Annotated in this window: 53 protein-coding genes and 1 pseudogene; 15 read left to right on the top strand and 39 right to left on the bottom strand. The window is 72.1% G+C overall.

Annotated elements, in window-relative coordinates:
- Positions 1 to 78 precede the first annotated feature (78 nt).
- Both rpsB and AB0C20_RS09440 read right to left on the bottom strand, forming a co-directional pair.
- Complete coding sequence (rpsB, locus tag AB0C20_RS09445; protein ID WP_357567698.1) at positions 79 to 915, bottom strand: 30S ribosomal protein S2; 837 nt, start codon at positions 913 to 915, stop codon at positions 79 to 81.
- A gap of 403 nt (positions 916 to 1,318) precedes the next feature.
- A complete protein-coding gene (locus AB0C20_RS09440; RefSeq protein ID WP_357567697.1) occupies positions 1,319 to 2,383 on the bottom strand; it encodes a hypothetical protein in 1,065 nt (354 codons plus the stop codon).
- 204 nt (positions 2,384 to 2,587) lie between these two features.
- Here AB0C20_RS09440 and AB0C20_RS09435 point away from each other — a divergent pair, with 204 nt between their 5' ends.
- From AB0C20_RS09435 to AB0C20_RS09415, 5 genes are all read left to right on the top strand, one after another.
- Complete coding sequence (locus AB0C20_RS09435; RefSeq protein ID WP_357567696.1) at positions 2,588 to 2,947, top strand: YraN family protein; 360 nt, start codon at positions 2,588 to 2,590, stop codon at positions 2,945 to 2,947.
- A gap of 30 nt (positions 2,948 to 2,977) precedes the next feature.
- Positions 2,978 to 4,498, top strand: a complete 1,521-nt coding sequence (locus AB0C20_RS09430) for a YifB family Mg chelatase-like AAA ATPase (protein ID WP_357190093.1) — start codon at positions 2,978 to 2,980, stop codon at positions 4,496 to 4,498.
- Positions 4,495 to 5,709 carry a DNA-processing protein DprA gene (locus AB0C20_RS09425; RefSeq protein ID WP_357567695.1) on the top strand — a complete coding sequence of 405 codons (1,215 nt, stop codon included), beginning with the start codon at positions 4,495 to 4,497 and terminating at the stop codon, positions 5,707 to 5,709. Before AB0C20_RS09430 ends, AB0C20_RS09425 begins: the two co-directional genes overlap by 4 nt.
- Before the next feature lie 366 nt (positions 5,710 to 6,075).
- Positions 6,076 to 7,113 (top strand): tyrosine recombinase XerC, encoded by a 1,038-nt coding sequence (locus AB0C20_RS09420; RefSeq protein WP_357567699.1) that lies wholly within the window; start codon positions 6,076 to 6,078, stop codon positions 7,111 to 7,113.
- A gap of 106 nt (positions 7,114 to 7,219) precedes the next feature.
- Entirely contained in the window at positions 7,220 to 8,401 is a 1,182-nt protein-coding gene (locus AB0C20_RS09415) for an aminotransferase class V-fold PLP-dependent enzyme (RefSeq protein ID WP_357190100.1), read from the top strand.
- Here AB0C20_RS09415 and AB0C20_RS09410 read toward each other — a convergent pair.
- Both AB0C20_RS09410 and AB0C20_RS09405 read right to left on the bottom strand, forming a co-directional pair.
- Entirely contained in the window at positions 8,322 to 9,044 is a 723-nt protein-coding gene (locus AB0C20_RS09410) for a M23 family metallopeptidase (RefSeq protein WP_357190102.1), read from the bottom strand. The two genes, AB0C20_RS09415 and AB0C20_RS09410, sit on opposite strands and share 80 nt — an antisense overlap.
- 142 nt (positions 9,045 to 9,186) lie before the next feature.
- On the bottom strand, positions 9,187 to 9,633 hold the full coding sequence (locus AB0C20_RS09405) for a DUF4240 domain-containing protein (protein WP_357190191.1): 447 nt from the start codon (positions 9,631 to 9,633) through the stop codon (positions 9,187 to 9,189).
- A gap of 145 nt (positions 9,634 to 9,778) precedes the next feature.
- Here AB0C20_RS09405 and AB0C20_RS09400 point away from each other — a divergent pair, with 145 nt between their 5' ends.
- On the top strand, positions 9,779 to 10,921 hold the full coding sequence (locus tag AB0C20_RS09400) for a sulfite oxidase (protein ID WP_357567694.1): 1,143 nt from the start codon (positions 9,779 to 9,781) through the stop codon (positions 10,919 to 10,921).
- A 62-nt stretch (positions 10,922 to 10,983) separates the two neighbouring features.
- Here AB0C20_RS09400 and AB0C20_RS09395 read toward each other — a convergent pair whose 3' ends face one another.
- The 12 genes from AB0C20_RS09395 to proS form a co-directional block, all read right to left on the bottom strand.
- Positions 10,984 to 11,307: a DUF2469 domain-containing protein gene (locus AB0C20_RS09395; RefSeq protein WP_007075222.1), complete on the bottom strand. Its 324-nt coding sequence runs from the start codon at positions 11,305 to 11,307 to the stop codon at positions 10,984 to 10,986.
- Complete coding sequence (locus tag AB0C20_RS09390; protein ID WP_357190106.1) at positions 11,304 to 12,116, bottom strand: ribonuclease HII; 813 nt, start codon at positions 12,114 to 12,116, stop codon at positions 11,304 to 11,306. The genes AB0C20_RS09395 and AB0C20_RS09390 overlap by 4 nt, the downstream gene beginning before the upstream one ends.
- Complete coding sequence (locus tag AB0C20_RS09385) at positions 12,110 to 12,595, bottom strand: NUDIX domain-containing protein (RefSeq protein WP_357567693.1); 486 nt, start codon at positions 12,593 to 12,595, stop codon at positions 12,110 to 12,112. The genes AB0C20_RS09390 and AB0C20_RS09385 overlap by 7 nt, the downstream gene beginning before the upstream one ends.
- A 47-nt stretch (positions 12,596 to 12,642) precedes the next feature.
- Positions 12,643 to 13,278, bottom strand: a complete 636-nt coding sequence (gene lepB, locus AB0C20_RS09380) for a signal peptidase I (RefSeq protein ID WP_238686885.1) — start codon at positions 13,276 to 13,278, stop codon at positions 12,643 to 12,645.
- A 10-nt stretch (positions 13,279 to 13,288) separates the two neighbouring features.
- Complete coding sequence (lepB, locus tag AB0C20_RS09375) at positions 13,289 to 14,158, bottom strand: signal peptidase I (RefSeq protein WP_357190110.1); 870 nt, start codon at positions 14,156 to 14,158, stop codon at positions 13,289 to 13,291.
- Between the two features lie 183 nt (positions 14,159 to 14,341).
- Positions 14,342 to 14,698, bottom strand: a complete 357-nt coding sequence (rplS, locus tag AB0C20_RS09370) for a 50S ribosomal protein L19 (RefSeq protein WP_030335223.1) — start codon at positions 14,696 to 14,698, stop codon at positions 14,342 to 14,344.
- Positions 14,699 to 14,842: 144 nt separating this feature from the next.
- A complete protein-coding gene (gene trmD / locus AB0C20_RS09365; RefSeq protein WP_357567692.1) occupies positions 14,843 to 15,616 on the bottom strand; it encodes a tRNA (guanosine(37)-N1)-methyltransferase TrmD in 774 nt (257 codons plus the stop codon).
- 11 nt (positions 15,617 to 15,627) lie between these two features.
- Positions 15,628 to 16,182, bottom strand: a complete 555-nt coding sequence (gene rimM, locus AB0C20_RS09360; RefSeq protein ID WP_357190112.1) for a ribosome maturation factor RimM — start codon at positions 16,180 to 16,182, stop codon at positions 15,628 to 15,630.
- A complete protein-coding gene (locus tag AB0C20_RS09355) occupies positions 16,182 to 16,442 on the bottom strand; it encodes an RNA-binding protein (protein WP_186718042.1) in 261 nt (86 codons plus the stop codon). Before AB0C20_RS09355 ends, rimM begins: the two co-directional genes overlap by 1 nt.
- On the bottom strand, positions 16,417 to 16,917 hold the full coding sequence (gene rpsP / locus AB0C20_RS09350) for a 30S ribosomal protein S16 (protein WP_357567691.1): 501 nt from the start codon (positions 16,915 to 16,917) through the stop codon (positions 16,417 to 16,419). The genes AB0C20_RS09355 and rpsP overlap by 26 nt, the downstream gene beginning before the upstream one ends.
- Positions 16,918 to 17,146: 229 nt before the next feature.
- Positions 17,147 to 17,767: a DUF402 domain-containing protein gene (locus AB0C20_RS09345; RefSeq protein WP_266303420.1), complete on the bottom strand. Its 621-nt coding sequence runs from the start codon at positions 17,765 to 17,767 to the stop codon at positions 17,147 to 17,149.
- A 49-nt stretch (positions 17,768 to 17,816) separates the two neighbouring features.
- Entirely contained in the window at positions 17,817 to 19,223 is a 1,407-nt protein-coding gene (gene proS, locus AB0C20_RS09340) for a proline--tRNA ligase (protein ID WP_357567690.1), read from the bottom strand.
- Between the two features lie 239 nt (positions 19,224 to 19,462).
- Between proS and AB0C20_RS09335 the strand changes: the two genes are divergently transcribed.
- Entirely contained in the window at positions 19,463 to 20,059 is a 597-nt protein-coding gene (locus AB0C20_RS09335; protein WP_357190115.1) for a TetR family transcriptional regulator, read from the top strand.
- A 353-nt stretch (positions 20,060 to 20,412) separates the two neighbouring features.
- Here AB0C20_RS09335 and AB0C20_RS09330 read toward each other — a convergent pair whose 3' ends face one another.
- The 9 genes from AB0C20_RS09330 to ftsY all read right to left on the bottom strand — a co-directional run bounded on the left by AB0C20_RS09330 (position 20,413) and on the right by ftsY (position 31,882).
- A complete protein-coding gene (locus tag AB0C20_RS09330; RefSeq protein WP_357190117.1) occupies positions 20,413 to 21,492 on the bottom strand; it encodes an amidohydrolase family protein in 1,080 nt (359 codons plus the stop codon).
- 65 nt (positions 21,493 to 21,557) lie between these two features.
- On the bottom strand, positions 21,558 to 23,117 hold the full coding sequence (ffh, locus tag AB0C20_RS09325) for a signal recognition particle protein (protein ID WP_238681251.1): 1,560 nt from the start codon (positions 23,115 to 23,117) through the stop codon (positions 21,558 to 21,560).
- A 114-nt stretch (positions 23,118 to 23,231) separates the two neighbouring features.
- A complete protein-coding gene (locus AB0C20_RS09320; protein ID WP_357190120.1) occupies positions 23,232 to 23,888 on the bottom strand; it encodes a response regulator transcription factor in 657 nt (218 codons plus the stop codon).
- Complete coding sequence (locus AB0C20_RS09315; RefSeq protein ID WP_357190122.1) at positions 23,885 to 25,048, bottom strand: sensor histidine kinase; 1,164 nt, start codon at positions 25,046 to 25,048, stop codon at positions 23,885 to 23,887. The genes AB0C20_RS09320 and AB0C20_RS09315 overlap by 4 nt, the downstream gene beginning before the upstream one ends.
- A 382-nt stretch (positions 25,049 to 25,430) precedes the next feature.
- On the bottom strand, positions 25,431 to 27,761 hold the full coding sequence (locus AB0C20_RS09310; protein WP_357190124.1) for a [protein-PII] uridylyltransferase: 2,331 nt from the start codon (positions 27,759 to 27,761) through the stop codon (positions 25,431 to 25,433).
- A 16-nt stretch (positions 27,762 to 27,777) separates the two neighbouring features.
- Entirely contained in the window at positions 27,778 to 28,116 is a 339-nt protein-coding gene (locus AB0C20_RS09305; protein WP_172862163.1) for a P-II family nitrogen regulator, read from the bottom strand.
- A gap of 25 nt (positions 28,117 to 28,141) precedes the next feature.
- Positions 28,142 to 29,554, bottom strand: a complete 1,413-nt coding sequence (locus AB0C20_RS09300) for an ammonium transporter (RefSeq protein WP_357190126.1) — start codon at positions 29,552 to 29,554, stop codon at positions 28,142 to 28,144.
- 276 nt (positions 29,555 to 29,830) lie between these two features.
- Positions 29,831 to 30,694 carry an aminoglycoside phosphotransferase family protein gene (locus AB0C20_RS09295; protein WP_181518597.1) on the bottom strand — a complete coding sequence of 288 codons (864 nt, stop codon included), beginning with the start codon at positions 30,692 to 30,694 and terminating at the stop codon, positions 29,831 to 29,833.
- A gap of 6 nt (positions 30,695 to 30,700) precedes the next feature.
- Entirely contained in the window at positions 30,701 to 31,882 is a 1,182-nt protein-coding gene (ftsY, locus tag AB0C20_RS09290; protein WP_112603473.1) for a signal recognition particle-docking protein FtsY, read from the bottom strand.
- Positions 31,883 to 32,064: 182 nt separating this feature from the next.
- Here ftsY and AB0C20_RS09285 point away from each other — a divergent pair, with 182 nt between their 5' ends.
- From AB0C20_RS09285 to AB0C20_RS09265, 5 genes are all read left to right on the top strand, one after another.
- Positions 32,065 to 33,792 carry an alkaline phosphatase D family protein gene (locus AB0C20_RS09285; protein WP_357190129.1) on the top strand — a complete coding sequence of 576 codons (1,728 nt, stop codon included), beginning with the start codon at positions 32,065 to 32,067 and terminating at the stop codon, positions 33,790 to 33,792.
- Between the two features lie 10 nt (positions 33,793 to 33,802).
- Complete coding sequence (locus AB0C20_RS09280; protein WP_238681244.1) at positions 33,803 to 34,243, top strand: MarR family transcriptional regulator; 441 nt, start codon at positions 33,803 to 33,805, stop codon at positions 34,241 to 34,243.
- Between the two features lie 177 nt (positions 34,244 to 34,420).
- A complete protein-coding gene (locus AB0C20_RS09275) occupies positions 34,421 to 36,040 on the top strand; it encodes an MDR family MFS transporter (protein WP_357190132.1) in 1,620 nt (539 codons plus the stop codon).
- Positions 36,041 to 36,049: 9 nt separating this feature from the next.
- Positions 36,050 to 36,544 (top strand): universal stress protein, encoded by a 495-nt coding sequence (locus AB0C20_RS09270; RefSeq protein ID WP_357190134.1) that lies wholly within the window; start codon positions 36,050 to 36,052, stop codon positions 36,542 to 36,544.
- A gap of 44 nt (positions 36,545 to 36,588) precedes the next feature.
- On the top strand, positions 36,589 to 37,110 hold the full coding sequence (locus AB0C20_RS09265) for a DinB family protein (RefSeq protein ID WP_357190136.1): 522 nt from the start codon (positions 36,589 to 36,591) through the stop codon (positions 37,108 to 37,110).
- Positions 37,111 to 37,117: 7 nt separating this feature from the next.
- Here the strand turns inward: AB0C20_RS09265 and AB0C20_RS09260 are convergent, their stop codons facing one another.
- The 3 genes from AB0C20_RS09260 to AB0C20_RS09250 all read right to left on the bottom strand — a co-directional run bounded on the left by AB0C20_RS09260 (position 37,118) and on the right by AB0C20_RS09250 (position 41,898).
- A complete protein-coding gene (locus AB0C20_RS09260; protein WP_357190138.1) occupies positions 37,118 to 37,738 on the bottom strand; it encodes an HAD-IA family hydrolase in 621 nt (206 codons plus the stop codon).
- Positions 37,738 to 41,352, bottom strand: a complete 3,615-nt coding sequence (gene smc, locus AB0C20_RS09255; RefSeq protein WP_357190140.1) for a chromosome segregation protein SMC — start codon at positions 41,350 to 41,352, stop codon at positions 37,738 to 37,740. Before smc ends, AB0C20_RS09260 begins: the two co-directional genes overlap by 1 nt.
- 351 nt (positions 41,353 to 41,703) lie before the next feature.
- Positions 41,704 to 41,898 carry a hypothetical protein gene (locus AB0C20_RS09250; RefSeq protein ID WP_007456482.1) on the bottom strand — a complete coding sequence of 65 codons (195 nt, stop codon included), beginning with the start codon at positions 41,896 to 41,898 and terminating at the stop codon, positions 41,704 to 41,706.
- Positions 41,899 to 42,290: 392 nt separating this feature from the next.
- Between AB0C20_RS09250 and AB0C20_RS09245 the strand changes: the two genes are divergently transcribed.
- Both AB0C20_RS09245 and AB0C20_RS09240 read left to right on the top strand, forming a co-directional pair.
- Positions 42,291 to 43,433: a CAP domain-containing protein gene (locus tag AB0C20_RS09245; RefSeq protein ID WP_357190142.1), complete on the top strand. Its 1,143-nt coding sequence runs from the start codon at positions 42,291 to 42,293 to the stop codon at positions 43,431 to 43,433.
- A gap of 116 nt (positions 43,434 to 43,549) precedes the next feature.
- Complete coding sequence (locus tag AB0C20_RS09240; RefSeq protein WP_357567689.1) at positions 43,550 to 44,392, top strand: endo alpha-1,4 polygalactosaminidase; 843 nt, start codon at positions 43,550 to 43,552, stop codon at positions 44,390 to 44,392.
- 206 nt (positions 44,393 to 44,598) lie between these two features.
- Here the strand turns inward: AB0C20_RS09240 and AB0C20_RS09235 are convergent, their stop codons facing one another.
- The 9 genes and pseudogenes from AB0C20_RS09235 to rsmD all read right to left on the bottom strand — a co-directional run bounded on the left by AB0C20_RS09235 (position 44,599) and on the right by rsmD (position 52,630).
- Positions 44,599 to 46,818, bottom strand: a complete 2,220-nt coding sequence (locus AB0C20_RS09235; protein WP_357567688.1) for an MMPL family transporter — start codon at positions 46,816 to 46,818, stop codon at positions 44,599 to 44,601.
- Positions 46,819 to 47,038: 220 nt separating this feature from the next.
- Complete coding sequence (mutM, locus tag AB0C20_RS09230) at positions 47,039 to 47,896, bottom strand: bifunctional DNA-formamidopyrimidine glycosylase/DNA-(apurinic or apyrimidinic site) lyase (protein ID WP_238684613.1); 858 nt, start codon at positions 47,894 to 47,896, stop codon at positions 47,039 to 47,041.
- A gap of 289 nt (positions 47,897 to 48,185) precedes the next feature.
- Positions 48,186 to 48,893: pseudogene (gene rnc / locus AB0C20_RS09225) on the bottom strand (ribonuclease III); the annotation flags it as partial.
- On the bottom strand, positions 48,890 to 49,873 hold the full coding sequence (locus AB0C20_RS09220) for a phosphate acyltransferase PlsX (protein WP_357190150.1): 984 nt from the start codon (positions 49,871 to 49,873) through the stop codon (positions 48,890 to 48,892). The pseudogene rnc and the gene AB0C20_RS09220, both read right to left, overlap by 4 nt.
- 114 nt (positions 49,874 to 49,987) lie before the next feature.
- Entirely contained in the window at positions 49,988 to 50,161 is a 174-nt protein-coding gene (gene rpmF / locus AB0C20_RS09215; RefSeq protein WP_030335284.1) for a 50S ribosomal protein L32, read from the bottom strand.
- A gap of 5 nt (positions 50,162 to 50,166) precedes the next feature.
- Positions 50,167 to 50,730: a YceD family protein gene (locus AB0C20_RS09210; protein WP_110562455.1), complete on the bottom strand. Its 564-nt coding sequence runs from the start codon at positions 50,728 to 50,730 to the stop codon at positions 50,167 to 50,169.
- Positions 50,731 to 50,839: 109 nt separating this feature from the next.
- Positions 50,840 to 51,337 carry a hypothetical protein gene (locus tag AB0C20_RS09205; RefSeq protein WP_030335287.1) on the bottom strand — a complete coding sequence of 166 codons (498 nt, stop codon included), beginning with the start codon at positions 51,335 to 51,337 and terminating at the stop codon, positions 50,840 to 50,842.
- A gap of 250 nt (positions 51,338 to 51,587) precedes the next feature.
- Positions 51,588 to 52,070, bottom strand: coding sequence for a pantetheine-phosphate adenylyltransferase (coaD, locus tag AB0C20_RS09200; protein WP_030335289.1), 483 nt, complete (start codon positions 52,068 to 52,070; stop codon positions 51,588 to 51,590).
- Positions 52,067 to 52,630 (bottom strand): 16S rRNA (guanine(966)-N(2))-methyltransferase RsmD, encoded by a 564-nt coding sequence (gene rsmD / locus AB0C20_RS09195; protein ID WP_357190152.1) that lies wholly within the window; start codon positions 52,628 to 52,630, stop codon positions 52,067 to 52,069. The genes coaD and rsmD overlap by 4 nt, the downstream gene beginning before the upstream one ends.
- Before the next feature lie 396 nt (positions 52,631 to 53,026).
- Here rsmD and AB0C20_RS09190 point away from each other — a divergent pair, with 396 nt between their 5' ends.
- Complete coding sequence (locus AB0C20_RS09190; RefSeq protein WP_357190154.1) at positions 53,027 to 53,989, top strand: LPXTG cell wall anchor domain-containing protein; 963 nt, start codon at positions 53,027 to 53,029, stop codon at positions 53,987 to 53,989.
- Positions 53,990 to 54,065: 76 nt separating this feature from the next.
- Here AB0C20_RS09190 and recG read toward each other — a convergent pair whose 3' ends face one another.
- Positions 54,066 to 56,264, bottom strand: coding sequence for an ATP-dependent DNA helicase RecG (gene recG / locus AB0C20_RS09185; protein ID WP_357190156.1), 2,199 nt, complete (start codon positions 56,262 to 56,264; stop codon positions 54,066 to 54,068).
- The coding region (locus AB0C20_RS09180) for a Dak phosphatase (protein ID WP_357567687.1) at positions 56,261 to 57,393 on the bottom strand (1,133 nt) is incomplete at its 5' end. The genes recG and AB0C20_RS09180, both read right to left, overlap by 4 nt.

Genomic DNA, 57,393 nt, shown 5'->3' with positions numbered 1-57,393 from the left:
GACGGAGCCGGCAGCGACGCCTCGGCGGGCTGGTTCTGGCCCTCGTGGTCTCCGTGGGAAGCACCGCTTTCGCCATCGTCAGCCCGGGCCGGCCGGGGCGGCCGGGGCGGCCGGAGCGGCCGACTCGTCGGCCTTCTTCGGCTCGAGCAGCTCGCGCTCCCACTCGGTCAGCGGCTCGTCGCTCGCGACACCCTCGGGCTTCTCGTCGTTGCCCCGGCGACGGCCGGAACGCGCGATCAGACCATCCGCGACGGCGGCGGCGACGACCTTGGTCAGCAGCTCCGCCGAGCGGATCGCGTCGTCGTTACCCGGGATCGGGAAGTCGACCTCGTCCGGGTCACAGTTGGTGTCCAGCACCGCGATCACCGGGATGCCCAGCTTGCGGGCCTCGTCGACGGCGATGTGCTCCTTCTTGGTGTCGACGATCCACACCGCGGCGGGAAGCTTCTGCATGTCCCGCAGGCCACCGAGGGTGCGGGTCAGCTTGATCTTCTCGCGGGAGAGCTGCAGGGTCTCCTTCTTGGTGTAACCGGCGGCGGTGCCGCTGAGGTCACCCAGGCCCTCCAGCTCCTTCATCCGCTGGAGCCGCTTGTAAACGGTCTGGAAGTTGGTCAGCATGCCACCGAGCCAGCGGTGGTTGACGTACGGCTGGCCGACCCGGGTCGCCTGGTCGGCAATCGCCTCCTGGGCCTGCTTCTTGGTGCCGACGAACAGGATGCTGCCACCCTCGGCGACGGTCCCACGCACGAACTCGTACGCCTTCTCGATGTACTCGAGGGTCTGGCGCAGGTCGATGATGTAGATGCCGTTGCGCTCGGTCATGATGAAGCGCTTCATCTTCGGGTTCCAGCGCCGGGTCTGGTGCCCGAAGTGGACACCGCTCTCCAGCAGCTGACGCATGGTCACGACGGCCATGGTTGGGGTACTCCTCAAGGTCCCTGGTTGTCACGCCCGGCCGGTGGCCGGGCGTCCTGGCGCCTGGTCGCCGACCCATGGTGGACCCGATCAAGATCGGGACCAGGGAGGCCGTCGCTCCACGACGATTCGTGAAGAGGGCGCGCGAGGTCGACCGCACGAGGCGGTCGCCAGTTGGCCAGTGTACGCCCCTCACCCGTTCAGCCGCCCCGGGGTGCGCGTGGCGTGCTGCTCCGCCGCTCCGCCGCCCGCTCGCCCGATGCTGCTCGTATCAGCGCGCGTTGCCGGGAAGATCGCACTGGTTCGTGGAAATAGTGGCCTCCGCGTCGCCGGAGGCCACTATTTCCTGGTTGTTGTCCGAACCGTCGGGACGCGCGACAGGCCGGCGGCGGGCCGGGCCGGGTCAGCCGGCGGCGAGCGCGGCGGCCACGAAGAGCACCAGGCCGACGGTCAGGTAGGCCGTCGGTGGGCGCAACCAGCCCCGACCGTTGTCGGCGAGCGCCAGACCTCCGGTTCGTAGCCCGTACAGCCCGGTCGCGAAGATCGGCAGACCGGCGACCAGGGCGATACCCGCCACCACGTTCCCGGCGTCCACCGGGTCGCCGGTCACGCCCGCCAGCAGCACCCGCAACGCCGGAACCTCGAAGACCAACACCAGCAGGGCGAAGAGTACGGCCAGCACCGGTCGACGGGTCCGATAGACGCCGTCGGCGGCCGGCGGATACACCGGCGGCTCACCTGCGGGCAGGTCGGGTCGCGGGCCGATCCCGGGCATCGGACCGGTCGGCATCTCCAGCGGGTGCGGAGTGTCGCCGCCACCCCGGGTCGGCTCGATGATCGGGTACCCAGCGAACGGAGCGGGACGAGCCTGGTCGGCGAGCACGCCGGCCGGCGCTGTCGACGTGCTGTCGCGGGACGTCTCCGGCGACGCGCTGGTCACCGGAGATCCCGCCGCGGCCGTCTCGCGGGCGGCGCGGCGTCCGGGCAGCTCACCGGAGGTCTCCGAGGGGTCCCGGTCCGCCCGACGCGATCGGGTGGCCCGGTAACCGTCCGCCTCCGGCCGCGCGACGCCCAACGGGTCGACCGCGCCGAAACGCCCCGAATCAGCCTCGCTCGCCCCGAACCGACCGGTCTGATCGTCCAGGGCGCCGAAGCGACCCGAGTCCGACTCGGGCGTACCGAAGCGGCCCGCGTCCACCGCGCTCAGGCGACCCGAATCCGACTCCGGCGTACCGAAGCGGCCCGCGTCGACGGCGCCGAAGCGTCCCGAGTCCGGCTCCCGGCGGCGGCCGACGCCGGTGTCCTCGACGGAGCGGCCGTCCTCCGCACCACGCTGCTCGGGGATCTCGCTGTCCCGGTACCGCGGTTCGCCCGCGCCGCGCCACTCCGACTCGCCGTAACCGCGACCCCGCTCGTCGGGGTACCAGCGCGACTCCTGATCTTCCGGAAAACTCCGTCGTCCGTCCACGTCAGGCACCGTATGCGACCGGCCACGCCCGCGCCATTTCAGCCCGGCCGACCGCGCCGCCGATCGTCCGGGGCAGCGCGGCCACGAGTCGCGCCGTAGCACAGCGCGGGCATGATCATCCGACTGTCCACAGCACCCCCGTTGTCCACAGGTGGGCGGCTGCCGGGTCGCGGCGATCGCCCTCCGGCGGGCACCGTGCCGGCCATGACGAAGCGGAACCAGGCGGTTGGCGCGTACGGCGAGCAATGTGCGGCCCGGCACCTGACCGAGGCGGGGCTGCGCCCGATCGCCCGAAACTGGCGCTGCCCCGCCGGGGAGATCGACATCATCGCGTGGGACGGGCCCGTGCTCGCCTTCTGCGAGGTGAAGACCCGCCGGGGTGAGGGCTTCGGCACGCCGGCCGAGGCGGTAGTGCCGGCCAAGGCCCGCCGGCTGCGAGGGCTCGCCGCGCGGTGGCTGACCGAGACCGGTACGACAGCCGAGGAAGTGCGTTTCGACGTGCTGTCGGTGCGGCTGCCCGACGCCGGTCTGGCGCAGGTCGACCACCTCAAGGGCGCGTTCTGACATGCGTACCCGGAGGATCGGTGACGCGTCGTGAGCTACGCGAAGGTGCTCTGCGTGGGGCTGGTCGGGGTGACCGGCCACCTCGTCGAGGTGGAGGCCGACCTGGCCGCCGGCCTGCCGGCGGTGGTGATCTCCGGTCTGCCGGACACCGCCCTGCACGAGGCCCGCGACCGGGTCCGCGCCGCCGTTGTCAACTCCGGTCAGCGCTGGCCGAATCGGCGGATCACTCTCAACCTGCTGCCCGCCACGCTGCCGAAATTCGGGTCGGCCTTCGATCTGGCCATCGCCGCGGCGCTGCTGGGCGGCTCGGGTGAGTTGCCGCTGCTTCCCCTGGAGGGGGTGGTGGTCCTCGGCGAGCTGGGGCTCGACGGCACGGTCCGGCCGGTGCGCGGCGTACTCCCGATGGTCGCCGCCGCGGCCCAGGCCGGCATCGCGCGGGTGATCGTCCCGGTCGGCAACGCCGCCGAGGCCGCCGTCATCCCCGGGGTACGGGTGCGAGCGGTGGACAACCTGCACCGGCTCGTCACCTTCGTTCGGGACGGGACGCCGCTGATCGAACCACCGGCGGACATCCCGGAGCCGTCGGCCGGTGGGCCGGACCTCGCCGACGTCGCCGGGCAGCAGTTGGGTCGGCGCGCCCTGGAGGTCGCCGCCGCCGGTGGGCATCACGTGGCACTGCTCGGCCCGCCGGGCGCTGGCAAGACGATGCTCGCCGAACGACTACCGTCGATCCTGCCCGAGCTGGACGACGACGCGGCGCTGGAGGTCACCGCGCTGCACTCGGTCGCCGGGCTGCTGCCGCCGGGCGGTCGGTTGCTGCGTCGCCCACCGTTCCAGGCGCCGCATCACACCGCGACGGTGCCGTCTCTGGTCGGGGGCGGCTCGGGGCTGGCCCGACCCGGCGCGGTGTCACTGGCACACCGCGGGGTGCTCTTCCTTGATGAGGCTCCAGAGTTCAGCAAGGGTGCGCTGGAGGCGCTGCGCCAGCCGCTGGAGCACGGCCGCATCCAGCTGAGCCGCAGCGGGGGCGGCACCGTGTACCCGGCCCGCACCCAGTTGGTGCTGGCCGCCAACCCCTGTCCGTGCGCGAAGCCGGCCGGTGACGCGCACTGCGAGTGTTCGCCGCTGGCCCGCCGCCGCTACCTGGGCAGACTCTCCGGGCCGCTGCTCGACCGGATCGACGTCCAGGTGCGGCTGATGCCGGTGCGGGCGGCCGAGCTGATGGCGACCGACGGAGATGTCGAGCCCTCGGCGACGGTCGCCGCAAGGGTGGCGGCGGCCCGGCAGGCGGCGGCCAGCCGCTGGGCCGACCTCGGCCGACGGCTCAACGCCGAGGTGGAGGGCCCGCACCTGCGCCGACCGCCGTGGCGGCTGCCGGCCCGGGTCACAGCGGAGCTGCGGGGCCGACTCGACTCCGGCTCACTCTCGGCGCGCGGCTTCGACCGGGTGATCCGGATGGCCTGGACCATCGCTGATCTGGACGGTCGCGACCGACCTGACCAGGACGACGTCCGGGAAGCGCTTCAACTACGGACGGGAGAGGCGGCGTGAGCGCCGACGAGGAACGACGGTTGGCCCGGGTCGCCCTGACCTGGTTGGCGGAGCCGGGCACACGCGCGGTGCATCACCTGGTCGAACGACACGGCCCGGTGGAGACCCTGGACCTGCTGCTCAACGGCGGCAGTCCGGACGGCTGGCTGCACACCACCGTCGCCGCACGCTCGGCGGCCGGCGACGCGCGGGCGGTGGCCGCGGAGGCCCTGGAGCGGGCGGACCGCCTGGGTGCCCGGCTGGTCACGCCGGACGACGAGGAGTGGCCGGCCCCGGTCGCCAGCCTGGCCGCGTTGCGGCTGCCGGACGTCAGCCGCCGGGTGGACGGTGAGACCGCCCCGCCGCTCTGCTTCTGGGTACGCGGGGGCTGGCCGCTCGGCGAGGCGCTGGATCGCTCGGTGGCAGTGGTCGGGGCGCGGGCGGCCAGCGGCTATGGGCAGCATGTCGCGACCGAGCTGGGGTATGGCTTGGCGGAGCGGGACTGGACTGTCGTGTCCGGTGGCGCGTTCGGCATCGACGCCGCCGCCCACCGCGGCGCACTCACCGCGGGCGGTCTGACCGTCGCGGTGCTCGCCTGCGGGCTGGACCGTCCGTACCCGATGGGCAACGCCGCGCTCTTCGACCGGATCGCCGAGACGGGGCTGCTGGTCAGCGAGTGGCCGCCCGGTGCCGAGCCGCTGCGGCCCCGGTTCCTGATCCGCAACCGGGTGATCGCCGCGGGCACCCGGGGCACCGTCGTGGTGGAGGCGTCGGCGCGCAGTGGCGCGACGCAGACAGCGCGGCGAGCCATCCACTCCAATCGGGTGGCCATGGTGGTGCCGGGGCCGGTGACCTCGGCGATGTCCGTCGGCGCGCACGAGTTCCTGCGGGAGCACCCCAAGGCACGGCTGGTCACCGGGGTGGCACACGTGCTGGAGGAGGTGGGCCGGATAGGCGCGGACCTGGCCCCGCTGGCCCGTGGACCGCAGCGGGCCACCGACGCGCTGGACGACGACACGCGGTCGCTGCTGGAGGCGCTGCCCCGCCGAGGCGCGATGGGCGTGGACCGGCTCTCCGCCCGCGCCGGCGTCGACGTACGGACCGCGTTGCGCAAGCTGTCGCTGCTGGAGGAGCTGTCCATGGTGGTCCGTCGCGACGACGGCTATGCCCTCGCCCCGCCCGCCAAGCTCAAGTGTGCGACGGCGGAGACGTCCCGTCGACCTGTTACCTGAGCGGATGCGTCACCGCCGCCCGGCCGGGGTGTCGTCCGGATGCCCGCACCCTCTCGCGGCCGGGATCCCGGCCAGCCTCTCGCGGTCGGGATCCCGGCCGGCCTTCACTGCCGGTACCGTGCCCGGTCATGGGTGCAATCAAGCCGTGGCACATCAGCGTGCTCTGCTGTCTCGTCGTGACCGCCGTGCTCGTTGTCGGCGTGGTCGTGTTCCTCATCAAAAGGAACAACAGCCGGTAGTCGGGGGTCGCCACCGGCACCGTCGTGTCCGGTGGCGGAGGCGGGCCGGCCGTAGGCTGGTGCCGTGTCAGCCATCAGTGAGGGGTGCCGGGGCCGAGGTACCGGCCGGCACGTCGGCGCGGCCACGATGAGCCGACCGGACCGGGGCACCCGGGCCATGCACCAGGCACTTCCGCCGGCGTTGCGCGACGCTGTCGACGACTTCGCCGAGCACCTGTCCCGGGTCCGTAACCGCTCGGCGCACACCGTCCGCGCGTACGTCACCGACCTGGTCTCACTGCTCGACCACGCCGTCCGGATGGGCTGCGTCGACCTCGCCGAGCTGGATCTGTCGGTGCTGCGCAGTTGGCTGGCGAAGCAGCGCACCACTGGTGCGGCCCGCACGTCGTTGGCCCGGCGGGCCGCGTCGGCGCGGGCGTTCAGCGCCTGGGCACACCGGGCCGGGCTGCTCCCCGCCGACGTGGGCGCCACGCTGGCCAGCCCTCGCGCGCACCGGGAACTGCCCAGCGTGCTGCGCGCCGACCAGGCCGCCGCTCTGGTCGAGGCACCGTCCCGGCAGGCACCGTCCCCGAACGCGCCACCCACGAACCCAGCTCGCACGGACGCCGAGCCCGCGGACGCAGCAGCCGGACCAGCGCAGGGCGCAGCGGAAGCGGCCGAGGCGGTGCCGCTACGGGACCGGGTGCTGCTGGAGCTGCTCTACGCCACCGGCGTACGGGTCAGCGAGGTGTGCGGCTTGGACGTCGGCGACATCGACCACGGCCGGCGGGTGATCAGGGTGTTCGGCAAGGGCGGGCGGGAGCGCTCGGTGCCGTACGGGGTGCCCGCCCAGCGAGCGTTGGACGAGTGGCTGCGCCGGGGCCGCCCGGCGATGGTGGGTGCCCGCTCCGGCGACGCGCTGTTGCTGGGTGCCCGGGGTGGTCGGCTCAACCCGACGACAGCACGTCAGATCGTCGGTGCGTACGCCGAGACCGCCGGGCTGCCCCGGACCAGCCCGCACGATCTCCGCCACACCGCGGCCACCCACCTCCTGGAGGGCGGCGCCGACCTGCGCGCCGTGCAGGAGCTGCTCGGTCACTCGTCGCTGGCGAGCACGCAGATCTACACCCACGTCTCGGTCGAGCGGCTGCGTGCCGCGTACCGGCAGGCGCACCCGCGCGCGTGAGCAAGGCCCGCGAGGCGCACCCACGCGCCTGACCGACGGCCGCGAGGCGCACCCACGCCTGATCGAGGGCCGGAGGGCACGCACACGTGGCGGTTACGATCATCAAGTGAGCGTCCCGAATCCTCCTGAGCCGATCCCGGGCGCCCGCCTGCTCTTCTCCCTGGACCCGGCGGTCAGCCACCTCAACCATGGCTCGTTCGGCGCGGTGCCGATCGGCGTGCAGCGCGCCCAGCAGCGGCTGCGCGACGAGATGGAGGCGAACCCGCTGCGCTTCTTCACCCAGGGGCTCGTCGACCGGATCGCGCACACCCGCCGGCACCTCGCCGGGTTCCTGGGCGCCGACCCGGACGGCAGCGCCCTGGTGGGCAACACCACCACCGGCGTCGCCGTGGTGCTCCAGTCGGTGGGCCTCACTGCCGGCGACGAGGTGCTGAGCACCGACCACGGGTACGGGGCGGTGAGCCTGGCCATCCAGCGCGAGTGCCGCCGCACCGGCGCGGTCGGCCGGGTCCTGCCGATCCCCCTGGCCGCCACCGACGAGCAGATCGTGCAGAGCATCCGCGCTGGTCTGCGCCCCGGGCGGACCCGGCTGCTCGTCGTCGACCAGCTCACCTCGGCCACCGCCAAGCTCTTCCCCACCGCCGCCATCGTCGCGGTGGCCCGCGAACACGGCGTGCCGGTCCTGGTGGACGCCGCGCACGCCCCGGGCATGCTGCCCACCCCGGTAGACAGCATCGGCGCTGACTTCTGGGTGGGCAACCTGCACAAGTGGGCGTACGCCCCGCGCGGGACCGCCCTGCTGGCTGTGGCACCGCAGTGGCGGGACCGGATCGAACCGCTGGTGGTGTCCTGGGAGCAGGAGTCGGGTTTCCCGGCCCGGCTCGAGTGGCAGGCGACTCTCGACTACACGCCCTGGCTGGCCGCCCCGGCGGGCCTGTTCACGATGCGCAGTCTCGGCGTCGACCGGGTGCGGGCGCACAACGCCGCGCTCGCCGCGTACGGCCAGCGGGTGGTGGGGGACGCTCTCGGGGTGGCGCCCGCCGATCTGCCCGACCCCGGCGGACCGGGGGTGGCGCTGCGCCTCATCCCCCTGCCGGCCGGCACGGGCACCACGATCGACGCCGCGCGGGCGTTACAGGCGCGCATCGGTGAACGGATCGCCGCGGAGGTGGCGGTGATGAGTTGGAGCGGCCGGGGGTGGCTGCGGCTCACCGGCCAGGTCTACAACGCCGCCGACGAGTACGAACGGCTGGCCGTACGGCTGCCGGCACTGCTCGCCCAGCGCTGACCGGGCGGCCGGGAGCGGACACCGGGACCGGACCGACCGGGAGCAGGCGCACCGGGCCGAGGCCGAGCAGGGCCAGCGGGTCGAGATATTCCTCGCCCCGGCGTAGGCCCCAGTGCAGGCACGCCTCGGCCGGGCACCCCGGATGCCCGGGCAACAGCTCGCCCAGCGGCGCGCCGGCGGTGACCGGCTGGCCGGGGCGTACGGCGGGTTGGACCGGCTCGTGGGTGGTCCGCAGCCCGTCGGCGTGCCCCACTGTGACCACCGGTCGACCGGCCACCAGGCCGGCGAAGAGCACGGTGCCCGGCCCGGCGCTGCGGACCACCGCCCCGGCGGGGGCGGCCAAGTCGACGCCGCGATGCCCGGGTAGCCACGGTCGCGGCGGCCTGTCGAACCGGCGCACCGGACGGGGTGGCCCGTCGACCGGCCAGCGGAACCGTCCGGCGGGCGTCGGGGCGGCGACCGGCACGGCCAGGGCAGCGGCTGGCTCCGCCACGGTTGCGACCGGCACGGTCGGGGTCGGTGGTTGGCCGGGCACCGCCGCTACCAGCACCGCCAGCCCGCAGAGCTGAATGGTCAGTGCGAGCGGGAGCGCGGCGCAGAGCAGCAGCGTGCGGCGGATCGAACGGACGGATGGCTGTCGCATGACGGCAGCCTCCGGCCGACGCGGTGTCGTCCGCCGGCCCGGCCGACGGGGCTGTGGACAACCGGAGGTGCTGTGGACGACCACCCGACGCCCTCGATGATCTGCTATGCCCGGACGCGGGGCCGACGCCTGATTGACCAGGTCACCACCACTGCTCGTTGGAACCGGTCTCGTAGTCGTACTCCTCGACGTGCTCCCATTCCTTCCCGGTCGCCTTCTCATAGGCGTTGGACGGGACGTCGAGGATCGATTCCGCGTGGGCGGCCTCGTCGGTGGTGAAACGCGCGAACGCCGCCGGATCGGCCAGCACGGCATCGAACGCCGCCGGTCCGGCCACCACCACCGCGCAACGGGCGTACAGGAAACCGTCATCGGACAGTCGGTCGGCGCCGGGTAGGACAGCCTGAGCGAGCACCCGACGGTCCAGTTGGTGGAGCGTGAACGCGAGCGTCTCGGCGAAGCCGACGATCCGCTCCACCGGCTCGTCCGCCAGCACGGCGGTCAACCGCTCGTACGGCCCGTCGTCCTGCGCCTCGGGCCGACCGCCCAGCACCGCGACGAGCCGCCAGAATTCCTCATCCGCAATCATCACAACCCTTGATGATCGCTCGGACGAACCAGTACCGGCCGCTGACCCCACGCCGCCGTACCTCTGGTGCCGTTTTCGGGCCGCCACGGAAGGCCTAGGCTGGGCCGCGTACGGCGGGTGCCGCCGTCTGTACCGGGGAGGCCGCATGACCACTCTCGATGACCGGACGTCGTCCCCCACCGGGCCCACCGTGGCCGACGTGAGCGGCCCGTCCCGGCTCGCGGAGCCGGACGAGACGATCAGCGCCGAGGAGTTGCAGCTAGCGGCCCGCAATCACGGCATCCCGTTGGAGGCGCTGCGCTACGACGTCACCCCGGCCGGGTTGCACTACCTGCTGATCCACTACGACATCCCGGAGCTCGACCCGGCGGCGCACACGCTGACCATCGGCGGTGCGGTGGACCGTGCGTTGACGCTCACCCTCGCCGAACTGCGGGAGCGGCCCCGCGTCACCCGGCAGGTGACACTGGAGTGCGCCGGCAACGGGCGGGCCCTGCTGCACCCCCGGCCGGTCAGCCAGCCCTGGCTCGTCGAGGCGGTCGGTAACGCCGAGTGGACCGGCACCCCCCTCGCTCCGCTGCTGCGCGAGGCGGGCGTCGACCCGGACGCGGTGGACGTGGTCTTCACCGGCGCCGATCACGGTGTGGAGCGTGGGATCGAGCAGGACTACCAGCGGGCGCTTCCGGTCGCCGACGCGCTGCGCGAGGAGGTGCTGCTGGCGTACGAGATGAACGGCGCTCCCCTGCTGCCGCAGCACGGCGCGCCGCTGCGGCTGATCGTGCCGGGCTGGTACGGCATGGCGCACGTGAAGTGGGTCCACTCGATAGAGCTGCGGACCGAGCCGTTCGAGGGGTACCAGAACGCGGTGGCCTACCGGGTACGCCGCGACGCGGACGACAGGGGCGTGCCGGTGACCCGGATCGAGCCGCGGGCGCTGGTCCGTCCGCCCGGCTTCCCGGACTTCATGTCCCGTCGCCGGGTGCTGCGACAGGGCCCGTGCACGCTGGATGGTCGGGCCTGGTCGGGGCACGCCCCGGTGGTCGCCGTGGAGGTGACCACCGACGGCGGGCAGAGCTGGGCGCCAGCCGAGCTGGACCCGACGGACGCGGGGGACTTCGCCTGGCGGCGCTGGCGGCACGAGTGGGTCGCCACCCCCGGCCGGTACGTGCTCGGCGCGCGGGCGACCGACGCGTCCGGGCGGACCCAGCCGGTCGAGCAACAGTGGAATCGTGGCGGCTTCGCCAACAACATGGTGCAGCGGGTCGAGGTCGTGGTGCCGGCCGAGTGATCGGCGGTGGTGTCACGCCACGGGTGGGGGGCCCGTGGCACGGCCCGGCGGCTCGGGTGCGCTCAGCCGCCGAAGCCGGAGTCGGCGGGCAGTGAGATGTCGGGCTTCTCCAGCTCCTCGACGTTGACGTCCTTGAAGGTCATCACCCGGACGTTCTTCACGAAGCGGGCAGGACGGTACATGTCCCACACCCAGGCGTCGTGCATCTCGACCTCGAAGTAGACCTCGCCGTCGGAGTTACGCACGTGCAGGTCGACCTGGTTGGCCAGGTAGAACCGACGCTCCGTCTCCACCACGTAGGAGAATTGGCGGACAATGTCGCGGTACTCCCGGTAGAGCTGCAGCTCCATCTCGGTCTCGTACTTCTCGAGATCTTCCGCGCTCATCGCACTCCGCCTTCCATGGCCACATCTTCCCCCACCGGCGTCGGAGGCCGAGGCTGCTCGCCCAACGCCACGCCGACGGTACCCCCTGACGCCCACGAGCGCTCCATCGGCTCAACCGGGCCGTGGCTGCCGGGCCGTCGGGCGCGCGGCGGCCGGCCGTCGCGGCCGGAGACCGCGGCGACATTGACGTACGAGAACCGGTGCTCCCGGCACGGCCCGTGCTCCCGCAGCGTCGCCGAGTGCTCCGGGGTGATGTAGCCCTTGTGCTCGGCGAAGCCGTACGCCGGGAACACCGCGTCCAACTCCACCATGAGCCGGTCCCGGGTGACCTTGGCCAGCACACTGGCCGCCGCCACACACGCGGCCACCCGGTCGCCCTTCCACACCGCCAGCCCGGGCACACCCAGGCCGTCCACGCCGAACCCGTCGGTCAGCACGTACTCCGGGCGGGTGGTGAGCGAGGCGAGCGCCCGGCGCATCGCGGCCAGGTTGCACACGTGCAGACCCCGGGCGTCGACCTCCTCGGCCGGAATGACCACCACGGCGTACGCGAGCGCGCGGTCCACGACCTCCGCGTACACCCGTTCCCGGCTGGCCGGGGTGAGCAGCTTCGAGTCGGCCAGCCCGTCGATCTCGCCGCGCCGCCCCTCGGGCAGCACCGCCGCGGCGGCGACCAGCGGACCGGCGCACGCCCCCCGGCCCGCCTCGTCGGCGCCGGCGACGTGCCGGAAGCCGCGCCGCTGCAACGCCCGCTCCAGGGCGTACAGGCCGGCCTCGCGGCGCACCACCGTGCGCGGCGGGGTCAGCACGATGCCTCGTCCTGGCCGGCGGTGGTCGACTGCCCCAGCCGGGTCAGCAGGGCGGGCAGTTCGGGCGGGTAGAACCGGTCACCGCTGGCCGCCAGCTCGTCCGGAACCCACCAGCGGTGGTCGGCGATGCTGCGTCGCTCGATGTCGTTGAAGCCCGTGGTGTCCACCCGCCAGGAGTCCACCCGGAAGAGGAAGAAATCCTGCTCCTGGCGGTACCAGATGCCGTCGAAGGAGAACTCGGTCGCGTCGGACCAGACCGGCTCGCCCAGCTGGGCCGGGTCGAGCCGCAGGCCGGTCTCCTCGGCCAGCTCCCGAGCCGCGCCCGCCGCCGGGGACTCCGACTGATCGAGCCCGCCGCCAGGAGTGAACCAGTATCGGTGCCCGGGTCGGGCCGGGTCGAAGCCCTCGAACAGCAGGACCCGGCCGGCCGCGTCGACGAGCAGCACGCGGGCCGCGCGTCGAGGGGTGTAGACGGTCACCGCACCAGCCTGCCAGACCGACGGCGGATCGCCCACGCCCCGTCGGCCTACGGCTTGGGAATGCCGTCGAACCCGTCGGGCACCGTCAGCCAGGTGGCCCGGTTGACCGGCCAGAAGACTGTGAACGCCCGCCCGACCACGTCGTCCTCGGGGATGGTGGCCTCGGTGATGTTCTGCCCGGACTGCTGCCAGTGCTCCAGTGAGTCGCCGGAGGCCGACCGGTGGTCGCCCATCACCCACAGCCGGCCCTCCGGCACTGTGATGTCGAACTCCTGGTCGGCGGCCTTGTCGCGAATCCCGTCCATCGAGAAGATGTACGGCTCGTCCAGCGACTTGCCGTTGATCATCAGCCGTTCCTCGGGGTCGCAGCAGACCACGTGGTCGCCGGGGATGCCGATCACCCGCTTGATGAAGTCCTCACCGTCGGGGTTGCCGCTCCACGCGGTCGGAGCCTTGAACACGATCACCTCACCGCGGTGCGGTGACCGGAAGTCGTAGACCAGCTTGTTGACCAGCACCCGGTCATCGATCTTGAGAGTGTTTTCCATGGACGGGGAGGGGATGAAGAAGGTCTGCAGCACGAAGGCGCGGACCAGCACCGCGACCAGGATCGCCACACCCAGCAGGATCGGCAGCTCCTTCCAGAAGGAGCTGCGCGGCTTGTCGGTCTGCTCGTCAATCACGCAAAGGAGCCTACGTTGCCCGGCTGGACGGCACCGTCCGGAACGCGCGGGAACCACGTAGCGCGGCTGCCAACGGAAGCATCAGCAGCACACCGCCCTGCGGAGTCGGTCGCGCCGGAGTCGCACCGGGGGACGCCGTGGCCGGCCCGGAGACGTCCTCGAACGTGGACGGCACCGACAGCGCGCTCCACCGCGACGACGGCCAGACCACCATGAAGGCCCGGCCGACGACGTTGTCGATCGGCACCGGCCCCTGGCAGCGCGCGTCCTGGGAGATCTCACGGTGGTCACCCATCACGAAGATCTGACCGGGCGGCACGACGACCTCGTCGAAGCGCCGGGAGCGACACTCCGCCGGGTTGGGTGGCAGGTCCAGGGGTGAGTCCCGCAGGACGTACGGCTCGTTGAGCGGGATGCCGTTGACTGTCACCCGGCCCTGACTGTCGCAGCACTTGACCCGGTCACCGGGGAGACCGATCACCCGCTTGATGAAGTCCTTCTCACCGGGGCGGCTCACCCCGACCAGGTCGCCGATGGTGCGCGCGAGCCGCCCGGCGACGCCGGGCTTCGGCTGCTCGTCGACCTGCGGCGCCCAGCGGTCAGTGCCCCGGAAGACCACCACCTCGCCGCGCAGCGGGTCACGAACGTCGTAGACGACCTTGTTGACCAGCACCCGGTCATCGACGAGGAGAGTGTCCTCCATCGAGCCGGACGGAATGAAGAACGCCTGGAGCAGGAAGGTGCGAATCAGCACCGCGAGGCAGAACGCGACCACCAGCAGCAGCGGCAACTCCTGCCAGAGAGGCATCTGCCGGCGGGTGCGGCGAGCCCGTCGGCGCCACGGATCGACGGTGCCGTCCTCGTCAAGCGTCTGCACCACGCCACTCCCCGGTCCGCAGAAAACACCACCGCCCGGGAGCCTCGTCGAGGCTCCACGGGCGGTAGTGGACAACTACCCGCCACCTGGGCGGGATCGCCGCCTCGCTGCGCCCGTACCGACCAGGGTAGTGCGCTCTGGTCGGTACGGCATACGCGCAGGTCGGGCGGCGTGGCGAGCGGGAAGTCAGCTGGGCTGCTTCTCCCGCTTCTCCTTGATCTTGGCCTTCTTGCCGCGCAGCTCGCGCAGGTAGTAGAGCTTGGCGCGACGCACGTCACCGCGGGTCACGACCTCGATCCGGTCGATGCCCGGGCCGTTGAGCGGGTAGGTCCGCTCGACGCCGACACCGAAGCTGACCTTGCGGACCGAGAAGGTCTCGCGCAGACCGTCACCCTGGCGGCGGATCACGACGCCCTGGAAGATCTGGACACGGGACCGGTTGCCCTCGACGACGCGGGCGTGCACCTTGACGGTGTCACCGGCCCGGAAGTCGGGAAGGTCGGTCCGCTTCGACTGGGCGTCAAGGGCGTCCAGGATGTTCATCGCTGCGTCCTCGTAAGGCTCACGGCGCACCGTCACTCGGTGCGCGGGTGGGTGATTCTGATTCCCGGGTGGTGATCGGCGAACCGATCCCCGGTCGGGGATCCTCGCAGCCGACCGCGGGCGCGGACGGATGCGGCAACCCCCCTACTTTGCCACATCCCCCGGTGGAGGTTGAAATCCGGCCTGGTCGAGGGCCGCGACGTCCCGTTTGTCGAGCCGATCGGCCGGCAGCGCGGCCAGCAGGTCCGGACGGCGGGCCGCTGTCCGCAGCAGACCCTCCTCGCGCCGCCAGCGGGCGATCTTGCCGTGGTCACCGGAGCGGAGCACCTCCGGCACGTCGTGCCCGCGCCAACTCGGCGGCTTGGTGTAGATCGGCGCCTCCAGCAGCCCGTGCGCGTGCGACTCCTCGTCCAACGAGCCCGCGTTGCCCAGCACCCCCGGCAGCAGCCGGGTGACCGCCTCCAGCATCACCAGGACCGCGACCTCGCCGCCGAAGAGCACGTAGTCACCGAGCGACACCTCGGTGACCGGCATCCGGGTGGCGGCGTGCGCCAGGACCCGCTGGTCGATCCCCTCGTAGCGGCCGCAGGCGAAGAGGAGATGCGACTCGGCCGCCAACTCGTACGCCATGGCCTGGGTGAAGGGGGCACCGGCAGGCGACGGCACCAGCAGCCTTGGCGGCGGGGCGTCGACAGGCGCGAGGGCGTCCAGTGCCTCACCCCACGGCTCGGGGCGCATCACCATTCCCGGCCCGCCACCGTAGGGGGTGTCGTCGACGGTGCGGTGCACGTCGTGGGTCCAGGTCCGCAGGTCGTGCACGGCGAGCTGGAGTACGCCGTTGGCCCGCGCCCGCCCGATCAGCGACAGGTCCAGCGGGGCGAAGTACTCCGGAAAGATCGACACGACGTCGACGCGCATGCGGGCTGGTCCTAAAGGTCGAGCAGTCCGGCTGGCGGGTCGACGATCACACGTCCGCCGGCCAGGTCGACCTCCGGAACGATCGCCCGGACGAACGGGATCAACGCGGTACGCCCCTCGGGGCGCCGCAGCACCAGCAGGTCGGACGAGGGCGCGTGGTCGATGCGGGCGACCTCGCCCAGGCGTTCGCCGGCCGGGGTCACCACGGCCAAACCGACCAACTGGTGGTCGTGGAACTCCTCCGGGTCGTCCGGTGGGGTCACGTCGGCGCTGTCCACCACGAGCAGCGTCCCGCGCAGAGCCTCGGCGGTGTTGCGGTCCGGGATGCCCTCGAACGCGATCAGCACCCGGCCCTGGTGGAAGCGGGCTTCCTCGATGGTCAGCTCCGCGGGAACCCGGAACGGCACCCCGGGCTCATCGCTGGCTGGAGGGGGTGTCGCCCCCGGCTCGGTGCGCAGCACCGTACCGGGGGCGAACCGTGCCTCGGGCTCGTCGGTCCGCACTTCCACGGTGACCTCACCGCGGACACCGTGCGGCTTGCCGATCCTGCCGACGACGAGCTGCATCAGTACGAGTCGACGATGTCGACGCGAACCCCGCGCCCGCCGATGGAGCCGATCACCTGGCGCAGCGCCTTGGCGGTCCGGCCGGACCGCCCGATCACAGTGCCAAGGTCCTCGGGGTGCACGCGGACTTCGAGCCGCTTGCCCCGACGGGAATCGACAAGCCGCACCCGGACGTCGTCCGGGTGGTCGACGATGCCCTTGACCAGGTGCTCCAACGCCGGACGCAGTGGCATGTCAGGCCTGCTCACCGGCGTCGGCAGCGGCCGGCGCCTCGGCCGCAGCCTCGGTCTTCGGAGCCTCGGCAGCCGGAGCCTCAGCGGGAGCCTCGGTCTTCGGAGCCTCGGCAGCCTTGGCGGCCTTCTTGGCCGGCTTGGCCGGGGTCTCCGGGGCGAGCCCGGCGGCGGCCTTCGCCTCAGCCTCGTACGTCGCCTTGCGGTCGGCCCGCTCGGGGGCGACCAGGAGCGGCGGCGGGGCCGGCAGGCCCTTGTACTTCTGCCAGTCACCGGTCAGCTCGAGCAGCCGCTGCACCGCCTCGCTCGGCTGAGCGCCGACGGACAGCCAGTACTGGACCCGCTCCGACTTGACCTCGATGATCGAGGGGTCTTCCTTGGGCTGGTAAATCCCGACGAACTCGATCGCCCGACCGTCACGCTTGGTGCGGGAGTCGGCGATGACGATGCGGTACTGCGGGTTGCGGATCTTGCCCATCCGCAGGAGCCGGATCTTTACGGCCACAGTTGTTTCGCTCCTGTTGCGATCTCACCGGCCCAGGCGGGCGGTGTGCATGGGTGAGCGCCGACCGGACCCGTGGGGTTGGGCCGGAGACTACTCGGTGGACTGGCGACGTGCCCGGGTTAGAGGGCGCCGGACGCGCGCCGGATACCAGCGACCCATTCTGCCAGATCCGCTGCCGATCGCACGCATCGGACCCGGACACCGCATCGTGGGTGACCTGGAACACGACTCAACGCACCGGCGGACGGTCCCATCCCGGCGGAAGCTTGTCCGGTACGCCCCACTCTGGTGGGGGTGTGAAGTCACACCAGGTGCCGTCGAACGGGAACTCGCCGGCCTCGGCGAGCGCGATCACCCGCTCCCCCTCGGCGCGGACCGCCTTCTCGTCGGTCACCCAGTAGTCGGCCCCGAAGGCGAGCCGCTCGACGAACTCGCCCTCGTCCTTCCACTCCCAGCTGCGGTCCGGCCACACCACCACGTCCAGGTCCTGGTCCACCACGTCGACGCCGGCCACCGAGCCGTCGTCCCAGCGGACACCGGGCTCCTCGAGGTTCACGTACCAGTGGGCGAACCGGCCCTGGGCGTCCCGGAACCACCAGACGGAGTGTGCCGCCCCCGTGGGCAGGAACTTCAACAGCGGCGGGCCGTTCCAACGTCCCTCCGCCAACCGGTACGTCGACGAGATCCACTCGGCGAACGGCATCGCCCGCATCCCCAACCCGGCCTCGGTCACCTCGTGGGCCACCGGCGAGTCCCGCGCGATCCAGACCAGCAACCCTCGATCGTCGTCGCTGACCACGCGGGCCGGCCGGACCCACCCGATCCGGCCGTGCCGCACGTTCCGATGCATGATCAGCCGACCCGGCGCGAACCGGTCGACGGGGTTGCCCGGCCGCACCTCAGTAGGCGCGGGCGAGGATGGCGACGAGATCCGGCTCGTCCTCCGAGTCCGGTACCGAGCCATCGGCGCGCAACAGGCAGCGCACAGTGACGCCCTGGCCGTTCGCCTCCGCCTCACCGGCCACGCCGACCGCCGACCACGGCACCCGCGCCCAGCCGGTCGCGGCGGCCTCGATCGCCTCGGCCAGGGTGGCCACCTCCACCGTGCGGGACTCGCGGTTGGCCAGCGCCTGGTCGTGCAGCACCTGCTGGTCGGTCTCTAGGGCGGCCAGCACCGCGGTGACAACGTCCGCCACCGGCGTCGGGGTCTTCGAGCCGTCGGTCCGACGCACCACCGTCGCGTTGCCCACGGCCAGGTCACGGGGGCCGACCTCGACGCGTACCGGATAGCCGCGCAGCTCGGCGTCGACGGCCCGGCGGCCGAACGGGGTGTCGGTCCGGTCGTCGAGCGCGACCCGGACACCGGCGTCGCGCAGGCCGTCGCGCAGCTTGGCCGCCGCCTCGCCGACGCCGTCGCCGTCCTTGACGATCATGACGTACGCCTGGATCGGCGCGAGCCGCGGCGGCACGCGCAGACCGTTGTCGTCGCCGTGCGCCATGATCAGGCCACCGAGCATCCGCGTGGACGTGCCCCAGGAGGTCGTCCAGGCGTGCTCCCGGCCGCCCTCCTTGGAGGAGTAGCTGATGTCGAACGCCTTGGCGAAGTTCTGGCCCAGCTCGTGGCTGGTGCCCAGCTGCAACGCCTTGCCGTCGCCCATCATGCCTTCGCAGGTATACGTGGCCGTCGCCCCGGCGAAGCGCTCGCGCGTCGTCTTCAGGCCGACCACCACCGGAATGCCGATCACGTTGACCATCAGGTCCTCGTACGCCTCGTGCAGGATCCGCCGCGCGTACACCCGGGCGTCCTCACGGGTGGCGTGCGCGGTGTGCCCCTCCTGCCAGAGGAACTCGCTGGTACGCAGGAAGATCCGCGGACGAAGCTCCCACCGGACCACGTTCGCCCACTGGTTGAGCAGCAGCGGCAGGTCCCGGTACGAGTCGATCCACTTGGCCATGAACTCGCCGATGACCGTCTCGCTGGTCGGACGCACCACCACCGGCTCGGCCAGGGGCTTGCCACCACCGTGGGTGACGACTGCCAGCTCCGGCGAGAAGCCCTCGACGTGCTGCGCCTCGCGCTTGAGGTAGCTCTCGGGGATGAACAACGGGAAGTACGCGTTCTCCGCACCCGCCGCCTTGATCCGAGCGTCCATCTCAGCCTGCATACGCTCCCAGATCGCGTAGGCGGCCGGTCGGATGACCATGGTGCCGCGAACCGGGCCGTTGTCGGCCAGCTTCGCCTTGGCGATCAGGTCCTGGTACCAGCGGGGGAAATCCTCCGCACGGGGAGTGAGCACGCGTGCCATGACCGCACATCCTATGCGCCGCTCGTCAGGGCGGTGCGCTCGGGCGCGGCAACGTCGGCATCCGCCGTCAAGACCTTCCTCGATCGGCACGCCGGAGCGGCTCCCGCCCCCGAGCCCGAGGCCCCCGATGTGGCACACCTGGCCGCAAGCCGGGCGCGCTGGGTGGCCCGACACCGGCAGTCGACCAGCCCGATCGCCGACCGGTTCGCGCCGACACACCGGCCTACACTTCGACCACCATGATCGAGCAGAGGGACCCCACCCCGGTACGGACCGGCATCGTCGACGCCGCCCGCGCGCTGACAGTCGCGACCGGGTGGGACGGCGTCCGGATGGGTGCCGTCGCGAACGCCGCCGGGGTGAGCCGACAGACCGTCTACAACGAGTTCGGCAGCAAGGCAGGGCTGGCCGAGGCGCTCGCCCGTGCCGAGGTGGACCGGTTCGTCGGCGCCGTCCGGGCCGCTCTGCTCGCCCACGGCACCGACGTACGGGCCGGCGCGTACGCGGCTATCGCGCACACCCTCACCACGGCGGCGGAAAACCCGCTGATCAAGGCGATCCTGACCAGCGCCCGGGGCGGCTCGGACGAGCTACTGCCGTACCTCACCACCCGGGCCGAGGTGGTGCTCACCGAGGCCTCCGGCGCTCTGATCGACTGGGCCGGCGACCACCTGCCCGGAGCGGACAGAGCCGCGCTGGCCTTCGCCGCCGACACCATCGTCCGCCTGGTGGTCAGCCACATCGTGCTCCCCGGCGAACCGATCGAGCAGACCGCCACGGCCCTCGCCGACCTTGCCGTACACCTCTTCACCGCCGCCGCCCGCCCAGCCCCCTGAACCAGCCCCCTGACCCCCCGCACCCCGCACCCCGCACCCCGCACCCCGCACCCCGCACCCCGCACCCCGCACCAAGATCCGAGCAACTTCCCTGATGTTGCTGCCTCAGGCGCGCGGGAGGCAGCAACATCCCCGATGTCGCGCGGGTTCTTACCCCGCCGAGCACCAAGATCACGCTCGATCCTGGATGTAGGGGCCTCGGCGTTCGGCGGATGCCACCACAACCTGGATCGAGCACGATCTTGCGCCGATCCGCGCGCGGGCACGGATCGGCATGACAGGGGCCCGACGCGCACGGTCCGCACGATCCGGCTCGGCCGGCGCCACACGGGGCGGCGGGGTGCCTGCGGGGATTAGCGGATAACGCGGCCGCGGAGGATCGTGCGGGACGGGGCGCGGACGACGCGCAGGTCACTACGGGGGTCTTCGGGGTAGACGGTCAGGTCGGCAAGGCCGCCTTCGACCAGGCCGGCGAAGCCGAGCCACGCGCGGGCGCCCCAGGAGGCGGCGGCGAGTACGTCGATGGGTGCCATGCCGGCCCGTTCGTGCAGCAGCAGCATCTCCTCGGCCGCCAGCCCGTGATCGATGCCGCCGCCGGCGTCGGTACCCACGTAGATCGGCACCCCAGCCTCGTACGCGGCACGCACCACCTCGGGAAAGCCGTCGCGCAGCGCGAGCATGTGGTCGGCGTACCCGGGGAACTTGCCCCGCGCCTGCTCGGCGATGCCCTCGAAGGTGGCGATGTTGATCATCGTGGGAACCAGTGCGGTGCCCTGGCGGGCCATCTCGTCGATCAGGTCGAGGCTGAGCCCGGTGCCGTGCTCCACCGAGTCCACCCCGGCCCGCACCATGATCTCGACGGCCGATTCGGAGAACGTGTGCACCGCGGCGCGTACCCCGGCGTCGTGCGCCGCCCGCACGGCGGCGGTGAGGGTGTCCGCGTCCCAGGCCGGCGCCAGGTCACCGACGCCCCGGTCGATCCAGTCGCCGACCAGCTTGACCCAGCCGTTGCCGGCCCGCGCCTGCGCGGCCACAGTGGCGGCGACCTCGGTCGCGTCGACCTCCACGCCGATGTCGCGCAGGTAGCGCTTCGGCGGGGCGACATGTTGGCCCGCGCGGGCCAGTCGCGGCAGGCCCGGCTCGTCGTCCAGTTCGGGGTAGGGGTACGGCGAGCCGGCGTCCCGGATCGCCAGCACTCCGGCGTCCCGGTCGACGTGGGCCAGTGCGCGGGCCTGGTCGAGCGAGGTGATCGGGGCGCCACCTCGGGCGATGCCGATGTGGCAGTGCGCGTCGACCAGCCCGGGCAGCACGAAACCGCCGTCGACGACGGTCTCCGCACCGGGCACCGGGGTGAAGGTCACCCGGTCGCCGACCAGCCAGAGATCCCGTACCTCGTCGTCGGGAAGCAGCACGCCGCGCACATGAAGAGCCATGGGCACAGTCCTACCCGATCACTCCCCGTCGGGGGCGAGCAGGTCGTCCTCGACCCGCACAGAGGTCAGCGGGGACGGTTGTCGCCACCCTTGCCGAGCTTGTTGAAGTCGATCTTCGGGAGCTTGAAGCCGGGCGGCAGGCCCTGGCCGCCAGCGAGGTCGTTCGGGTCCATCCCCGGCGGGAGCTGCGGCATGCCACCCGGGAAGCCGGCGGGCATCCCGGCGCCGGCGCCGGTACGCGGACGACCGCCGCCCTTGGTGCCCTTGCGCTTGTTCTTCGGCGACTTGGTCGCCTTGCGGCGGCCACCGCCGGGCAGGCCCATCATGCCGCCCATCTGCTTCATCATCTTCTGCGCGTCGGCGAAGCGGTTGAGCAGCTGGTTGACGTCCATCACGGTGACCCCGGAGCCGTTGGCGATGCGCGCCCGGCGGGAACCGTTGATGATCTTCGGGTTGGTCCGCTCGCCCGGGGTCATCGACCGGATGATCGCGGTGACCCGGTCGAAGTGGCTGTCGTCCAGCTCGGCGAGCTGGTCCTTCATCTGCCCCATGCCGGGCATCATGGCCAGCACGTTGGCGATCGGGCCCATCCGCCGCACCGCGATGAGCTGGTCGAGGAAGTCGTCAAGGGTGAACTGCTCACCGCCCATCAGCTTGGCGGTCATCTTCTCCTTCTGATCGGAGTCGAAGGCCTGCTCGGCCTGCTCGATCAGAGTGAGGACGTCGCCCATGCCGAGGATCCGGCTGGCCATCCGGTCGGGGTGGAAGACGTCGAAGTCCTCCAGCTTCTCACCGGTGGAGGCGAACAGGATCGGCTGCCCGGTGACCTCGCGGACCGACAGCGCGGCACCACCACGGGCGTCGCCGTCGAGCTTGGAGAGCACCACACCGGTGATGCCGACGCCGTCGCGGAACGCCTCGGCCGTGCGGACGGCGTCCTGACCGACCATCGCGTCGATGACGAAGATGACCTCGTCCGGCGAGACGGCGTCGCGGATGTCGGCGGCCTGCTGCATCATCTCGGCGTCGATGCCGAGCCGGCCGGCGGTGTCGACGATGACGATGTCGCGGGCGGCGCGCTTCGCGTGCTCGATCGACGCACGGGCCACCTGCACCGGGTCACCGGTGCCGTTGCCGGGCTCCGGGGCGTACACCTCGACACCGGCCCGGCCACCGAGCACCTGGAGCTGCCCGACGGCGTTGGGGCGCTGGAGGTCGGCGGCGACGAGCAGGGGCTGGTGCCCCTGACCCTTGAGCCAGCGGGCCAGCTTGCCGGCGAGGGTCGTCTTACCGGAACCCTGGAGGCCGGCCAGCATGATCACCGTCGGCGGCTGCTTGGCGAACTGGAGCCGCCGCCCCTCGCCGCCGAGCACCTTGATCAGCTCTTCGTTGACGATCTTGATGATCTGCTGGGCCGGGTTCAGCGCCTGGGAGACCTCGGAGCTGCGGGCCCGCTCCTTGACGGCCGCGATGAAGCCCTTGACCACCGGCAGCGCGACGTCCGCCTCCAGCAGCGCGAGGCGGATCTCGCGCGCGGTGGCGTCGATGTCGGCGTCGGTGAGCCGCCCCTTGCCGCGGAGCTTGGTGAAGATCCCGGACAGGCGGTCACTCAAGGTGTCAAACACGCGAACATCCCGTTTGTCAGTGTTCCGGCGGGCACAACGCGGCCGGCACTGCGGAGTCCGGCCACCGCTAGGGTAACCGCCCGGCCGTAGGGCCGCTGTCGCCCGGCCCGGGCCTCACCCCGACACCAACCCCGACTGGTACGCGAACACGACGAGCTGGGCCCGATCCCGGGCTCCCAGCTTGCCCATCGCCCGGCTGACGTGGGTCCGCGCGGTTGCCGGGCTGACCACCAACTGTGCGGCGATCTCCTCGTTGTTGAGGCCCTCACCGACCAGGCCGACCACCTGACGCTCCCGATCGGTGAGCGCGTCCAGCCGGGGGTGCGGACGTAGCACCCGGGACGGCCGGGTGGCGAACTCCCGCACCACCCGCCGGGTCACCGACGGCGACAGCAGCGCCTCCCCCTCGGCGACGAGCCGGATCGCGCGCAGCAGCTCGGCCGGCCTGGTGTCCTTGGTGAGGAACCCGCTCGCACCGTGGCGCAGCGCGTCGAAGACGTACTCGTCCAGCTCGAAGGTGGTGAGCACCACCACGCGGGTACCGGTCAGATCGGGGTCGGCGACGATACGGCGGGTCGCCTCGATGCCGTCGATGCCGGGCATCCGGATGTCCATCAGCACCACGTCCGGCCGTTCCCGACGGGCCAACTCGACAGCCCGCAGACCGTCGGACGCCTCGCCGGCCAGCGCCAGGTCGTCCTCGCTCTCCACCAGCGCGCGCAGCCCGAGCCGGACCAGGTCCTGGTCGTCGGCGATCAGCACCCGGATCACGTCGCCGGCTCCACGGGCAGCCCCGCGTACACCCGGAACCCGCCCCCGGCGCGCGGCCCGGTGGTCAACCGCCCGCCCAGCGCCGCGACCCGCTCGCGCATCCCGGCCAGACCGTGGCCACCCTCGTCGTCGGCCGGAGCCGTCCCGGCGCGGCCGATACCCACCCCCCGATCGGCGACCTCGACTGTCACCTCGTTGGCGCGGTAGTCCACTGTCACCTCCGCGCTCGCCACCCCCGCGTGACGCAGCACGTTGGTCAACGCCTCCTGCACCACCCGGTACGCGGCCAGGTCGACAGCGGCCGGTACCTCCCTGGGGTCCCCGACCACGCGCACCTCGACGGCGAGCCCCGCCCCGGCGAGCCGGTCGCGCAGCGCGGGGAGCCGGGCCAGGCCGGGCACCGGTTCGCGCTCGGCACCCCGCCGCACCGCGCCCAGGGTGACCCGCAACTCGTCCAGCGCCTCGCGGCTGGTCCGGCTGATCGCCGTCAAGGCCACCTCCGCCTGCTCCGGCCGCTTCGGCAGCAGGTGTAGGGCGATCTCCGCCTGCATGCTGATCGCGGCCAGCCCGTGCCCCACCACGTCGTGCACCTCCTGCGCGATGCGCAGCCGCTCCTCGTCGGCCTGCCGTCGCGCCTGCTCGACTCGGCTGCGAGCCTCTTCGGCACGGGTACGCGCTGTCGCCTCACGGCTCACCCGCACCACCACCCCCACCGAGAACGGTACGACCACCCAGGCCGACGCGGGCAGCACTCCCGTCCAACCCGGCGCGGGCCCCCGCCCGAAGAAGACGTGCGCCAACAACAGGACGAACGCACCACCGGTGGCGAGCGCCGCCGGTCGCACCGGCAGCCGCACGGCCACTGTGTAGACCGCGACCAGGAACGTGACCAGAATCGGCCCGTACGGGTAACCGATCAGCAGGTACGTCGAGGTGGCCACCGTGACCACTGCGAGGGCGGCAACCGGAGCACGCCGCCGGACCAGCAGGGCGAGGGCGGCGACGACGATCAGCACCCGACTGGCGGCGTCCACCGGCCTCGACCCCGGCTGGTTGTCCCCAGCCAGACCGGTGGCGAGCAACCCGAACGCGAGCAGCGCCACGGCCAGCGCGGCATCCGCCGCCACCTCCGGCCACCGCCACTGCCCGCCTCGTCGCATGGCCGTCATTCTGCCCGCGCAGGTGCCGCTCGACGTGCGCCCACGAGCGACACCGCCCCTACGCCCCCGGACGTACCCGCGCACCGGGCCTCCGATCGCGCCGCGTTGGCGGCGGGCACCCGCACGAGCGTGATGACACTCCCGACCGCAACCCGCAACGACGGCGGACACCCTCACGAGCCTGATGACTGTGAGGCATCAAGATGACTGTGAGGCATCACGCTCGTAGGAGTGACCCGGCTGGCACGCGCGGCCAACGGTCGAGCAGCACCCGACCGCGCTACGCAGCAAGGCAGTCAGGCATCCGGCGTCCAAGCGGCCAGGCAGGCGGCCGTGCAGCGTGCCGCAGCCGGACAGCAACCGCCGACGGTGTCGTCCTGGGTCAGACGGCGGCGAGGACCGCGGCTTCCAGGCGGGCCCGGGTGGCGTCGTCCGGCCAACCGCCCACCAGATAGAAGGCGTCGACCACGTCGGCGCCGAGGGTGGAGATGCGGGCCGCGCGAACCAGGGCGCCGGCCTCGTCGAGCGCGCAGGCGACCCGGTAGAGCAACCCGGCGGCGTCGGCGGCGCGCAGTTCCAGCAGTACGGCGTCGGTGGCCGCCTCGCGGTGCCAGACCACTCGTGGAGCCGCGCCACCACCACGGCTGGCGAGCGCACGGCCGCGCAGCCGTTGGGTGACCGACACGTCGCCGGCGACCGCCCGGCGCAGGTCGGCGCGGAGTGGAACCGGGTCCGGCGGAAGGCCGTAGCGGGGCTGCACCCGGCACTCGACCAGGGCTCGGCCGTCGACGGCGGAGGCGTCCGCGGAGATCACCTCCAGCCGGTGCAGCGCGAGGCAGCCGGCCACGGTGGCGAGCAGACCCCGCCGGTCGGCCGCCGCGACAGACACCCGGTCACCGGTCAGGTGGACGACCGGCAGTGGCCCGGCCAGCAGCTCCGGGTCCGGGGCGGGTGGCTCGGGGAGTACACCGGTGTCCAGCGCGGTGCGAACCCGGGCGACCAACTCGGCGACGAGTCGGCCCTTCCAGTCCGACCAGGCAGCCGGCCCGGTCGCCGCCGCGTCGGCGCGGACCAACGCGTGCAGCACGTCGAGGGTGCCGGTGTCGCCGACCGCCTCGGCCACCGAGGCGATGGTGACCGGGTCGCTCAGGTCCCGGCGGGTGGCCACGTCGGGCAGCAGCAGGTGCAGCCGGACCAGCTTGCCGATCAGCTCGACCTCCGCGGGAGGCAGACCGACAGTGGTGGCCACCGCCTGGGCAACCGGCACACCGACGGTGCTGTGGTCACCGGGGAGGCCCTTGCCGATGTCGTGCAGGAGGGCGCCGAGGAGCAGCAGGTCGGGGCGCTCCACCTCGCGGGCGTGCCGGCTGGCCTCGTGCGCGGTCTGCACGAGGTGCCGGTCGAGGGTGAAGCGGTGCACCGGGTTGTGCTGGGGCAGGCTGCGCAGCCGGGTCCACTCGGGCAGCCAGCCGTCGACCAGCCCGTACCTGTCGCAGGTCTCCCAGGCCGGCACCAGGCCGGGACCGGCGCCGAGCAGGGTGATCAGCGCGGCCCGGGCCTCGGCCGGCCAGGGTGCCGGCAGGGGCGGACAGTACGCCGCCAGCCACTCACAGGTGGCCCGCGCGATGGGAATTCGGGTCGTGGCCGACGCGGCGGCCACCCGCAGCGAGAGGCTCGGGTCGGGGCGTGCCCCGATCGCCGTGCGGGCGAGCACCAACTCGCCGTCGTGTTCGACCACGTCGCGGGCGACCGGGCGGCGGGCCGGGCGGCCGTTGCCGCCGCGGGAGCGGCCGGAGCGCAGCCGGTCGGCGGCCCGGAAGGCGTCGTCCAGGGCGTGGCTGACAGTGCGGGCGTCACCGGCGACCCGACGCAGCAGCGCGTCGCCGTCTTCCACGACGGCTCCAGGCCGCCGCGCGGCGTCAGACGCGCCGGGCTGGAGTTGTCGCAGGCCGAGCAGGTTGGCCACTCCGTCGCGCTCCTGGGCGACCAGCCGGTCGACCCGTCGGCCGACCTGCTGGTGCAGCGCGTCGCGGGTGTCCAACAATCGCAGGTGGGCGGCGCGTACGGCGGGACGCAGCGCGTCGGTGATGCCGGCAGCGGAGATCGCCCGCAGCAGCCCCACATCGCGCAGACCACCGGCGGCCTCCTTGAGGTCGCCCTCCAGGAGGAACGCCAGCTCACCGTGGGCCTGCCAACGGGCTTCGGTGACCTCCCGCAGGCCGGGCAGGTGCCGGACGGCGGTACGCCGCCAGTGATCGGCGGCGGTGCGGATCAGCGCGTCGGCCAACGCCTGGTCCCCCACGACCAACCGGGCGTCGAGCAGCCCGAGGGCGACCTTGACGTCGTCCTGGGCGACCGAGAGCGCCTCGGCGACGGTGCGTACGGAATGGTCGAGCCGCAGGCCCGCGTCCCAGATCGGGTACCAGACCGAGGCGGCCAACTCGTCGGTGCCGGGCACCCCGGCGTGCAGCAGCACCAGGTCGAGGTCGCCGTACGGGGCACACTGCCGCCGACCCAAGCCCCCGACGGCCAGCAGTGCCACCCCGTCCCGCGCCGGCAGCAACCCCCGCAGGAACGAGTCGTACGCGGCGGCCCGCCCGCGCCGGGCTGCTTCCCCGATCCCCCCGGGAACGCCGACGACCTCGTTGATCAAGAGGTTCGCGTCGCCGTCGTCGGCGGGTCCTGACGCGTTCTTCTTGATCAACGAGGTCATGTCAGTAGTGGCCGCGTCAGAGTGCGTCGAGGCCGCGTTCGCCGGTACGTACCCGGACGACCTCTTCGACACCGGTGACCCAGACCTTGCCGTCACCGATCTTGCCCGTGCGGGCCGCTCCAACGATCGCGTCCACCACCTTGTCGACGTCGATCTCGTCGGTGAGCACCTCGACCCGGATCTTGGGCAGGAACTCGACCGTGTACTCGGCACCCCGGTAGACCTCGGTGTGCCCCTTCTGCCGCCCGTACCCCTGAACCTCGCTGACGGTCAGCCCGGCCACCCCGAGGGCGTGCAGAGCCTCCTTCACCGCGTCCAGTTGGTACGGCTTGATGACTGCGGTCACCAGCTTCATGTCCAACCCCTCCATCCCAGGAACGTTAACCGGCGACCTTTTCGCTGACCGGCTCGGCGGGCTCCGCCTCCGGCTTGGCACCACTCGTCGCGCCGCCACCGGGGGTGCCGATGCCGGCCATCGCGAACGCGCTGCCCGTGCCGCCGCCGGCCGGGGACAGGTCGTAGCTGCTCTCGGCGTGCTCGGCGATGTCGATGCCCTCGACCTCCGCCTCACCCGTGACGCGGAAGCCGATCGTCTTCTCGATGACGAAGGCGAGCACCCAGGCGATGCCGAACGACCAGACGGTGACGATCAGGCCGGCGAGGGCCTGCCGCCCGAGCTGGGTCGCGCCGCCGCCGTAGAAGAGGCCGTCGGAGGCGCCCACCACGTCGGTGATCGCGGCGTTGACCGAGTTGGTGGCGAAGAGGCCGAGCCAGAGCGACCCGATCCAACCACCGACGAAGTGCACGCCGACCACGTCGAGCGAGTCGTCGTAGCCGAGCTTGTACTTGAGGCTGACGGCGAGCGCGCAGACCGCACCGGCGACGATGCCGAGCAGGACCGCCGCCCAGGGGGCGATGAAACCACAGGCCGGGGTAATGGCCACCAGGCCGGCGACTGCGCCGGACGAGGCACCGACCATCGTCGGCTTCCGGGTCTTGACCCACTCGACTGCGATCCAGCCGAGCACCGCCGCCGCCGTGGCGAGCTGGGTGTTGATGAAGGCGAGGCCGGCGACCGAGTCGACGGTCAGCTCCGAGCCTGCGTTGAACCCGAACCAGCCGAACCACAGCAGACCAGCACCGAGCGCTACCAGCGGGATGTTGTGCGGCTTCATGCCCTCACGTGGCCAACCGAGCCGCTTACCGAGGACCAGGACCACGGCCAGGGCCGCCGCACCGGCGTTGATGTGCACTGCGGTGCCACCGGCGAAGTCCAGTGCGTGGATGTCACCGCCGATGATGCCGCCGCCCCACACCCAGTGGGCGACCGGGAAGTAGACCAGGGTGGCCCAGCCGAAGGCGAACAGCAGCCAGCCGGCGAACTTTGCCCGGTCGGCGATGGCACCGCTGATCAGCGCGACGGTGATCACCGCGAAGACCATCTGGAAGGCCATGAACACGTAGAGCGGGACGCCGATGCCGCTGGGGTTCTCCGCCGTGGCACCCCACAGGTCGGTTTCGGCGAGGAACGTCTTGGTGCCGAGGTACGCGCCCGGGTCGCCCCAGAAGCCGTTCACGTCGGTCCCGAAGGCGACGCTGAATCCGTAGAACCACCACAGAATAGAGATGAGCCCGATAGCCGAGAAGCTCATCATCATCATGTTGAGTACGCCCTTGGCCCGGTTGAGGCCGCCGTAGAACAGCGCCAGTCCGGGGGTCATGAGCAGCACGAGCGCGGTCGAAACCAGCAGCCACGTGGTATTGGCGCCGTCGATCGTCGGTGCTTCAGGCACGCTGGCCTCCTAAAGGGTGAAGTCCTCCTTCGCGGCTTTCCGGGGCAGCGTCGCCCGTAGGCCGGTTGCGCGGAAGCTTCGCGGCCGGCTGTTTCACTTTGGGTCCCGTGCGGGTTTCCGTTTCGTGACGGGTTGTTTCGGACGTGTCACGAACTCCGCACAGTCATCGGCATGGACGATTGTGGATCGACCGGACGGCGATCGTCGATGACTGACCGGTCAACGGCATCGACCGGTGCGCTTGACGGACCCGGCCGAGCATCGCCCGACCGGCGCTCAGCGGAGGGCGTTCTCCAGGGTGTGCCGCTCGTAGTCGAGCAGCCGCAGATCGCGCATCGGCCGACGCAGGTGGCCCTTGTGCACGATCCGGACGAACGCCGGCTCGCCGGCGGCGGCCATCCGCCGGATCCCCTCGACGTGGTCCACGATCCGTTTACGGATGGTCCGGATCAGCCGGTGCCGGTCCCGGGGGATCAGCCCGTACGCGTCGGCGAAGAGCCGGAGGCGGCGCGGCCGGTCCGGGTGCTTCCAGCCCAGCGTGATCGAGTCCCGGTCCGCGAAGATCGGCACCCAGGTCCAGGCCGCGTACGCCACGTCGTAGATCCGCGCTCCGGGCGAGGCGAGGTCGAAGTCGATCAGCCCGAGGGTGCCGTCCGGACGCCAGATCACGTTGTGCGGCGCGGCGTCGTGGTGGCAGATCACCTCGGTGTCCGGCGGTGGGGGCCCGAACGAGCGCCAGACCGCCGCCTGCGGAGGAGTGAAGCCGTACTGTGCGTCGTGGAACATCCGCAGCATGGTGGCGACGGTGACCAGGGCCTCGTCGGTCACCCAGTGCGGGGCGAGCGGATATTCTCCGCACTCCCCCTCCAGGTACGACAGCACCTCACGGTTGCGCTCGTCCATCCCGAGCGCCCGGGGGGCGCCGGTGAACCCCACGTACTCCAGGTGGCGCAGCAGCGCGTGCACGGACGGGGTCCACGGCCCAGCGTTGCGCCGGACCGTGTCACCCACGCGGACAACTGTGCTCACGTTGCCGCCGTGCAGCGGGATCTCCTGCGAAGTCACGTACGGTCTCCCGAGGCGCTGCGAAGGATGGCCAGGGTCACGCCAGCCCGCGTACGCGCGATCGTCAGTGGTCACCCGAGACTACGCGTCCCGGCCGGTGGCCTCGGTCCCCAGCAACGCGTCGACGAACTGCGCCGGGTCGAACGGAGCCAGGTCGTCCTTGCCTTCGCCGAGGCCGACCAGCTTCACGGGGATGCCGAGCTTGCGCTGCACGGCGATCACGATGCCGCCCTTGGCGGTGCCGTCGAGCTTGGTCAGCACCACCCCGGTCACGTTGACCACCTCGGTGAAGACCCGCGCCTGCTCCAGGCCGTTCTGCCCGGTGGTGGCGTCCAGGATGAGCAGTGTCTCGTCGATCGGGCCCTGCTTCTCCACCACGCGCTTGACCTTGCCCAGCTCGTCCATCAGGCCGACCTTGTTCTGCAGGCGGCCGGCGGTGTCGATGAGCACTGTGTCCACGCCGGTGTCGATGCCGCGCTTGACGGCGTCGAACGCGACGCTGGCCGGGTCGGCGGCCTCGGGCCCTCGCACTGTCTCCGCTCCGACGCGCGAGCCCCAGGTCTCCAGTTGGTCGGCCGCGGCGGCCCGGAAGGTGTCCGCCGCGCCGAGCAGCACGCTGCGACCGTCGGCCACCAGCACCCGGGCGATCTTGCCGCAGGTGGTGGTCTTGCCGGCGCCGTTGACGCCGACGACAAGAACCACCGCCGGCACGCCGTCCTTGGGGGCGGTCCGCAACGAGCGGTCCAGGCTGGGGTCGAGCGCGTTGACCAGCTCGGCGGCGAGTAGTGCCCGCAGCTCGGAGGCCGAGCGGGTGCCGAGCACCCGGGTGCGCTCGCGGAGCCGGTCGACGATGTCGCGGGTGGCGTCGACCCCGACGTCGGCGGTGATCAGGCTGTCCTCGATCTCCTCCCAGACGTCCTCGTCGAGGTGGTCACGGGCGAGCAGACCAAGCAGGCTCTTGCCGAACACGTTCTGTGAGCGGGATAGCCGCGACCGGAGCCGGACCAGCCGACCGGCGGTCGGCTCGGGGACCTCGACCTGCGGTTCGAGCACCGGCGGCGGCTCGACCAGGACGCCGGTGGACAGATCGGACTCCGGTGCCTCGACCGGCGGGCCGGCGAGATCCTCCTCAGCCCTGGTGTCGACCTCCGTGCGTGGCAGCGGAGGCTCGGGCCGCCGCCGCAATCGCGGCACGACCAGCCCGACTGTGCCGGCGATCAGCACACCGAGCAGGACCAGAGCGAGGACGAGATATTCGGCCATGCCGGAATCCTGTCAGATGCCGGCGGCGGCGTCCCAGCCACCGCACCCCGAGCCGTGCCCGGAGTCTCAGCCACCGCACTCCGAGCGGTGCCCGGAGTCTCAGCCACCGCACTCCGAGCGGTGCCCGGAGTCTCAGCCACCACACCCGGCCGGTGCCGGAGACCGGCGGTAGGCTCGGCCGCATGCCCGCCGCACACCTCCTCATCGGCCCACTCCTGCGGCGAGTGGTGGACACCCGGGCGACGATCTGGGTGGAGACGGCGGCGCCCGCCGTGGTCACCGTCCGCACCGCCAGCGGCGCCACCGGCACCGCGCCCACCTTCTCGGCGTACGACCACCACTACGCCCTCGTGGTGGTGGAAGGCCTTGCGCCGGACAGCGAGACCACCTACGAGGTACTGGTCGACGACGAGATCGTCTGGCCGGTACCGAGCAGCGGGTTCCCGCCGAGCGTGATCCGCACCCGGGCCGCCGACGACCGGGACCAGCCGGTCAATCTGATCTTCGGCTCGTGTCGCGAGACCACCCAGCACGCCACCACCCGCAAGCTGCCGCCGGACGCGTTGGACGCGTACGCCCGGCGGTTGATGGCCGACCCGGAGTCGAACCCGCTGCCCGACCTGCTGGTGCTGCTCGGTGACCAGGTCTACGCCGACGTCACCTCGCCGACCGTGCGCCGGCTGCTGCGTCGACGGCGGCGGCGGCCGAAGGGCGCTCCGGCCGACCAGGTGGTGAGCTTCGACGAGTACACCAAGCTCTACCTGGAGTCCTGGCGTGATCCGGAGATCCGCTGGCTGCTCTCCACGGTGCCCAGCGTGATGATCTTCGACGATCACGAGATCATCGACGACTGGAACACCTCGGCGGCGTGGCGAGCCGAGGTGCGCGAACAGCCGTGGTGGCAGGAGCGGATCGGCAGTGGGCTCGCCTCCTACTGGGTCTACCAGCACCTGGGCAACCTCTCCCCCGACGAGATCGTCGCCGATCCGGTCTTCGCGAAGGTCGCCGCCGCCGAGGACGCCACAAGCGTGCTGCGCGAGTTCGGCCACCGGGTCGACCAGGAGTCCGACCTGGCGCACGACACCGAGCGCTGGCGCGCGGTGCAGTACCAGTGGAGCTACGCACTGGATCTGGGCCGGACCCGGCTGGTCATGCTGGACAACAGGTGCAGCCGGGTGCTCGAGCCCAACAGCCGGGCGATGCTGCCGCCTGGCGAGTGGGCCTGGTTCCTCGACCAGGCGCACGGGGTCTACGACCACCTGGTGGTGGGCGCCTCGCTGCCCTGGCTGCTGCCGCAGGGCATCCACCACATCGAGGCGTGGAACGAGAAACTGGCGGACTCACGCCGACCGTGGGTGGCGCGCGGGGCGGAGAAGCTGCGCCGCGCCCTGGACCTGGAGCACTGGGCGGCGTTCCGGCGCTCCTTCGAAGCGCTCGCCGAGACGTTCGCCCGCATCGGCACCGGCACGCCACGGCAGTCCGGCGCGCGCATCGGGGCCGGCCCGGCGTACGCCCCACCGGCGTCGATCAGCGTGCTCTCCGGTGACGTGCACCACTCGTACGTGGCGCGGGCCCGGTTCGGGGACCCTGCGGTGGTCACTCCGGTGCACCAGCTCACCTGCTCGCCGATCCACAACCAGGTGCCGGCGGGTATCCGTCCGCTGATGCGGCTCGGCTGGTCGCCCGGCCCGGCCGGGGCCACCCGGGCGCTGGCCCGTTCGGCGGGCGTACGCCGGCCGGGGGTGCGCTGGCGCAAGCTGGCCGGCCCGTACTTCGGTAACGCGGTCGCCACCCTGACCCACAGCGGGCGCGGGGCCGACGTGGTCATCGAGGGCACCACCAAGGACGGGCACCTACGCCCGGTGATGCGGCGTCGACTCTCCGGCGACGGCGAGCCGGCCGCGCCGTAGTCTCTACGCCGTGGACGAGCACCTGCCGGAGCCGATCCGGGCGGTTGAGCACGAGTTGACCGCTCTGCTGCGCCGTGGCCGGGCGGTCTCCTGGGAGATCGCCCGGGAGGTACACCCGAACCTGGAGCCGAACACCTACGGGTTGCTGCTCTGGTTGCGGCGTAGCGGGTCGATCCGGTTGACCGAGTTGGCGGCCCGGCTGGGCGTGGGCAAGGGGACGCTGAGCCGGCAGATCAACGCCCTGGAAGTCCTCGGCCTGGTGCACCGCGACCCCGATCCGAGTGACCGTCGGGCCGCGCAGATCAGCCTCACCGACGAGGGGCAGCGTCGGTTCGACGTGGCCCGCGCGGCCCGGCTGGGTGAGTTCCTGCGCGCTCTGGACGGCTGGCCGGAACGGGACGTCGAGGAGTTCGCCCGGCTGCTCGGCCGGTTCAACGACTCCTGGCAGTAGCCGCCCCGTGCCAGAAACTCCTGGCAGCAGCCCGCCCAGCACCGGGGAATAGGGCACCGGTCCGACAAGTTGTTGCTTCAGGCAACCAAGGCATACGGTTGCCTCAGGCAACTCACAGGCGGCCCGTGCGTACCAGCCCCGCCGTTCCACATCGACTCCGCTCGGAGGCAACAAACGATGAGCCAGGCGACAGCGCCTCCCCAGGCGACCGCCGTGACCATGACCCACCGGCAGATCCTGGAAGCACTCTCCGGCCTGCTGCTGGGTCTGTTCGTCGCGATCCTCTCCTCCACGGTCATCTCGAACGCGCTGCCGCGGATCATCACCGAACTGCACGGCGGCCAGTCCGCGTACACCTGGGTGGTGACCTCGGCCCTGCTCGCGACCACCGCGACCACCCCCATCTGGGGCAAGATGGCCGATCTGACCAGCAAGAAGACCCTGGTCCAGCTCGCCCTGGGGATCTACGTGCTGGGCTCGGTGCTGGCCGGCCTCGCCCAGGGCACCGGTGAGCTGATCGCCTGCCGGGTGCTCCAGGGCGTCGGCGCCGGCGGCCTCACCGCGCTGGCCCAGGTGATCATGGCCACGATGATCGCGCCCCGCGAGCGCGGCCGCTACAGCGGCTACCTCGGCGCCGTGATGGCCGTCGGCACCATCGGCGGCCCGCTGATCGGCGGCGTGATCGTGGACACCTCCTGGCTCGGCTGGCGCTGGTGCTTCTACGTCGGCGTGCCGTTCGCCATCCTCGCGCTGATCGTGCTCCAGAAGACCCTGCACCTGCCGGTGGTCAAGCGAAAGGCCGAGATCGACTGGTGGGGCGCCACACTGATCACCGCGGCCGTCTCGGTGCTGCTGATCTGGGTCTCGCTCGCCGGCGACCAGTTCGCCTGGGCCTCCTGGCAGACCGCCGTCATGGTCGTCGGCGCGCTGGTCCTCGGCGCGCTGGCCATCCGGGTCGAGACCCGGGCCGCCGAGCCGATGATCCCGCCACGGCTGTTCCGCAACCGCACCATCACCCTCGCCGTCGTCGCCAGCATCGCGGTCGGCGTGGGCATGTTCGGCGCGTCGATCTTCCTGGGCCAGTACTTCCAGATCAGCCGCGGTCAGAGCCCGACCATGTCCGGCCTGATGACCCTGCCGATGATCCTCGGCCTGCTGGTCGCCTCCACTGTCATCGGGCGGGTCATCAGCAAGACCGGCCGCTGGAAGCGGTACCTGGTGATCGGCTCGGCGCTGCTCACCATCGGCTTCGCGCTGATGGGCACCCTTCGCGCCGACACCAGCTTCACACTGCTCAGCGTCTACATGCTGCTGATCGGCGTCGGCCTGGGTATGACGATGCAGAACCTGGTCCTCGCCGTGCAGAACACCGTCGGCCCGCACGAACTCGGCGCGGCCAGCTCGGTGGTGGCGTTCTTCCGCAGCCTGGGTGGCGCGATCGGCGTGTCCGCCCTCGGCGCGGTACTCGCCCACAAGGTCAAGGACTACACCGCCGACGGGCTGGCCCAGCTCGGCATCCCCGCCTCCAGCTCCGGCAGCGGCGGCGCCCTGCCCGACGTGCACACCCTGCCCGGCCCGCTGCGGGCGGTGGTGGAGAGCGCGTACGGCCACGGTGCCGGTGACATCTTCCTGGCCGCCGCCCCGTTCGCGCTGATCGCGCTGATCGCGGTGGCCTTCATCAAGGAGGTGCCGCTGCGCCAGCACAACGGCAACCCGGTTTCCGACGAGGTCGAGCGGGAATCGACAGTCGCCGCCGGCGCTGGCGCACCAGTGATCCGTACCGGCGAGCAGAGGTGAGGTAGAGGCATGGGCGTGGGAGCACCGGACCGCGAGGAGTACGGCCCCCGCACCCGACCGCTGCCCTTCGAGCGCGGCACGGACGGGCCTCGGGTGATCATGGTGGGCGTCGACGGCACCCGCACCTCCGAGCGGGCCGGTGCCTACGCGGCCGGCCTGGCCCGCCGGCAGGGCGCCGCCCTGGTGGTGGTATTCGTCAGCGCGGCGAGCGGGTTCACCGCCCTGGTGCCCGGCATGGACGCCGGCGCGGTCCAGCGCTCCCAGGACGAGGTGGCCGACGAGCTGCGCCGCGAGTGCCGCCGTGGGGCCGAGCAGTGGGGCATTCCGGTGACCTTCCTGGCTCGGCGCGGCGACGCGTACGGCGAGCTGTGCGCGGCGGCCGACGAGTTCCAGGCCGACATGGTGGTGGTCGGTGCCTCCGAGCAGGCCGGACACCGGCTGGTCGGCTCGGTCGCCACCCGGCTGGTCCGCGCCGGCCGCTGGCCGGTCGTCGTGGTGCCCTGATAACCCGTCGCGGCATGTCCGACGTGCCGGGCAGGATGCGCGGCATGACCTGGATCGCGCCGGAGATCACCCGGACCCCCGAACCGTACGTCGGCGACGAGCGCACGATGCTCGACGGCTGGCTCGACTACCACCGACAGACACTGCTGCTCAAGTGCGCCGGCCTGACCGAGGAGCAGTTGCGGACGCCGAGCGTGGAACCGTCCGGGCTGACCCTGCTCGGCCTCGTCCGGCACCTGGCCGAGGTGGAGGCCTGGTGGTTCCGGGAGAGCTTCGCCGGTGAGCCTGTCGACTACCCGTACTTCACCCCGGAGAACCCGGACGCCGACCACGACGTCAGCGCCGCCGACGCCGCTGCCGACTTCGCCATCTTCCACCGCGAGGTGGCGCTGGCCCGCGAGGCCGCCGCCGACCACTCCCTCGACGAGACGTTCACCGAGGTCGGCGCGAAGAAGCGCACCTTCAACCTGCGCTGGGTGTACGTGCACATGATCGAGGAGTACGCCCGGCACAACGGCCACGCCGACCTGATCCGGGAACGCATCGACGGCGTCACCGGCGAGTAATGAGCGCTCAGTAGTCCAGGGCCGCCCGCAGGTAGCGCAGGTCGGCGTGGCCGCCCCAGCGGTGCGCCGACAGCCCGGCGGACCGGGCACCCCGCACGGCCCAGTCCTCGTCGTCGACGCAGAGGACCCGGGCCGGCGGGGTGGCCAGGGCCACGCAGGCGGCCTTGAAGTATTCCGGGGCGGGCTTGTGCACGCCGATCACCGAGGAGTTGACCACCACGTCCAGCTCGCCGACCAGGCCGAGTGCGGCCAGATCGGCGTCGAGCAGATCGGTGGCGTTGGTGCCCAGCCCGACCCGGACGCCCGCCGCGCGGACCTCCCGGACGAACGCCAGCACCTCCTGGTCGACCTCTCCCCGGTAGCTCTGCCACTGTTCCACAGCGGCGCGGGCCCGTTCCGGGCTGCCCACCGATTCGGCAAGGGCGTCCGCCACGCTGTTCATCCAGTCGGCGTGGTTGACCTGGCCGGTGAGCACCGGCTGGAGCCGCCCCCACTGCATGGCGATCTCACCGAGCACCCCCTCGGAGAGGCCGTACTCCCGCTCGACAACGGCGGCCACCGCCGGGTCCCACCGGCGCAGTACGCCGTCGAAGTCCAGCAGGAGCGCCGTCGCGCGTTCCCGAGCCACTACCCGTTCTCCTCGCCGCGGCCGTGCCGCTGGTCGTCCTCGTCGGCCCGGTTGAGCCGTTGGCTGATCACCTGAGTGACCCCACTGCGCATGGTCACGCCATAGAGCGCGTCGGCGATCTCCATCGTCCGCTTCTGGTGCGTGATGACGATCAGCTGACTCTTCTCGCGCAACTGTGCCAGCAACAGGATCAGCCGGCCCAGGTTGACGTCGTCCAGGGCCGCTTCCACCTCGTCCATGATGTAGAACGGGCTGGGCCGGGCGCGGAAGATCGCCACCAACATGGCCACCGCGGTCAGCGACCGCTCGCCACCGGAGAGCAGCGACAGCCGCTTGATCTTCTTGCCCGGCGGTCGGGCCTCGACCTCGACGCCGGTGGTGAGCAGGTCATCCGGTTCGGTGAGGATCAGCCGTCCCTCGCCACCGGGGAAGAGCACTGTGAACACCTGCTCGAACTCCCGGGCGGTGTCCTCGAAGGCGCTGGCGAAGACCTCCAGGATCCGCTCGTCCACGTCCTTGACCACTGTGAGCAGGTCCCGACGGGTGGCCTTGAGGTCCTCCAACTGCTCGGAGAGGAACTTGAAACGCTCCTCCAGCGCGGCGAACTCCTCCAGCGCGAGTGGATTGACCTTGCCGAGCAGGGCGAGTTCGCGTTCCGCCTTCGCGGCCCGCTTCTCCTGCACCGGCCGCTCGTAGCGCACCGGCTCGGGCACCGGCAGACCGTCACGTTCGGCCGCCGCGACGTCCACCTGGGTCGGCGGAACGGGCTGAGTCGGACCGTATTCGGCGACCAGCGTCTCCACGTCCAGCCCGAAGTCCTCGGCGGCCTTCGCCTCCAACTGCTCGATGCGCAGCCGCTGCTCCGCCCGGGCCACCTCGTCGCGGTGCACCTGGCTGGTCAGCCGCTCCAACTCCGCGCCGAGCCGCTTGGCGGCACCGCGTACCTCCTGAAGCTCTGCCTCCCGCGCGGCGCGCTCCAGGGCGACCGCGTCGCGGTGCTCCTCGGCGGTCGCGATCGAGGTGGTCAGCCGGGTCAACGCCTCTCGGGCGCCAGCGGCGACGGACCGGGCGATGCCCGCGCCTCGGGCGCGGGCGGCCCGCCGGGCCGCCGCGCGTTCCCGGGCGGCCCGCTCCGCTGTGGCCTGCCGCGTGAGCGAGTCGGCCCGACCGGCGATCGAGGAGACCCGCTCCTCGGCGGTACGCACGGCGAGCCGGACCTCCATCTCGTTCTGCCGGGCCTGCGGCACCATGGCCGCCAGTTGATCCCGGTCCTCGCTGGAGGGCTCGGCGTCGACCGGGGTCTCCTCGGCCAGCCGTAGCCGCTCCTCCAGCTCGGCGAGCGCGGTGAGGTCCCGTTGCCGGGCGGCCTCGGCGCGCGACCGGGAGTCGCCGAGCCGGTCGGTCTCAGCCTTCGCGGAGCGGGCCGCAGCGCCCAGCTCGGCCAGCCGGCGAGCGGCGGCGTTGCGGTGGCTCTCCGCCTCGCGCTTCTCGGCGGCTGCGTGTTGCACGGCCTCCTTGGCGGCCGTCACCTCGGCGCGCGCCTCGACCAACTGATCGCGCAGCTCCAGGCCAGCGCGTTCGGCGGTGACCCGGTTGGCGCGGGCCTCCTCGACGGCGGCCTGCACCTCGATGTAGCTGGGGGCCTTGGCCGACCCGCCCGCCGCCGCGTACGCCCCGACCACGTCACCGTCGGGCGTGACCGCCCGCAGCTCGGGGTTGCTGGCGACCAGCTCGGCGGCGGCAGCGAGATCGTCGACGAGCGCCACGTCCCGCAGGGCCCTGTGCACCGCCGGACGCAGCTCGGCGCTGCACTCCACCAGGTCGGGCGCCCACCGGGCGTCGTCCGGCAGCTTCGGGCGTAACGCGTCGGCGGAGCCGGTCATACCGGGCCCCGCCGGGCTGCCGACCAGCAGGCCGGCCCGGCCGGCGTCGGAGATCTTCAACAGCCGCATCGCCTCGACGGCCTCGTCCACCCCGCTGACGGCGACCGCGTCGGCGAGGCCGCCGAGCGCGGCGGCCAGCGCGGCCTCGTGACCCGGCGCGACGGTGAGCAACCCGGCGAGGCTGCCGAGCAGGCCGGGCACGTCCCCGGCGCGGGCGAGCAGCGCCCCCGCGCCGTCCTTGCGCCGCAGCCCCAGGGCGAGGGCCTCCTCGCGGGCCTTCCAGGTGGCGGCGTCCTTCTCCGCGGCCCGCTCGGCGTCGGACAGCGATCGGACGGTGGCCTGGGCCCGTTCCTGCACGGTGACCGCCTCGGCGTGCCGGGCGTCCAGGTCAGCGTTGTCCCGGTCGGCCTCGGTGGACTGGGCGGCGACCGCGTCCAGGTCGGCCTGCGCCTGCTCGGCGCGGCCCAGCGCGTCGGCGTGCGCGATCGCGAGGCGTTCGATCTCCTCGCCGGCGCTTGTGGTCCGGGCCCGGGCGGAGTTGACCTGGCCGGTGAGCCGGGCCATCCCCTCGCGCCGGTCGGCGATGGCCTTGGCCGCGGCGACCAGCTCGCGCTCGGCGGCGGCCAACTGCCGCTCCAACTCCTGGCGGTGCTCGACCGCCTCGGCCAGTCGGATCTGGTCGTCGGTGAGCGCTCCGCGCAGCTCCTCCTCCTGCTCGCGGACGCGTTCCGCCTCAGCCTCCAGCTGGTCCGGGTCGCGGCCGGGCCGCTCGTCGTCGCCGGTGGCACTGAGGTGCCGCAGCCGCTCCCGGGCCAACTGCTCGATCGAGCGGAAGCGTTCCTGGAGGGCGGAGAGCTTGTACCAGGTGTCCTGGGCGGCGGCGAGCAGCGGCGCGTCCTCCGCGAGGGCGGCCTCCAACTCGCCGAGCCGGCCCTGCACCTCGGTGTGCTCACCCTCGATCTGCTCACGCCGCTCGCGCAGCGCGGTCTCGTCGGCGATCTCCCGATCGAGGGTGGTCCGCAGGGTGGCCAGGTCGTCGGCGAGCAGCCGCAGCCGGGCGTCGCGCAGGTTGGCCTGGATGGCGGCGGCGCGCCGGGCCACCTCGGCCTGCCGGCCCAACGGCTTGAGCTGACGACGCAGCTCGGCAGTGAGGTCGGTCAGGCGATTGAGATTCACCTGCATCGCGTCGAGCTTGCGCAGCGCCTTTTCCTTGCGCTTGCGGTGCTTGAGGACGCCGGCCGCCTCCTCGATGAACGCCCGGCGGTCCTCCGGCTTGGCGTGCAACATGCCGTCGAGGCGGCCCTGCCCGACGATGATGTGCATCTCCCGGCCGATGCCGGAGTCGGAGAGCAGCTCCTGGATGTCGAGCAGCCGGCACGAGTTGCCGTTGATCTCGTACTCGCTCTCGCCGGAACGGAACATCCGGCGGGTGATGGAGACCTCGGTGTACTCGATCGGCAGCGCGCCGTCGGTGTTGTCGATGGTGAGGGTGACCTCGGCGCGACCCAGCGGCGCCCGGCCGGCGGTGCCGGCGAAGATGACGTCCTCCATCTTGCCGCCACGGAGGGCCTTGGCGCCCTGCTCGCCGAGGACCCAGGCGATGGCGTCGACGACGTTGGACTTGCCCGAGCCGTTCGGGCCCACCACACAGGTGATCCCGGGCTCCAGCTTCAACGTCGTCGCGGAGGCGAAGGACTTGAACCCCTTCACCGTCAGGCTCTTGAGATACACCTACTCGATCCTCGTCCGGTGGCCGCCGTACCGTCGCCGGCTGCGGGGACCTGGGTGAACCCGCAGACTAACCCGGCGGTGGGAGCGGCCTGGCACGCGACCCGCCCCGCGTCGCGTCGACAGTGGGTGCGCTGTTGTTCGCCGGGCTGCGAGAAAGGCAAGGCCCTTTCATGATCGCTTATTCGTCGGCATGCCTTTCCGGAAACTGTGAGCGCGGTTACCGGGTACGCCTCGCTACAAGATCATGAATCGTCGGCGCCGAAAGATGCCGGACAGTGTTGCGCGCCGGCACAGAAGGTGTCGGCGCGCATTTTTGCGGTGGTGCGATTCAGTTTTCTTTGAGCGTGAAGATCAGGTCAGTGCCGGCTCGGCCAGACGGAGAAGATCGTCCGCCTCCGCCGCAGCCGCCGCGAGCCGATCATTGTCGGCACGCAGACGCGTGATCTCGAACTCCAGGGCCTGGACCCTGGCACGCAGTCGGGTGACCTCGTCGAGCAGACGCCGGTCGGGCGCTGCACCTACGTGGCCGTAGAGGGCCTTCGCCATGCTGACTCCTTGATATGCGCTGCCGGAAAGGCCGGCCAACGCGCGCCCATTTGTACGCGGCTGTCATTCCAGGCTGTATCTGGGCATGACCGGGCGCGACTGGCGACACCTATATATTGAGCCGCAAACCCCTCCTTCGTCAAGTTCTCGCAGGCCGTAGATCATCTCCACGTCGACCTGTCCACTTGTCGGGGGGCTGCCGCAAGGCACGGACACTCTCTGTCCGGACGCCTTTACTGTACGCCCGGATTCACGGAAGTCCGCACCCTGGCGTCCGACTTCCCCTTAACTCTTTCTTAGCCACGTTGCCGCAGGTCGTAGGCGCGCCGTAGCGTCACCCCGGCCCGCAACCGACCCCTGGAGGCATAGGCGTGTACGGCTGGACCGATCCGATGGACCCGAATGGCGCCCCCCGGCGCGCCGGAGGGCCGACCGACGAGCCGGCCTGGCTGCACGACCGCCCGGAGCCCCGCTCGGCCTACCTCTTCGGCGACGAGCCCGGTCAGCCGGGCGACGAATGGCACCGGGAGCAGCCCACCGACGGCCGGCAGCCGGACCCGGCGATCCCCGCCGAGGCGGCCGACGCCCACACCGCCGCCTGGGGGGCCTACCAGCCGGAGGGCGAGACCGGCGACTGGGGCGACAGCCGCCCGACCCAGGACACCACAGGCGGACGGCGTTCCGAGGCGCCCGGCGGCTGGCACACCGACACCGACCCGGAGACCACCGACGGCTGGCGCGGCGCCGCCGAGACCGACCGGCCCAGCGAGGGACGTCACCGCTCCCCACGCCGCTGGCGCCGGCCGCTGATGATCGGGGGCGCCGCCGCGGCCGCCACCCTCGTCGTGAGCTTCGGCGTCGGCGCGCTCACCCTGCCCGGCGGTGACGACGGGGCCGCCCAGCCGACGGCCGTCGACGACTCCTTCGCCACGTCGGCCGCGCCGACCGACGAGCCGGCGCTGGACGCCCTCGCCGCGCCCTCCCCGTCAACCATCCCCAGCCCGGCGTCTCCGAGCCCGTCGCCGAGCAAGGTCGTCAAGCCCACGCCGGCGACGTCGCGGAGCACCGCCGCGTCACGCCGCAGCGTCGAGCGCAGCAGCGCGCCCAGCAGGACCGGCGGCTCCACCGGATCCAGCGGCTCCAGCGGCTCCGTCAGCGCTCAGGCCCGCGAGGTGGTGGACCTCGTCAACACCGAGCGGGCCAAGGCCGGCTGCAAGGCGCTGAGCATCGACGACAAGCTGATGACGGCCGCCCAGCGGCACAGTCAGGACCAGGCCGACAACCAGAACATGTCGCACACCGGCAGCGACGGCAGCAACGCCGGCACCCGACTGGACCGGGTCGGCTACACCTGGCGCACGTACGGCGAGAACGTGGCCTGGAACCAGAAGACCCCGGCAGCGGTGATGGACGCCTGGATGAACAGCTCCGGCCACCGGGCCAACATCCTGAACTGCGCGTTCACCGAGATCGGCGTCGGCATCGCCAGCAGCAACGGACCGTACTGGACGCAGGTCTTCGCGGCGCCGCGCTGACCGCGCGTCGTTCCCGCCCCCGCGCTCGTTGACCCGGTGAGGTACGTCCGGCCGGAGCGTGGGGGCCGCGTACCGGTGCGGGCGGCGACCGGCCGCCCGGGACCCGGGAGCTGCCGATGCGGATCCGGCCGCGGCGACACGTCGCCGTACGCCCAGTGCGCCGCGTCCTGTCCGCCAGCCTGGCTCTCGTGCTGGTGGTGCCGGCGTACGGGTGTCGGCCCGCGCTGACCCCGCCCGGCGCGCCCACCGCGTGGCCGGCGGCGCAGGCCCGCCACTGGCAGTGGCAGTGGCAGCTCAGCGGCCCGCTCGACCCGGCGGTGGACGCGCACGTCTTCCTGCTCGACCCGGTGGCCACCACCGCCGCACAGACCGCCGAACTGCGCTCCCGGGACCGCCGGTTGATCTGCCAGGTCAACGTGGGATCGGCCCGCTCCGACGACCCGGACGCCAGCCGGTTTCCGGAGGTCGTCCGAGGGGCGGCCGGGCGTCGACCCGACAGCCGGTGGCTGGACATCCGGAGTTGGGACGCGCTCCGGCCGGTGCTGGCCGACCGGTTCCGGCTCTGCCGGGGCAAGGGCTTCGGCGCGGTGGCGCTCTTCGACGCCGACGGGTACGCGGCGCGCACCGGCTTTCCGCTCGACTTCGACGACCAACTGCTGTTCAACCGCCGGCTGGCCGAACTGGCCCGCTCGCTGAGCCTCTCCCCGGGGCTGGTCAACGACGTGCCGCAACTCGCGGCGCTGGCCCCGGACTTCGACTTCGCTGTCAACGAGGAGTGCGTCCGGCTGGCCCAGTGCGCCAAACTGCTGCCGTTCAGCGACGCCGGCAAGCCGGTCTTCCACGTCGAGTACACCGGCTCGACCGACGACTTCTGTGTCACCACCGTCGGCTACGGCTTCTCGTCGATCCGCAAGGACCGCACGCTGGACGCGTCCCGCGAACCCTGCCCACTCCCCTGACCCACCACACCCTCCCCACCCTCGCCCTGCCCTGCCCTGCCCTGCCCTGCCCTGCCCTGCCCTGCCCTGCCCTGCGATCTTGCACTTTCGGTCGTCGAATTGCCGGGTTAGCCCCCCTTTGTCGCGACAGAATCTGCAAGATCGCCGAGGGCGGGGCGAGGGCAGGGCGGGGCAGGGCGAGGCAGGGCGGGGTGAGGGAGCGGCGATTAGGGGACCGGGACCAGCTCCGGGGCGGGAGCGGGCGGGTTGGTGGGCGCGGGTGCCGGGCGTGGGCGCAGGAAGCGGGGGGCCCACCAGTTGGCGTCGCCGAGCATCGTCATCAACGCCGGCAGCACCACTCCCCTGATGATGGTGGCGTCCAGCAGGATCGCCGCCGCCAGACCGATGCCGAGCTGCTTCATGTCGATGGTGCTCAGCGTGGCGAAGATCGAGAAGACACCGACCATCACGATCGCCGCGCTGGTCACCACCCCGGCCGACGAGGTGATCCCGTACGACACGGCGTCGCGGTTGGGCAGGCCGGACCGGACGCCCTCGCGGATCCGACTGACCACGAAGACGTGGTAGTCCATCGAGAGGCCGAAGAGCACCACGAACAGGAACAGTGGCAGCCACGACACGATCGCGCCCATCGACGTGAAGCCGAGCAGGCCCTGTGCCCACTCGCCCTGGAAGATCAGCACCAGCAGGCCGTACGCGGCACCGGCGGAGAGCAGGTTCAGCGCGATCGAGCTGGCCGCGATCACCACCGACCGGAAGGTGAACGTCATGACCAGGAAGGTCAGCACCAGCACGAAGCCCATGACCAGCGGCAACTTGTCCCGGACGTGCTGGGCGTAGTCCTCGCTGTCGGCAACGCTCCCGCCCACCGCGTACTCGATTCCGGGGATGCCCCGCAGTTCGGCCGGGACCAGGTCCCCGCGCAGCTTCTCCAACGACTGCACCGACCGGTCGTCCCGACTGGCGTACGGGGTGGGGACGTCCAGCACCGAGACCCGCCGGTCGGCCGACACCTCGATCTTCGGGCCGTCCGCCTCGGCCGGGGCGAACAGCGGATCGCCGGCCGCCCGGGTGGAGAGGCCGGTGAGTGCGGCGCGTACCCGGTCGGCCTGGTCGGCGGGCGCCTGAACGGCCACCACGTGATTGGTGCCGGCGCTCGGGAAGGCGGCGGTGAGCCGGTCGTACGCCTGCATCGCCGGAGTCGTGCGGGGCAGGTCCTCCATGCCGGGGAACTTCAGCTTCATGCCGAGCGCCGGCGCGGCCAGCGCGAGCAGCAGTCCGACCGAGATGACAAGCGTCGCCACCGGCGCGCGCAGCGCGGGCCGGAGCACCGCCGGCCACAGCCGGGGCGTGCGGGGCTCGCCGTGCCGGCCGGTACGCGGCGCGGTCAGTCGCCAGAGCAGCGGCACCCGGGGCCGGTCCACCCATCGGCCGAGCCGGGCCAGCAGGGCGGGCAGGACGGTCAGTGAACCGGTCACCGCGACGGCCACCACGAGGATCGAGCCGATGGCGAGGGACGAGAAGACCACGTCGCCGGCGAGCAGCAGCCCGGCCATCGAGATGATCACCGCGAAGCCGGAGACCACCACGGCGTGCCCGGAGGTCTCCGCGGCGATCTCCACCGCGTCCAGACCGGACCGACCCTTGGCGCGTTCCTCCCGCTCCCGACGGATGTAGAACAGCGAGTAGTCGACGCCGACAGCCATGCCGATCAGCAGGATCACCGGTGCCGTGGTGTCGGTGGCCGGCACCAGGTGCGAGGCGAGAGTGGACAGACCCATCGCGGCGGCCACCGAGGAGAGTGCCAGCAGCACCGGCACGCTCGCCGCGATCAACGCCCCGAACGCGATGATCAGGATCGCCAGGGTGACCGGCAGACTGAGCAGCTCGGCGCGCTTGAAGTCCTTACCCAGCGTGTCGTCGAGGGCTTGGCCGATCGACGGCCCGCCGACCTGCTCGACCCGCAGCTCGGGATGCGCGGCCTGCACGGAGGCGGTGGCGTCGCGCAACGGCTGCACCCGATCCGAGGCCGTCTCCGGGTCACCCGACATGGTGATCGGTAGCAGCATCGCCGAGCCGTCCCGCGCGGTGACCGGCTGGCCCACCCCGGCCACCCCGGTGACCGTACGCAGCCGGGCCGCCGCGTCGTCGGCCGCCGACTTCGCCGCTGCCGGGTCCAACGCGCCACCCCGGGAGGTGATGAGGACGTTGTCCACCGCCGGGTCGTCGAAGGCACCGGCGTCCACTATCAGGCTGGCCCGCCCCGCCTCGCCGATCGCCTGGTCACCGCTGGTGGCCTCGTTGAGCCCGGCGGCGCTGCCACCCACGAAGCACACCGCCACGAACACGGCCCACAGTGCGATCGCCCGCCACGGGTGCTCGGCGCTCCACCGCGCCAGCCGCACCGTCACCGGTCTTCTGCCCATCTCGGGTCCCCCTGTCACGTCAACCCCCTGTCAACGGTGCTGACGCTAGGTGCGTGACGAGGCGGTCACATCGGGGATCGACCCGGGCCCACCCTGGAACCAGCGGACCGGGCGCGGGGGTCCGTTCGCCGGGGGTCGAACCCCGATCCGGGCGTACACCGGGGTCCACCCCGGAGCGACCCGCCGCGACCCGCCGGCATCGCCCCGAGCCGGCTCCGGGTCATCCCCGAAGGGAACCCCGGGGCCGTGGCTGACAGTGCGGGCAGCTGTACGAGGACCGGTTCATGAACGCCTCACGGCGGATCGGCGCGCCACACCGCCGGCACGGCTCGCCCTCGCGGCCGTACGCGTTGAGCGCACGGTCGAAGTAGCCACTCTCGCCGTTGACGTTCACGTAGAGAGCGTCGAAGCTGGTGCCGCCCTCGCTGATCGCCTCGGCGAGCACGTCGCGGACGTGGCCGAGGAGACGCTGCGCGGCCGGGCCGGTCAGCGCGTCGGTGGGTCTGCCGCCGTGCAGCTTGGCGCGCCAGAGCGCCTCGTCGGCGTAGATGTTGCCCACCCCGGAGATCAGGGTCTGGTCGAGCAGCGCCCGCTTCACCTCGGTGTGCCGGCGGCGCAGCGCCGCGACGAACGCCTCGTCGGAGAACTCCGGGTCCATCGGGTCGCGGGCGATGTGGGCGATCTCGTCGGGCAACTCGGCGCCGCCCTCGCTCACCGAGAGCCCGCCGAACGTGCGCTGGTCGACGAAACGCAACTCCGGACCGTCGTCGCTGAACCGGAACCGGACCCGAAGGTGGGTCTCGTCAGGCGTCCCGGGTGGCTGGAGCAGTAGCTGACCCGACATGCCGAGGTGCCCGACGATCGCGTCACCGCTGTCCAGTGGCAGCCACAGGTACTTGCCGCGACGGCGGGCGTCCAGCACCGTCCGGCCGGCGAGCACGTCGGCGAAGTGCACGTCGCCGGGAACGTGCCGGCGGACCGCACGCGGATGACGAACCTCGACCGAGGCGATCCGACGGCCGACGACCCACTGGGCCACCCCCTGCCGGACGGTCTCCACCTCGGGCAGCTCAGGCACGCGGCCGACCCGTCTCGTGACCGTCGGCGCCCCCAGCCGGCAACGCCTGCGCGAGGTGGTCGGCCTGCTCGGCCTGAGCCGCCCGCTCGGCGCGCTCCAGCGGCCCGAACGGCTCGTCGGAGTCGGCCGAGTCGTCCCGAGCGATCGGCTGGTCCTGGCGATCGTCGCCGGCCCGAGCACCCTGGCCGTCGTCGCCGGCCCGAGCACCCTGGCCGTCGTCGCCGGCCCGAGCACCCTGGCCGTCGTCGCCGGCCCGACCATCCTTGCCGTCGTCGCCGTTCTGGCCGTTCTGCTCGGCGAGCGTCCGCCAGGCAGCCTCGGCGGCCCGCTGCTCGGCCTCCTTCTTGCTGCGCCCCTCGGCGCCGCCGTACCGGATGCCGGCCACCACCACCCAGGCGGTGAACGTCTTGAGGTGATCCGGGCCGGTGCCCTCGATCCGGTACTCCGGGACGCCGAGACCGAGCGCCGCGGTCAGCTCCTGGAGGCTGGTCTTCCAGTCGAGTGCGGCCCCACGACCGGCCGACTCGGCCATCAGCGGGTCGAAGAGGCGGTGGATGACGATCCCCGTGGTGTCCAGGCCGTACTGGAGGTAGATCGCGCCGAGCAGCGCCTCCAGCGTGTCGGCGAGGATGCTCGCCTTGTCCCGGCCACCGGTCGTCTCCTCACCCTTGCCGAGCAGCAGGTACGCGCCGAGCCCGTCCGGGCCCAGACCGCGGGCCACGTCGGCGAGCGCCCGCATGTTGACCACGCTGGCCCGCAACTTGGCCAACTGCCCCTCGGGCAGATCCGGGTGGTTGTGGAACAGCGCCGTGGTGATCACCACGCCGAGCACCGAGTCGCCGAGGAACTCCAGCCGCTCGTTGGTCGGCAGCCCACCGTTCTCGTACGCGTACGACCTGTGGGTCAACGCGCGCTGGAGCAGCTCGGGTTCCAGGCTCACTCCGAAGGCGGCTTCCAGGTGACCGACGGACGCCCGCCGCCGCTTGTCGTTGCTCATGTGCGTACCTCGGTGTCGGTGGAGCGGTCGGTGTGACCCGTCGCGGCGTCGCTGTCGAGCAACGCGGAGACCAGATCGGTGGCGCGCCGCCGCCACAGGTGGGCGGCGAGAGCTATGCCGGAGGCGACGTCGTCGGCGCGGGCGGACCCGTGACAGACGACCACCGTCCCCGCGACGCCCAGCAGGGCCGCCGCGCGGGGCGCGCCGCCCTGGGCAGGTGGGCCGCCGGCCATCGCGTACGCGCCCTCAATGGCCTTGAGCAGCACGTTACCGGTGAAGCCGTCGGTGACAACCACATCGGCGCGCGCGCCGAGGGCCACGTCGTACCCCTCGACCAGGCCGACGTAGCGCGCCCCGCCGGGCAGCGGTTCGACGGCGAGCAGGGGGTCGGTGGCGCGGCGGACCCGGTCGCCCTTGCCGGCCTCGGTGCCGACCGAGAGCAGCCCGACCCGGGGCGCGGCGATCGAGTGGGCCACCGCCGCGTACGCGGCGCCGAGCACTGCGTGGCGGGCGAGGGTGGCCGGGCGGGGTTCCAGGGAGCCGCCGACGTCGAGCAACACGACAGGCCCCGCCACGGCGGGCAGGGTGGCGGCCAGCGCGGGTTGGCGGATCTCCGGCGAGCGGCCGAGGCCGAGTACGGCAGCGGTGACTGTGGCGCCGGTGGCGCCGGCGGAGACAAGCGCGTCGGCGGTTCCGTCCCGGACGGCGGTGACAGCGGCCCGGACGGTGCTCTCGGAGCGGGCGGCGCTGGGATGGTCGGCCATGCCGACGACATCGCGAACAGGCCGCACCGTGATCCGGGCGCGTTGCGCCGGATCGAGGGCAGCAATCAGCTCGTCGGCGACCTCGGTCGGACCGACGAGAAGCAGATGCAGGTCAGGGTCGGCGCGCATGGCCCGCAGAGCGCCGTCAACCACGACGGCGGGAGCGTCGTCCCCGCCGAGGAGGTCAACGGCGATCCGCGCGGCGCCCGGCTCCACCGGAACGCCGGCCGGATTGGGCCGGCCGGCGTCGGAGGGAGCCGGAGCACCGGGCGAATGCCAGGATGCGCGCGCCGCCCGACCTGGGGTCGGGGGCGTCACTCGGCGTCCAGGTCAGACCTCGAGAACCTGGCGGCCGTTGTAGGTGCCGCAGACGGAGCAGGCGGCGTGCGGCAGCTTCGGGGACTTGCACTGCGGGCACGCAACGGTCGCGACCACTGTCGCCTTCCAGTTCGCCCGGCGGGACCGGGTGTTGCTGCGCGACATCTTGCGCTTCGGGACGGCCACGGTTCTTACTCCTCTGTAACGGTCAGTTGCGACAGGCCCGCCCAACGCGGGTCGATCTGCTGGTGACTGTGGTCGGCCGGCAGATCGTCCCAGTGCGCCCCGCATTCGGGGCACAGTCCTGGGCAGTCCTCCCGGCAGAGCGGGTTGGTCGGCAGCGTGAGCACCAACGCGTCCCGCAGCGCCGGCTCCAGGTCGATCAGATCGCCCTGCATCCGGCCCACCTCGTCCTCGTCGGTCGTGGCGTCCGTGGTGCTGTCCTCGTACGCGTACAGCTCCTGGATCGTCACGCCCATCGAGTCGTTGATCTCGCGCAGGCAACGGCCGCACTCGCCCCGGACGGGACCGGTGATGGTCCCGGAGACGAGCACGCCCTCGGACACCGACTGCAACCTCAGATCGAGGTCGAGGTCCGCGCCCTCCGGCACGCCGATCAACTCCACACCGAGGTCCGCCGGTGCCGGCACGACCCGCTGGACCTCACGCAACGCGCCAGGGCGACGCGGCAGGTCCCTCGTGTCGAGGACCAGCGGCGACCTGGGGTTGAGTGTCGATGGCGAGTGCTTGGGCATAGTTAGACTCCGGCCGGTGAGAGGCCGACAAAAAAGGTTACCTGGGCGACCGCCGGCCCGTCGAACCGGGGGCGACGCCCGCCTGAGAAGTCGGCTGGTGAGGTGCCGCTCAGAAGGGTAGCGGGCGTTCCGCCTCATCCCCAGCGAAGGTGCCGATCTCCCGCAGCGCGTGCATCTTGTCCCGGCCGCGCTCTATCGAGGCGAGCGCCCGGGTGAGGAACTGCTCGAAGTTGGCCAGCGCGGTGTCGACGTAGTCGTCGACCTCCTCACGCAGGCGCTGCGCCTCGGCGCGGGCCTCGCCGATGATCCGGGCACCCTCGTGCTCGGCCGACACGGTGATCTCGTTCACCGAGACCAGGCGGGCGTGTTCTGCCTCACCCTCGCTGATGATCCGGTCGGCCTCGCGCTTGCCGGCTTCCATGATCTTGTCGCGCTCCTCCAGGAGCGCGGCGGCGCGACGCAGGTCGGCGGGGAGATCGGCACGCATCTCATCGAGGGCAGCGATCATCTCACCCCGGTCGACCATGCAGTTGTTGCGCGACATCGGGACGGAGCGCGCCTGCTCCAGGATGGCGATCAGTTCGTCGATGCGATCGAGCGGGTCCACCGGCTACCTCACTCCTGTCGTTCGTCGGCCGACCTCCATGATGCGGGCTACGGCCGTTCCCCGCGCCACCAATCATGTCGTGCCGGCCCCACCGCCGCCCCACTCACCCCAACCCGGCGAGTCGCGACATAGTCACCCCCGGCTCCCACCCCGCCGATCTTGCACTTTCGGTCGCGTCAAACCATGCCGAAAGGGGCGATGCAGGCACCGTAAGTGCAAGATCGCGAGGGCGAGAGGGAGCCAGGTCCGCTCAGCGGCGAGGGCCCAGGCGGGCCTGGAGGGCTTCACGGACCGGGTCGGGGACGTGGGCGGAGATGTCGCCACCCCACTTGGCCACGTCCTTGACCAGGCTCGACGAGAGGAACGAGTAGAGCGGATTGGTAGGCATGAAGAGCGTCTCGACGCCGGCCAGACCGATGTTCATCTGGGCCATCTGCAACTCGTAGTCGAAGTCACTGACCGCCCGCAGGCCCTTGATCAGCACACTGGCCTGCTGGGCCCGGCAGAAGTCCACCAGCAGCCCTCGGAACGACTCGACACGCACGTTGCCGTACGACGAGGTCACCTCGCGGAGCATCTCGATGCGCTCCTCGACGGTGAACAGGCCACTCTTCGACTGATTCACCAGCACACCGACGATCACCTCATCGAAGAGCCGACTGGCCCGCCCGATGATGTCGAGGTGTCCGTTGGTGACCGGGTCGAACGAACCGGGGCACACCGCACGTCTCATGATCGGCGACCGTACCAAAGGGTGGTCTCGCCGTAACGACGACTGCGCTCGGGGGTGATCCCCTCCACCCAGTCGAACTCCCTGGTGCGGCGGGACCGCTCCACCACCACCAACGCGTCGGGCGCCAGCCAGCCGCGATCGACCAGCGCGGCCAACAGCGCGGTGATCTCCTCGTCCGGCACGGCGTACGGCGGGTCGGCGAAGACCACGTCGTACGGCTCACCGTCCGGTCCTGCGGCCAGCACCGTCGCCACCTTGCCGGTGACCAGGCGGGCCGCCGGACCGGCACGGAGGGCCGCCACGTTCTCCCGGATCACCCGGGCCGCCCGCGGGTCGGACTCGACCAGTAACACGTGCCGGGCCCCCCGGGAGAGCGCCTCCAGGCCGACCGCGCCGGAGCCGGCGTACAGGTCGGCGAAGCGGGCGCCGTCGAGATCGACCTCGGCCTGGACGGCACTGAACAGCGCCTCCCGGACCCGATCCGAGGTGGGTCGGGTGCCGGCGCCGGGCGGCGCGGCGATCCGCCGGCCACCGAGCGTCCCGGCCACGATCCGGGTCACCGTTTCCTCCTGCTCATGCCCGCGACGCTACGCGATGCCGGGCGGACCCGGTCAGCACGGCGCGGATCCGAGGAGTGGGCCCGCCGGCGACGACGCGGAGCACCTGAGCAGCACCGACGGCGCGACATCCACCGTGGAGCCACAGCGGGCGGACCGTCCCCAGTGACCGGACCGACACCTTCGGTTTATCAAAGATCACGAATCGACTACATTGCCAGATGGCAATGATCTGAACTCCCCTCATTAACCACCCATCAGTACAGTCTCCCCCTGTCCCCGCTTTCGCTGCGGGAACACCACCGCGTCGCGCGACGCCCCGGTGAGCAGGTGACTCCCCGGTCACGATGTCTCCCGGCCTCCCGCCACGCGATCCGTACCCCCTCACCAGGAGCAGGCGTGAACCCTCCCAAGTCTCCGTTCCGGCGCGTCGCGGCCATCGCCGCGGGCGCGTTGATCGGCATCGCCGGCGTCGGCGTCCTCGCGAGCCCCGCGAGTGCCCACCACCCCGAGCCCTCCGGCACCTACTGCCTGACCTCCGACGGCCAGGTCAAGGTGACCTGGACGGTCGGCAACAGCGAGAACATCGACGCGAAGATCACCAAGCTCGAGTCGACCGTCCCGGCGGCCTTCACCGGCGGCCTGGCACAGGACGCCACTCTCCCGGCGAAGGGCGAGGGTTTCCTCACCGGCACCCAGGCCCACAGCTTCGACCAGAAGCGACCGACGATCGAGCTGACCGTCGAGGCGCGGTGGGTGCGCTCCGACCGGATCGTGACCGAGGAGCGGACCGTGGCCGCCGAGCCGAAGGGCACCTGCGCGGCAGAGGCGACGCCCTCGCCGAGCAGCCCGACGCCGACCGCCACCCCGTCGGCTACCCCCACCCCGACCCCCACTGTCGCCTCTCCGTCGCCGAGCCAGCCTCCGACCCAGAGCCCGACCCCGACTGCCACCCCGGCTCCGGCGGAGCCGGTGGGCGCGGTCGAGTCGACCTGCGACAAGCTCACCTTCACTATCGAGAACCCCGCCGACGGTGAGACCGTCACGCTCACCCTGACCCCGAACAAGGGCGAGGTGAAGACGCTGGTCGTCAAGCCGGGCGAGACCGGTTCCGTCTCCTTCGACGCGTTCGAGGGTCTGGTCGTCACGCCGGCCGCCGAGGGCCTCGACGACACCGCGCCGATCGCCTGGGAGCAGCCGGCCGAGTGCGCCCCGGGTCAGGGTGGCGGCAAGGACGAGCCGGCTCTGCCGCTGACCGGTGCTGCCACCGGCGGCATCATCGCCGGCGCCGTGGTGCTGCTGGCCGCCGGTGCCGCCCTGTTCGTGGTGGCCCGTCGTCGTCGGGTTCGCTTCACCGCCTGAACCAACCCGCTCTGACAGTTGAGGGCGCGTCGACCACCCGGTCGGCGCGCCCTCAACCATGTGATGGCCTGCGCGGTCAGCCCTTTTCCAGGTACTCCGCGCGATCCTCGTCCACCAGTGCGGCCACCGAGGCGGCCAGTGCCGGGCTGCGGGCCAGCTCCGGGTCGTCCTCGATCAGGGTGATCGCCTCGGCGCGGGCGTCGCGGATCAGGTCGGCGTCGCGTCGCAGGGACAGCAACCGCAGGTGCGAGCGGTGCCCGGACTGGGTGGCACCCAGCACGTCGCCCTCGCGGCGTTGCTCCAGGTCGAGTTCGGCGAGCTTGAACCCGTCGCTAGTGGACGCCACCGCGTCCAACCGTTCCCGCGCCGAAGAACCCTCGGCCGCCTCGCTGACCAGCAGGCAGAGCCCGGCGGCGGCACCCCGGCCGACCCGGCCGCGCAACTGGTGCAGCTGGGAGACGCCGAACCGGTCGGCGTCCAGCACGATCATCACTGTGGCGTTCGGTACGTCCACGCCAACCTCGATCACTGTCGTCGCCACCAGCACGTCCAGGTCGCCAGCCGCGAAGGACCGCATCACCGCGTCCTTCTCGTCGGCCGGCAGGCGACCGTGCAGCACACCGATCCGCAGGCCGTGCAGCGGGCCCTCGGCCAGCAGCGGAGCCACCTCGGTCACCGCCAGCGGTGGCCGCCGGCCGTTGTCGTCCTCGGGTGGCGGTTCCTCGTCGCTGGTCGGCCCGTCACCGATTCGCGGGCACACCACGTACGCCTGGTGGCCGGCGGTCACCTCCTCGCGCAGCCGACGCCAGGCCCGGTCCAGGTAGGCCGGCTTCTCGGCGGCCGGCACCACGTGCGAGGTGATCGGCGATCGCCCCCGGGGCAGCTGGGAGAGCGTGGAGACCTCCAGGTCGCCGTAGACGGTCATCGCCACGGTGCGCGGGATCGGGGTGGCCGTCATCACCAGCACGTGCGGCGGTTGGTCGGCCTTGGCCCGCAGGGCGTCGCGCTGCTCCACGCCGAAGCGGTGCTGCTCGTCGACCACCACCAGGCCGAGGTCGGCGAAGTCGACCCCCTCGTACAGCAGGGCGTGGGTGCCGAGCACGATGCCGGCGGCGCCGCTGGCCACCTCGCCGAGCGCCCGGCGGCGGGCCGCCGCGCCCAGCGACCCGGTGACCAGCTCGACCCTGGTGGCGTGCTCGGCGGAGCCCAGCTCACCGGCCCGCCCGAGCGGCCCGAGCAGGTCGAGCATGCCCCGGTGGTGCTGGGCGGCCAGCACCTCGGTGGGCGCCAGCAGCGCGGCCTGCCCGCCCGCGTCGACCACCTGGAGCATCGCCCGTAGCGCCACCACCGTCTTGCCCGAGCCCACCTCGCCCTGCAACAGACGGTGCATGGGGTGCGGGGTGGCCAGGTCCGCCGCGATCTCCACACCGACCTCCCGCTGACCGGCCGTCAGCTCGTACGGGAGTCGGGCGTCGAAGGCTTCCAACAGCCCACCAGGGTGCGCCGGGCGGGGCCGGGCCGGCCAGTCGGCCGCCCGGTGCTTGCGCTGCACCAGGGTCACCTGGACGGCGAAGGCCTCGTCCCACTTGAGGCGCCGCCGCGCATGGTGCAGCGCCTCCTTGCTGGACGGCCGGTGGATCTCGGTCAGCGCGGCGCCCAGCCCGACCAGCTTGCGGCTGGCCCGCACGGCGCTCGGCAGTGGATCGTCCGGCGGGGTGAACGTGTCGAGTACGACGCGCACGCATCGCGCGATCACCCAGGTCGGCACGGCTGCGGCTGCCGGGTAGACCGGGATCAGCGCCCCCGCGAACTCCTCGATGTCGTCGCTGACCGCCGCCTCGCCGTCGCCACCCTCGCCGAGCAGGACGTACTCCGGGCCGTTGAGCTGCCGTTTGCCCCGGAACTCGGTGACCTTGCCGGCGAACAGACCCCACCGGCCCGGGCGCAGCTCGCGCTCGCGCCACGCCTGGTTGCCGAAGAAGGTCAACGTCAGCACCCCGCCGGAGCCGTCGCCGACTGTCACCTCCAGCAGATTGCCCCGCCGCTGACGCATCGGGCGCACCGCTGTGCGCTGCACCTGGGCCAACACGGTGACCTGCTCACCGACGTCCAGTGAGCGGATGTCGGTGTGCTCACCACGCTCGTCGTAGCGACGCGGAAAGTGGTAGACCAGGTCACCCGCGGTGTGCAGGTCGAGGTGCGAGGCCAGCGCCTTGGCTGTCTTGTCCCCGACCAGCTTCTTCAGCGGAGTGTCCACAGTGGCTGGTTCGCTCATTCGATCCCTACCAGGAGCGGATAAAACGGCTGGCCGCCCGGGTACGCGTGCACCTCGACGAACGGCCAGCGCCGTGCGACGTGCGCGCGGACGGCGTCGGTGAGCCCGGCCGGGGCGTCCACCCCGGCCAGCAGGGTGACCATCTCGCCACCACCGCCGAGCATCCGGTCGACCACCGCGGCGCAGGTGTCGGTGAGGTCGGTGCCGATCAGGTGCACCTCCCCCTCCACCAGCGCCAGCACGTCACCGGGACGGCACGGGCCGGCCACTGTCAGCGCCTCCCGGCTGGCATGGCAGACCTCGGCGTAGCGGCAGGCGCCGGCCGCCTCGGCCATCGCGATGACGTCGTCCTCGAAACGGCGGTCACCGTCGCGGACCGCGAGGGCTGCGAGGGCCTGCACCGGTGAGCGGGTCGGCACCACGCTCACCTTGATGCCGTACCGATGGGCCTCGCGGGCGGCCGCGCTCGCCACCGCCTCGGTGTTGGCATCGTTGGGCAGCACCACCACCCGGGCCGCGCCGGTGCTGCGCACGGCGTCCAGCAACTCACCGGTGGAGGGGTTGCCCGGCACGACTGTGGCGCCCTCCGCGGTGAACAGGTCGGCGATGCCGCCGCCGGTGGCCACCACCACAGCGGCCCGGCCGGCCACCACCGGGCCGGAGGGCGACTCCGACTGGTCGGCGAACCGGGTGACCGAGATGCGGTAGGGGCGGCCGGCGGCAACACCGGCCTCGACCGCCGCGCCCACGTCGTTGACGTGCACGTGCACGTTCCAGGTGCCTTCCGGCTCACGCCCGTCGCCGACGACGAGAAGCGAATCTCCCAGGGCGTCGAGCGCCCGCCGCAAACCGGCGACCGCCTCGGCCGGCGCGTCGAGCAGGAACTGCACCTCGTACGCGTATTCGTCGGAACCGGTCTCGCGGGCGACGGTGGCCGCCGGACGGGCGACGGAGCGCGGCGTCGGCGCGGCCCGGGCCGTGCGCTCCCCCGTCAGCACCTCGACCAGGGCGTCGAGCAGCACGCAGAGCCCTCGGCCACCGGCGTCGACCACGCCGGCGCGGGCCCCCGCGTTCGGGATGAGGAAGACGTGGTCGTCGGCGTACAGGGAGGCGATGATGTCGTCCACCA

Source organism: Micromonospora sp. NPDC048843 (assembly GCF_040649965.1).
GTDB lineage: Bacteria > Actinomycetota > Actinomycetes > Mycobacteriales > Micromonosporaceae > Micromonospora > Micromonospora hortensis.
The sequence above is the reverse complement of the archived record's forward strand: the minus strand, read 5'-3'. Positions and strand labels throughout refer to the sequence as shown.

Bases quoted from the DNA above. Each gene is read 5' to 3' on its own strand.
- rpsB (WP_357567698.1), bottom strand. From the start codon at position 915: ATGGCCGTCGTGACCATGCGTCAGCTGCTGGAGAGCGGTGTCCACTTC.
- AB0C20_RS09435 (WP_357567696.1), top strand. From the start codon at position 2,588: ATGACGAAGCGGAACCAGGCGGTTGGCGCGTACGGCGAGCAATGTGCG.
- AB0C20_RS09420 (WP_357567699.1), top strand. From the start codon at position 6,076: ATGAGCCGACCGGACCGGGGCACCCGGGCCATGCACCAGGCACTTCCG.
- AB0C20_RS09410 (WP_357190102.1), bottom strand. From the start codon at position 9,044: ATGCGACAGCCATCCGTCCGTTCGATCCGCCGCACGCTGCTGCTCTGC.
- AB0C20_RS09405 (WP_357190191.1), bottom strand. From the start codon at position 9,633: ATGATTGCGGATGAGGAATTCTGGCGGCTCGTCGCGGTGCTGGGCGGT.
- AB0C20_RS09400 (WP_357567694.1), top strand. From the start codon at position 9,779: ATGACCACTCTCGATGACCGGACGTCGTCCCCCACCGGGCCCACCGTG.
- AB0C20_RS09395 (WP_007075222.1), bottom strand. From the start codon at position 11,307: ATGAGCGCGGAAGATCTCGAGAAGTACGAGACCGAGATGGAGCTGCAG.
- rplS (WP_030335223.1), bottom strand. From the start codon at position 14,698: ATGAACATCCTGGACGCCCTTGACGCCCAGTCGAAGCGGACCGACCTT.
- trmD (WP_357567692.1), bottom strand. From the start codon at position 15,616: ATGCGCGTCGACGTCGTGTCGATCTTTCCGGAGTACTTCGCCCCGCTG.
- rimM (WP_357190112.1), bottom strand. From the start codon at position 16,182: ATGCAGCTCGTCGTCGGCAGGATCGGCAAGCCGCACGGTGTCCGCGGT.
- AB0C20_RS09345 (WP_266303420.1), bottom strand. From the start codon at position 17,767: ATGCATCGGAACGTGCGGCACGGCCGGATCGGGTGGGTCCGGCCGGCC.
- proS (WP_357567690.1), bottom strand. From the start codon at position 19,223: ATGGCACGCGTGCTCACTCCCCGTGCGGAGGATTTCCCCCGCTGGTAC.
- AB0C20_RS09335 (WP_357190115.1), top strand. From the start codon at position 19,463: ATGATCGAGCAGAGGGACCCCACCCCGGTACGGACCGGCATCGTCGAC.
- AB0C20_RS09330 (WP_357190117.1), bottom strand. From the start codon at position 21,492: ATGGCTCTTCATGTGCGCGGCGTGCTGCTTCCCGACGACGAGGTACGG.
- AB0C20_RS09315 (WP_357190122.1), bottom strand. From the start codon at position 25,048: ATGCGACGAGGCGGGCAGTGGCGGTGGCCGGAGGTGGCGGCGGATGCC.
- AB0C20_RS09310 (WP_357190124.1), bottom strand. From the start codon at position 27,761: ATGACCTCGTTGATCAAGAAGAACGCGTCAGGACCCGCCGACGACGGC.
- AB0C20_RS09305 (WP_172862163.1), bottom strand. From the start codon at position 28,116: ATGAAGCTGGTGACCGCAGTCATCAAGCCGTACCAACTGGACGCGGTG.
- ftsY (WP_112603473.1), bottom strand. From the start codon at position 31,882: ATGGCCGAATATCTCGTCCTCGCTCTGGTCCTGCTCGGTGTGCTGATC.
- AB0C20_RS09285 (WP_357190129.1), top strand. From the start codon at position 32,065: ATGCCCGCCGCACACCTCCTCATCGGCCCACTCCTGCGGCGAGTGGTG.
- AB0C20_RS09275 (WP_357190132.1), top strand. From the start codon at position 34,421: ATGAGCCAGGCGACAGCGCCTCCCCAGGCGACCGCCGTGACCATGACC.
- AB0C20_RS09270 (WP_357190134.1), top strand. From the start codon at position 36,050: ATGGGCGTGGGAGCACCGGACCGCGAGGAGTACGGCCCCCGCACCCGA.
- AB0C20_RS09265 (WP_357190136.1), top strand. From the start codon at position 36,589: ATGACCTGGATCGCGCCGGAGATCACCCGGACCCCCGAACCGTACGTC.
- AB0C20_RS09250 (WP_007456482.1), bottom strand. From the start codon at position 41,898: ATGGCGAAGGCCCTCTACGGCCACGTAGGTGCAGCGCCCGACCGGCGT.
- AB0C20_RS09245 (WP_357190142.1), top strand. From the start codon at position 42,291: ATGGACCCGAATGGCGCCCCCCGGCGCGCCGGAGGGCCGACCGACGAG.
- AB0C20_RS09240 (WP_357567689.1), top strand. From the start codon at position 43,550: ATGCGGATCCGGCCGCGGCGACACGTCGCCGTACGCCCAGTGCGCCGC.
- AB0C20_RS09235 (WP_357567688.1), bottom strand. From the start codon at position 46,818: ATGGGCAGAAGACCGGTGACGGTGCGGCTGGCGCGGTGGAGCGCCGAG.
- AB0C20_RS09210 (WP_110562455.1), bottom strand. From the start codon at position 50,730: ATGCCCAAGCACTCGCCATCGACACTCAACCCCAGGTCGCCGCTGGTC.
- coaD (WP_030335289.1), bottom strand. From the start codon at position 52,070: ATGAGACGTGCGGTGTGCCCCGGTTCGTTCGACCCGGTCACCAACGGA.
- recG (WP_357190156.1), bottom strand. From the start codon at position 56,264: ATGAGCGAACCAGCCACTGTGGACACTCCGCTGAAGAAGCTGGTCGGG.